At 37.0% G+C, this 57,671-nt stretch carries 38 protein-coding genes and 3 pseudogenes (1 of these 41 running past the window's edge); 19 read left to right on the top strand and 22 right to left on the bottom strand.

What is annotated here, in order from left to right; translation table 11 throughout:
• Positions 1-547: RNA-guided endonuclease InsQ/TnpB family protein (locus tag D5R40_RS04695; protein ID WP_240041543.1), on the top strand; the 547-nt coding region annotated here is incomplete at its 5' end.
• Between the two features lie 33 nt (positions 548-580).
• Here D5R40_RS04695 and D5R40_RS34590 read toward each other — a convergent pair.
• On the bottom strand, positions 581-742 hold the full coding sequence (locus tag D5R40_RS34590; protein ID WP_161564476.1) for a hypothetical protein: 162 nt from the start codon (positions 740-742) through the stop codon (positions 581-583).
• 64 nt (positions 743-806) lie between these two features.
• Between D5R40_RS34590 and D5R40_RS04700 the strand changes: the two genes are divergently transcribed.
• From D5R40_RS04700 to proX, 4 genes and pseudogenes are all read left to right on the top strand, one after another.
• Positions 807-2,432 carry a coiled-coil domain-containing protein gene (locus D5R40_RS04700; RefSeq protein WP_124154291.1) on the top strand — a complete coding sequence of 542 codons (1,626 nt, stop codon included), beginning with the start codon at positions 807-809 and terminating at the stop codon, positions 2,430-2,432.
• Between the two features lie 859 nt (positions 2,433-3,291).
• Positions 3,292-4,065, top strand: a pseudogene (locus D5R40_RS04705) (IS1 family transposase).
• Positions 4,066-4,129: 64 nt separating this feature from the next.
• Positions 4,130-5,335 (top strand): quaternary amine ABC transporter ATP-binding protein, encoded by a 1,206-nt coding sequence (locus D5R40_RS04710; RefSeq protein WP_124144599.1) that lies wholly within the window; start codon positions 4,130-4,132, stop codon positions 5,333-5,335.
• A gap of 1,431 nt (positions 5,336-6,766) precedes the next feature.
• Positions 6,767-8,755, top strand: coding sequence for a glycine betaine/L-proline ABC transporter substrate-binding protein ProX (gene proX, locus D5R40_RS04715; protein WP_205127603.1), 1,989 nt, complete (start codon positions 6,767-6,769; stop codon positions 8,753-8,755).
• Between the two features lie 175 nt (positions 8,756-8,930).
• Here proX and D5R40_RS37385 read toward each other — a convergent pair.
• A pseudogene (locus D5R40_RS37385) lies at positions 8,931-9,096 on the bottom strand (IS1/IS1595 family N-terminal zinc-binding domain-containing protein); the annotation flags it as partial.
• A gap of 192 nt (positions 9,097-9,288) precedes the next feature.
• Positions 9,289-9,876 (bottom strand): phycobiliprotein lyase, encoded by a 588-nt coding sequence (locus tag D5R40_RS04725; RefSeq protein WP_124144600.1) that lies wholly within the window; start codon positions 9,874-9,876, stop codon positions 9,289-9,291.
• A gap of 608 nt (positions 9,877-10,484) precedes the next feature.
• Between D5R40_RS04725 and D5R40_RS04730 the strand changes: the two genes are divergently transcribed.
• Positions 10,485-11,321, top strand: a complete 837-nt coding sequence (locus D5R40_RS04730) for a pentapeptide repeat-containing protein (RefSeq protein WP_124144601.1) — start codon at positions 10,485-10,487, stop codon at positions 11,319-11,321.
• Between the two features lie 519 nt (positions 11,322-11,840).
• Here D5R40_RS04730 and D5R40_RS04735 read toward each other — a convergent pair.
• The gene (locus D5R40_RS04735; RefSeq protein WP_124144602.1) at positions 11,841-12,698 is read right to left on the bottom strand and encodes an HIT family protein; all 858 of its coding nucleotides are present in this window, start codon (positions 12,696-12,698) and stop codon (positions 11,841-11,843) included.
• 1,413 nt (positions 12,699-14,111) lie between these two features.
• Between D5R40_RS04735 and D5R40_RS04740 the strand changes: the two genes are divergently transcribed.
• The 5 genes from D5R40_RS04740 to obgE all read left to right on the top strand — a co-directional run bounded on the left by D5R40_RS04740 (position 14,112) and on the right by obgE (position 18,270).
• Positions 14,112-15,041, top strand: a complete 930-nt coding sequence (locus D5R40_RS04740; protein ID WP_124144639.1) for a bestrophin family protein — start codon at positions 14,112-14,114, stop codon at positions 15,039-15,041.
• Positions 15,042-15,455: 414 nt separating this feature from the next.
• On the top strand, positions 15,456-16,178 hold the full coding sequence (locus D5R40_RS04745) for a Mo-dependent nitrogenase C-terminal domain-containing protein (protein ID WP_124144603.1): 723 nt from the start codon (positions 15,456-15,458) through the stop codon (positions 16,176-16,178).
• Between the two features lie 144 nt (positions 16,179-16,322).
• Entirely contained in the window at positions 16,323-16,556 is a 234-nt protein-coding gene (locus D5R40_RS04750) for a hypothetical protein (protein ID WP_124154292.1), read from the top strand.
• Positions 16,557-16,759: 203 nt separating this feature from the next.
• A complete protein-coding gene (locus D5R40_RS34595) occupies positions 16,760-16,972 on the top strand; it encodes a hypothetical protein (protein WP_124144604.1) in 213 nt (70 codons plus the stop codon).
• 269 nt (positions 16,973-17,241) lie between these two features.
• Positions 17,242-18,270, top strand: a complete 1,029-nt coding sequence (obgE, locus tag D5R40_RS04760; RefSeq protein ID WP_124154293.1) for a GTPase ObgE — start codon at positions 17,242-17,244, stop codon at positions 18,268-18,270.
• A 1,004-nt stretch (positions 18,271-19,274) separates the two neighbouring features.
• On the opposite strand, the gene D5R40_RS04765 is transcribed toward obgE, so the two are convergent.
• Positions 19,275-19,985 (bottom strand): pilus assembly FimT family protein, encoded by a 711-nt coding sequence (locus tag D5R40_RS04765; RefSeq protein ID WP_124154294.1) that lies wholly within the window; start codon positions 19,983-19,985, stop codon positions 19,275-19,277.
• Positions 19,986-20,169: 184 nt separating this feature from the next.
• Positions 20,170-21,597: an RNA-guided endonuclease InsQ/TnpB family protein gene (locus tag D5R40_RS04770; RefSeq protein WP_124144607.1), complete on the bottom strand. Its 1,428-nt coding sequence runs from the start codon at positions 21,595-21,597 to the stop codon at positions 20,170-20,172.
• A 79-nt stretch (positions 21,598-21,676) separates the two neighbouring features.
• Here D5R40_RS04770 and tnpA (D5R40_RS04775) point away from each other — a divergent pair.
• Positions 21,677-22,093: pseudogene (tnpA, locus tag D5R40_RS04775) on the top strand (IS200/IS605 family transposase).
• Between the two features lie 72 nt (positions 22,094-22,165).
• On the opposite strand, the gene D5R40_RS04780 reads toward tnpA (D5R40_RS04775), so the two are convergent.
• The 7 genes from D5R40_RS04780 to tnpA (D5R40_RS04805) all read right to left on the bottom strand — a co-directional run bounded on the left by D5R40_RS04780 (position 22,166) and on the right by tnpA (D5R40_RS04805) (position 31,228).
• A complete protein-coding gene (locus D5R40_RS04780; RefSeq protein ID WP_124144608.1) occupies positions 22,166-22,780 on the bottom strand; it encodes a pilus assembly FimT family protein in 615 nt (204 codons plus the stop codon).
• A gap of 53 nt (positions 22,781-22,833) precedes the next feature.
• Positions 22,834-23,724, bottom strand: coding sequence for a hormogonium polysaccharide secretion pseudopilin HpsC (hpsC, locus tag D5R40_RS04785; protein ID WP_124144609.1), 891 nt, complete (start codon positions 23,722-23,724; stop codon positions 22,834-22,836).
• Between the two features lie 72 nt (positions 23,725-23,796).
• Positions 23,797-23,958, bottom strand: a complete 162-nt coding sequence (locus tag D5R40_RS34600; RefSeq protein WP_161564925.1) for a hypothetical protein — start codon at positions 23,956-23,958, stop codon at positions 23,797-23,799.
• A gap of 608 nt (positions 23,959-24,566) precedes the next feature.
• Positions 24,567-25,226 (bottom strand): hormogonium polysaccharide secretion pseudopilin HpsB, encoded by a 660-nt coding sequence (hpsB, locus tag D5R40_RS04790; RefSeq protein ID WP_124154295.1) that lies wholly within the window; start codon positions 25,224-25,226, stop codon positions 24,567-24,569.
• Positions 25,227-25,228: 2 nt separating this feature from the next.
• The gene (gene hpsA, locus D5R40_RS04795) at positions 25,229-30,334 is read right to left on the bottom strand and encodes a hormogonium polysaccharide biosynthesis protein HpsA (protein ID WP_124154296.1); all 5,106 of its coding nucleotides are present in this window, start codon (positions 30,332-30,334) and stop codon (positions 25,229-25,231) included.
• A 221-nt stretch (positions 30,335-30,555) separates the two neighbouring features.
• Positions 30,556-30,699, bottom strand: coding sequence for a hypothetical protein (locus D5R40_RS04800; protein ID WP_161564926.1), 144 nt, complete (start codon positions 30,697-30,699; stop codon positions 30,556-30,558).
• A 121-nt stretch (positions 30,700-30,820) separates the two neighbouring features.
• Entirely contained in the window at positions 30,821-31,228 is a 408-nt protein-coding gene (tnpA, locus tag D5R40_RS04805; RefSeq protein WP_124144614.1) for an IS200/IS605 family transposase, read from the bottom strand.
• Between the two features lie 44 nt (positions 31,229-31,272).
• On the opposite strand from tnpA (D5R40_RS04805), the gene D5R40_RS04810 reads away from it, so the two are divergent.
• A complete protein-coding gene (locus D5R40_RS04810) occupies positions 31,273-32,535 on the top strand; it encodes an RNA-guided endonuclease InsQ/TnpB family protein (RefSeq protein WP_124144615.1) in 1,263 nt (420 codons plus the stop codon).
• 197 nt (positions 32,536-32,732) lie between these two features.
• Here D5R40_RS04810 and D5R40_RS04815 read toward each other — a convergent pair whose 3' ends face one another.
• The 7 genes from D5R40_RS04815 to htpG form a co-directional block, all read right to left on the bottom strand.
• Positions 32,733-33,566, bottom strand: a complete 834-nt coding sequence (locus D5R40_RS04815) for a sulfotransferase family protein (RefSeq protein ID WP_124154297.1) — start codon at positions 33,564-33,566, stop codon at positions 32,733-32,735.
• 328 nt (positions 33,567-33,894) lie between these two features.
• Positions 33,895-35,064, bottom strand: a complete 1,170-nt coding sequence (locus tag D5R40_RS04820) for a glycosyltransferase family 4 protein (RefSeq protein ID WP_124154298.1) — start codon at positions 35,062-35,064, stop codon at positions 33,895-33,897.
• Between the two features lie 69 nt (positions 35,065-35,133).
• Positions 35,134-36,315, bottom strand: coding sequence for a glycosyltransferase family 4 protein (locus D5R40_RS04825; RefSeq protein WP_124144618.1), 1,182 nt, complete (start codon positions 36,313-36,315; stop codon positions 35,134-35,136).
• Positions 36,312-37,379: a glycosyltransferase gene (locus D5R40_RS04830; RefSeq protein ID WP_124154299.1), complete on the bottom strand. Its 1,068-nt coding sequence runs from the start codon at positions 37,377-37,379 to the stop codon at positions 36,312-36,314. The genes D5R40_RS04825 and D5R40_RS04830 overlap by 4 nt, the downstream gene beginning before the upstream one ends.
• Positions 37,379-38,398, bottom strand: a complete 1,020-nt coding sequence (gene hpsE, locus D5R40_RS04835; RefSeq protein ID WP_124144620.1) for a hormogonium polysaccharide biosynthesis glycosyltransferase HpsE — start codon at positions 38,396-38,398, stop codon at positions 37,379-37,381. Before hpsE (D5R40_RS04835) ends, D5R40_RS04830 begins: the two co-directional genes overlap by 1 nt.
• 1,232 nt (positions 38,399-39,630) lie before the next feature.
• Positions 39,631-39,867 carry a 50S ribosomal protein L28 gene (gene rpmB / locus D5R40_RS04840; RefSeq protein ID WP_124144621.1) on the bottom strand — a complete coding sequence of 79 codons (237 nt, stop codon included), beginning with the start codon at positions 39,865-39,867 and terminating at the stop codon, positions 39,631-39,633.
• 506 nt (positions 39,868-40,373) lie between these two features.
• Positions 40,374-42,383, bottom strand: coding sequence for a molecular chaperone HtpG (htpG, locus tag D5R40_RS04845; protein WP_124144622.1), 2,010 nt, complete (start codon positions 42,381-42,383; stop codon positions 40,374-40,376).
• Positions 42,384-43,293: 910 nt separating this feature from the next.
• Here htpG and D5R40_RS04850 point away from each other — a divergent pair.
• A complete protein-coding gene (locus tag D5R40_RS04850) occupies positions 43,294-43,545 on the top strand; it encodes a hypothetical protein (RefSeq protein ID WP_124144623.1) in 252 nt (83 codons plus the stop codon).
• A gap of 717 nt (positions 43,546-44,262) precedes the next feature.
• Positions 44,263-47,187 carry a DUF839 domain-containing protein gene (locus D5R40_RS04855; RefSeq protein ID WP_124144624.1) on the top strand — a complete coding sequence of 975 codons (2,925 nt, stop codon included), beginning with the start codon at positions 44,263-44,265 and terminating at the stop codon, positions 47,185-47,187.
• Between the two features lie 212 nt (positions 47,188-47,399).
• Here D5R40_RS04855 and D5R40_RS34610 read toward each other — a convergent pair whose 3' ends face one another.
• Positions 47,400-47,552, bottom strand: a complete 153-nt coding sequence (locus D5R40_RS34610) for a hypothetical protein (protein WP_161564928.1) — start codon at positions 47,550-47,552, stop codon at positions 47,400-47,402.
• Between the two features lie 249 nt (positions 47,553-47,801).
• Here D5R40_RS34610 and surE point away from each other — a divergent pair, with 249 nt between their 5' ends.
• From surE to D5R40_RS04875, 4 genes are all read left to right on the top strand, one after another.
• A complete protein-coding gene (surE, locus tag D5R40_RS04860) occupies positions 47,802-51,536 on the top strand; it encodes a 5'/3'-nucleotidase SurE (protein ID WP_124154300.1) in 3,735 nt (1,244 codons plus the stop codon).
• 324 nt (positions 51,537-51,860) lie between these two features.
• Positions 51,861-52,916: a hormogonium polysaccharide biosynthesis glycosyltransferase HpsE gene (gene hpsE, locus D5R40_RS04865; protein WP_124144626.1), complete on the top strand. Its 1,056-nt coding sequence runs from the start codon at positions 51,861-51,863 to the stop codon at positions 52,914-52,916.
• A gap of 522 nt (positions 52,917-53,438) precedes the next feature.
• Positions 53,439-54,470 (top strand): hypothetical protein, encoded by a 1,032-nt coding sequence (locus tag D5R40_RS04870; RefSeq protein WP_240038916.1) that lies wholly within the window; start codon positions 53,439-53,441, stop codon positions 54,468-54,470.
• Positions 54,467-55,387 carry a polysaccharide pyruvyl transferase family protein gene (locus tag D5R40_RS04875; protein ID WP_124144628.1) on the top strand — a complete coding sequence of 307 codons (921 nt, stop codon included), beginning with the start codon at positions 54,467-54,469 and terminating at the stop codon, positions 55,385-55,387. Before D5R40_RS04870 ends, D5R40_RS04875 begins: the two co-directional genes overlap by 4 nt.
• A 468-nt stretch (positions 55,388-55,855) precedes the next feature.
• Here D5R40_RS04875 and clpB read toward each other — a convergent pair whose 3' ends face one another.
• Positions 55,856-57,671, bottom strand: partial view of an ATP-dependent chaperone ClpB gene (gene clpB, locus D5R40_RS04880; RefSeq protein ID WP_124144629.1) — the 3' portion only. Its footprint extends 902 nt past the window's final position; only the last 1,816 of its 2,718 coding nucleotides appear in the window; its start codon lies off the right edge, out of view; its stop codon occupies positions 55,856-55,858.

The following is a 57,671-nucleotide window of genomic DNA, read 5'->3' on the forward strand; positions in this document are numbered from 1 at the left end:
AAAACCAATATCAGTCAATGCTTTGATATTTAACCAGCAAGCGCTAATTAATAATTACCTCTCCTGGAAAATAAGAGGATTGACTAATAATGAAAATTTTTTCTTCTCTTGGTCGATGGTCGGCCAGCGAGGAGACCAGCTTTTGACAGAGCCGCTCCGAGGGCCATCCCTACTAGCAAAAATCCACGCTCGGATAGCTAATATTCGTAAAGACGCTATCCATAAACTAACTACCTATCTTGCTAAAAACCACAGCATAATAAAGATAGAAGATTTACAAATTAAGGCATTCTTAAAAAATCACAAATTAGCAGGTGCAATTGCAGATTGTGGGATGTATGAATTTAGATGCCAATTAGAATATAAAACTGAGAAATTCTCAAGTCAATTAGTGCTTGTAGATAGAATGTTTCCAAGTTCACAGATTTGCTCTAATTGTGGGAATCATCGTCATCAGATGCCATTAAAAAACCGCGTTTATATTTGCCCTGATTGTGGTCACATTGAGGACAAAGATTTAAATGCCAGCAAGAATATAGAACGATAGTTTGAAGGAATATTCCCATCCGACTCTACCAAGTCAAACGGTAAGCTCTACGGGGATGGCCTGCGGAGTGGACAAACCCTTTAGTTGCCAAACTAAAGCCACGTTGAAACAGGAAGTTAACACCAAAACTACATAACGTCCAGTTAAGTCTAGATTTGCTGAGTTTTGGGTCAGTTTAATAGAGCGGAATACCATAATTACTTAAGGAATACCATTCAAGGGTATACTAGAAACATTATGGTGGCCAAGGAGATTTATAATGGCAAAAAAACGTAATGGTGCCACCTCATATTCAGAAAGCAAGGTTAAAGTCGGTGTGTCTCTGACTCCCACTAGCGCTGAGAGGCTAAAGGACGTAGCAACTGAACTTGGTCTATCTAGGTCTGAGTTAATTGAGCGCATTGCTAGAGGAGACCTTGCAATTTTGAGAGAGGCGGCACAGATCCAAGTAAATTTGGACAATAAATCGGAGACAGAAAATAATGCTCTGAAGACAAATGAAGTATCTGATGAAAAATTGGATATAGTAACAGTTCCAGAACCATTAGTTGACTCTGTAGAAGTACAAAATCAGTTATCGGAAAGTTATCAAACTTTACAACAAGAGTTGGCATCTCAGATGGCACAGATTAAACATTTGGAATACCAAATGACTGCGATGGTGTCAAGAGAAAGTTATGAAACTTTACAGAAGCAATTAGAAGAAGATAAAAAAGTAATCGTAGAGTCTCAAGCACAACTAGCTCAACTTAAACAACTAGAAGAGCAAGTAGCTTTGATGGTATCTCAGGAAAGTTATAAAACTCTCCAGCAAGAATCTCAAGGACAACTAGCTCAACTAAAACAACTAGAAGAGCAAATTGCTTTGATGGTATCTAGGGAAGTATACGATTCTTTGCAAGACCAATCACAGGAGCAAATTGCTCAAGTTGAGCAACTAGAATCTCAGATAGCTTCAATGGTATCAAAGGAAGTTTATCAGAATCTTCAGCAAGAGTCACAAGAGCAAATAGCTCAATTAAAAGAGCAAATTGCTTTGATGGTATCTAGGGAAGTATACGATTCTTTGCAAGACCAATCACAGGAGCAAATTGCTCAAGTTGAGCAACTAGAATCTCAGATAGCTTCAATGGTATCAAAGGAAGTTTATCAGAATCTTCAGCAAGAGTCACAAGAGCAAATGGCTCAATTAAAAGAGCAAATTGCTTTGATGGTATCTAGGGAAGTTTATGATTCTTTGCAAGACAAATCACAGGAGCAAATTGCTCAAGTTGAGCAACTAGAATCTCAGATAGCTTCAATGGTATCAAAGGAAGTTTATCAGAATCTTCAGCAAGAGTCACAAGAGCAAATAGCTCAACTTCAAAAACTAGAATCTCAAATAGCTTCAATGGTATTGCGGGAAAGTTATGAGACCCTGCAAAATCAGTCAGAAAAACAACAAGATAAGTTGCAACATCTAGAAGCACAAATTACCACAATGGTTTCTAGAGAAGTTTATGAGACTTTGCAGCGTCAGTCAGAAGAACAGCAAAATAAGTTGCGAAGTTTCGAAGAACAGACTGATTTAATGGTGTCAAAAGAAAATTATGAAGCTTTGCAGCACCAGTTACAGGAGCAACTCAATAAGTTGCAATATCTTGAATCTATAGTTGGTTCAATGGTATCACAGGAAACTTATGAAGCTTTAGAAAAACAGTCAGAATTGCAGAAACAAATAATTACAGATTATCAAAATAAACTGACTAAATTGCAACAAGAATTTCACGATCAAGTCGAGACAATACAGGCTTCAAGAAAGCAAATTTCTGAGTTACAAACTACATCTATGATTGCAGAAAATCACATTCTTAATAGATGGCAAAATCGTACCTTTTCTAGATAAAATCAAAGAAATATGATTCTTTTGATTAATTCCAAAATTTGAAATTTTCAGTTGGGAAAATTCAAAACAAATCAGGGAGAAAAAGGTAATTATTTATTTCCCAAGCGACAAATGCTCTCCGCTAATTGCTAATTGATGAATGTAGAGATTAAATCTTTGTATTCCACAAGGAAGAGCGGAGAGAATCCAAGTCGCATAATGGTTTATCATGATCGGGTAAATAGTGAAATATTTATAGCAGGGAACAGGGAACATGGAACACTGGGAAAAACATTGTCTAGTGATTCATCATTAGTGTATGTCCTCACTGCTCTGGCTATTGCTATAAAATGAAAAAAAGGTATCAAAAAATATATCTGAATATTAAATAGAGTTTAATAAACTAATTAAATCATGTCCGGATAATTACTGATGAAAAAAATTTATCCTCTTTTTCTTCCCTCCTGACTCGGTCTTCATGACTCAGTCTTCCTGACTACTCTTCTCGTTATTTATAACTATTCAACCGGACATAATATTATTTAGATGCCTAAATCATCTCTAGGCAGAAATCTTAACTTTCGTTTTTGAATATTATTTTAGTAAAGTGAATTTCTTACGAGTAGCAAATATACAAATAATTTTTGTCTACCTACTAGAAATCTCGAAAAACGGTTCTCAAGCCCTGACGTCACCATTACAAAATTGGCAGATTTGGATATGTCTACTAATATAGTTAATTTTCTATTTTAATGACAATTTGACCAAAGCTTAATTGTTGATAATTTTACACTTTATCCAAAGCCCAAATAAATTGCAGGCGTTGCAGATTTGCGGGATGAATGATAGGTTGGGACAGAGCAAGTCAAAGGGAAAAAATGTGGAATGTCCAGAGTGCCAATCTAAACATATCCGTAAGAACGGTCGCAGACGCGGCCAGCAGAACCACATTTGTGTCAATTGCGGTCGCCAATTTGTATCGAATCCTCAAACTTAACTAGGATACAGTGACGATGCTCGTCTCATTTGTCTAAAAATGTATGTCAATGGTATGGGTTTTCGTGGGATAGAACGGGTAACAGGAATTCATCATACCACCGTCATCCGATGGTGACGACAGGTCGGAGAACAGTTACCAGATGCCTATGAACCCTCCGAAATTCCTGAAGTTGGGTTCCTTGACGAACTACAAACTTTTGTCGGCTCAAAAAAAAGAAAATCTGGCTCTGGACAGCAGTTGACCACTTCCAAGCTGGTATATTAGGTTGGGTGGTAGGAGACCATAGTGCTCTGACTTTTGAACCTCTATGGCAGATTGTTGGACTGTGGCAGTGCTTCTTCTACGTTACTGATGGGTTTAAGGTGTACCCCCAGTATATTCGTATCGGGCGACCAGATAGTGAGCAAGACCTACATGACCCGAGTAGAGGGAGAAAATACAGGTCTAAGACATTATTTGGCTCGCTTACATCGCAAGACCTTGTGTGATTCCAAGTCAATAGAGATGCTTAAACATTCCATCCGACTATTAATTCACTATCTTAAGTTTTGGGATTTGCCCGTTCCCTCTAGATTCATCCCGCCCCTCAGCAACGCCAAATTGCACGCTAACTATCGTCACCAATATATCCAATATATATTCTCTACAAAATAATTGGAAAGTACTAAAATATAACTAATTAATTTCTGTTAACTTAAATTAATGATTAAATAAAAATATGCCACCCAAAATAATTATAAAAAATCTCATTAAAATTTATGGCAAAAAACATCTTGCCGCTCTTAAGTTGTTTCGGGAAGGTAAAACAAGAGATTATATACTGCAATCCACAGGTAATGTATTAGGATTGGCCGATATATCTCTTGAGATTAATCAAGGGGAAATATTTGTATTAATGGGTTTATCCGGCTCAGGAAAATCTACCCTGGCTCGATGTATTAATCGTTTGATTCATCCCACTAGCGGACATATTTATATTGATGATGAAGATGTTGCTCACGTTGGTGAGACACGAATGCGAGAAATACGACTTAATAAAGTCTCAATGGTTTTTCAACGTTTTGGGTTGTTTCCTCACAAAACAGTCGCTGAAAATGTAGAGTATGGACTAAAGGTGCGGGGAGTTGAACGAATTAATCGTCGCCAGAAAGCACTAGAAACATTAGAAGTTGTGGGTTTAGCTAAATGGGCAGATTATAAACCGACCTCTTTGAGTGGGGGAATGCAGCAACGAGTGGGTTTGGCCCGTGCTTTGGCTACTGATGCAGAAATTTTATTAATGGACGAAGCTTTTAGTGCCCTTGACCCATTGACTAGGGGAGAGATGCAAGATGAATTGTTGCGACTCCAGAAAGAATTACACAAAACTATTGTGTTTATTAGTCATGATATTCAAGAGGCTTTGAAACTAGGCGATCGTATTGCTGTAATGAAAGCAGGGGCAATTGTTCAATTGGGGACACCAGAAGAATTACTCACTCAACCAAAAAATGATTATATCACTGCTTTCATCCAAGAGGTAAATCCTGCACAATTTATTACAGTAGGTTCTATTATTAATCAAACAGCTTCTCTGAGGATTGGCCAAGATTCTGTTGGCTCTGGGCTGAAAAAAATGTTAGACCATAATCTCCAAGTTATGTATGTGCTCGATCAACAGAATAAACCTGTTGGTTTGGTAAAAAAAGAACATCTAGAAACCAGTCTCAAACAGGAAAAAGAAGATATTATGGGGGTGATAGAAACTGATTTTCCTATAATTGATGTTTCTGCTCATCTAGGAAATATTTTTCACCTTTATAAACAAGGATTTCCTCTAGCGGTAGTTGATGAAGAAAAAGAATTTAAAGGTATGGTAGAAGCTTCTGATGTACTTACCAGTTTGGGGCGACAAACTACTCAAGAAAAATTACCTACTCCTTAACAAATTTCTTGAAAGCTTTTCAAGAAAAAAGAAAGGGTAGTCCTGCATAGTAATGTTTAAGGACAAAATTTGATATTTACCGAAATATTTATTCTCCCAGATATTCAACAGTATTTTGAGAGTAAGTCGTGAAAAATTATCGCTCCCTCTAACTTTTACCATTACTATGCACTACTACCAAAGAAAGCATTTGAACTATTTTGTGTAGCAATAAAAGTCTCTGTAGTTTAACTTTTTTTTCCAGTAATAATAAATTTAGGGTTTACACAAAAACACCACCCAAAGTAAATCGAGAAATTAGGTAAAACCACTATATATAGTAAAGAAAAACTATAACGTCTTAGATATGTAGTGTTGAGAACTGAAAAAACCATCTATATCTTAAAATCTCAAACAAATACCAAAACACCACCCAAAGTAAATCGAGAAATTAGGTAAAACCACTATATATAGTAAAGAAAAACTATAACGTCTTAGATATGTAGTGTTGAGAACTAAAAAAACATCTATTCTCAAACAAATACCAAAATATTACCCAAAGTAAATCGAGAAATTAGGTAAAACTACTATATATAGTAAAGAAAAACTATAACGTCTTAGATATGTAGTGTTGAGAACTGAAAAAACCATCTATATCTTAAAATCTCAAACAAATACCAAAACACCACCCAAAGTAAATCGAGAAATTAGGTAAAACCACTATATATAGTAAAGAAAAACTATAACGTCTTAGATATGTAGTGTTGAGAACTAAAAAAACATCTATTCTCAAACAAATACCAAAATATTACCCAAAGTAAATCGAGAAATTAGGTAAAACTACTATATATAGTAAAGAAAAACTATAACGTCTTAGATATGTAGCGTTAACAACTCAAAAAACCATCTGTTTTGAGCACTGATGCCAAAATACTATCCAAAATAAATTGAGAAATCAGGGAAAAACACTATATATAGTAAAGAAAAACTATAACGTCTTAGATATGTAGCGTTAACAACTCAAAAAACCATCTGTTTTGAGCACTGATGCCAAAATACTATCCAAAATAAATTGAGAAATCAGGGAAAAACACTATATATAGTAAAGAAAAACTATAACGTCTTAGATATGTAGCGTTAACAACTCAAAAAACCATCTGTTTTGAGCACTGATGCCAAAATACTATCCAAAATAAATTGAGAAATCAGGGAAAAACACTATATATAGTAAAGAAAAACTATAACGTCTTAGATATGTAGCGTTAACAACTCAAAAAACCATCTGTTTTGAGCACTGATGCCAAAATATTAATTTCGAGCCAGAGTAATATAAATATAAATTAAATAGCTTCCCAGAGACTATTTATCAAGCACTTTAGGAGGAAGATATCTGTAAGTCCCTGCTACCTAAAGATTTGAATAAAACCTAACACCAAAGGAGCCAATAATATAGTGTTCAAATTTTTTCCCATATCAAATTACTTTATAACTGCAACTCAAGGAGGATTAGACAAAATATTTAATCCTTTCCAGTTTTACACTTTACCCTTAGACGAATGGGTTAACACTGCTGTTAATTTTCTAGTTGATAACTTTCGTCCCCTATTTCAAGCTATCAGCTTACCCATAAAAAATACTCTGGAAATAATTAAATCTGGTTTTCTAGCTGTTCCCCCCTTGATTTTTCTCATAATTATTGTCCTGCTGGTCTGGCAATTAGCAGGAAGAAAAATAGCCATCTACAGCATCATCGCTCTTTGTATAATTGGTTTTTGTGGCGCTTGGGAAGCAGCAATGGTTTCCCTGGCCCTGGTTCTAACAGCCGTAATATTTTGTATGTTAGTAGGTATTCCTCTAGGTATTATTAGTGCCATTAGCGATCGCTTCAACAAAATATTACGTCCCTTTCTAGATGCTATGCAAACTCTTCCAAGTTTCGTCTACCTAGTACCTGTAGTAATGTTATTTGGAATTGGAGAAGTTTCGGGTATTATTGCCACATTTGTTTTTGCAGTCCCCCCTCTAATTCGTCTGACAAATCTGGGCATTAGGCAAGTATCTCCAGAAGCAGTAGAAGCAGCTTTGGCTTTTGGCTCAACTCCCCAACAAGTCTTATTAGAAGTACAAATTCCTTTGGCTTTGCCTACTATTTTGGCTGGTACAAATCAAGCGATTTTGTTGGCCTTATCAATGTCAGTTGTCACCTCAATGATTGGGGTAGAGGGATTAGGACAAATGGTATTACAAGGTCTGGGTCGTTTAAATGTCGGACTAGCTACTGTAGGTGGTTTGGGTATTGTTTTAATTGCGGTGATGCTCGACCGTATCACTCAATCTATTAGTCAGGGAAAAGTTAATTCTTGGCAAGAGCGAGGTTTAATTGGATGGTGGCGGTCTCGTGGCTTTTCCAAAAAAAAAGGCACAACTCTAGGGATAAGTATTTTGCTTGCTTTGCTGGTTGGTGTTACTAGCTGGCAATTAATGTCCCAAACTACTATCAACTCAAAAAATGAAGCATTACCAGGGAATGGAATAATTGTCCGGTCTACTTCTGGTCTGGAAACATCGGGTATATTTGTTACGGAGATTGTGAATATTGGGCTGGAGAAATTAGGCTATCAGGTGAAAGGAGCAAAACAATTGAATGTTCCGGCAATGCACATTGCTGTTAGTAATAATGATGTGGATTTTACTGGTGTTCATTGGCAAGTTGCCCAAAAAGAATTTTTTGACAAGAATGGTGGGGAAGATAAATTAGAAAGGATTGGAACGCTAATTTCTGATTGTCAAGCGGGGTATCAGATAGATAAACAGACTGCTGAGAAATATAATATTACTGATTTATCACAACTCAAAGATCCAAAAATTGCTAAACTTTTTGATTCAGATGGTGATGGTAAGGCAAATTTAATCGGTTGTACTGCTGGTTGGGTGTGTGAAAGAATAATAAATCATCATTTACAGGTTTATGGACTTGAGGATACTGTTGAGCAAATTGAAGGAGATTATTCTTCTTTGATGGTGGATACTTTGACTCGTTATCGGCAAGGTAAACCTATTCTTTATTTTACTTGGACTCCTCATTGGTTAGCTTCAATTTTAAAAGTTGAGGAGGATGTGGAATGGTTGGGCGTTCCTTTTACATCCTTATTAGAAACTCAGGGAAACTTCACCGCAGAAGATACTTCAGTAAATGGAAAAAATCTTGGTATTCCAGTCGATAAAGTTCGGATATTAGCAAATAAGAATTTTTTGCAGGATAATCCAGTTGCGAAAAGTTTATTTGAACAGATTGAAATTCCTCTAGAGGATGTTAATTTTCAACAGGAAAAAGTTAAAAATGGGGAGAATAAACCTGTAGATATTCGCCGTCACGCTGAAGAATGGGTTGCTAGTCATCAAGGGTTATTTGATAGTTGGTTAGAAGTAGCAAAAAGTTAGGTTTTTATCACTCAAAATAAATAAGATATTTGTCAATTATCAAGGGTTTTCATATTGCCTCTGTCATCAATAGTGCTTATTACTAAACTGGAATGTAAAATATGGCGTTGGTAAATGAAGGTATGATGAGGAAAGAATGCGATCGCTAAATAGTTAGAAGTTTTTGAGCTAATGGTACAGGAATAGTTAGACATTCATGTTTTAGCTCATTTGAATAACCTTTTTGTGTTTGATAACAGTCTAAAAACTGTCGAGAGACAATCAACACAGATGTAATTCTGTTTTCCTTTCTTAAATCCATTTTTGTTAACGTGAGTTGATTGGCATGACCGACATTGCATTAAAGTTCACCTATAAGGGCTTTTTGGAAATATCATACCCTAATTTACCAACGCCAAAATTTTTTCATCACTAATTATCCGGACATGATATAACTCGATATTAGACTTGTGGCTTGATATGGTAAAAAATTGCCAAAACTCTTGGTGTAGTTTGAGCGTTTTTTTCAATCTATTTAGCAACAAATCTATTGTTTAGGATGAGATTCTAGCAGAATTTTTTTGAATCATTTCTTCTAATTGTTTGCGAGTAATACAACGACGTTCGGAGCAATAGGCCATCAAATTAACACCATTCATCATTCGCACTGTACTAACTCTGACTCGAAAATCATCTGTCAGAAACCAACAACGTTCTTGTCCTTGGTTTCTTTCATATTCTGTGTCAATTGTCAAGACTCCATCCGTGGCAAAATGATATCTACCCACTACAGGAATACCTTCAACATAACCACGATTACGCAAAAATTTTCCAGTTAAGCCTGTTTGAGAATCAGGAATATCTACTAAAATAGCAGCATAATTGGGATTAGGTTCATCATCATCTAAATTATCTTGCCAGTTAAAACTTGCACCACCTGTTGCTAAAGCTGGATTTAAATTTTGTTGTTCACAAACTTCCAAAACTTTAGGGTCATCTTTTGTTAAAACTTTGACGATTAAATTAGATTTCCCTGACTCATCTTGAACAGAATCAAAATGATGAACAGTACGTTGAGAAAACCATATTCCCTCACTTTTGAGAAAAAAATCCATCATTGTCATTGGTGGTGTGAATTTCATTTTTTTTGTCTCTAAATTTTTGTTAACATCTAGTGGGACTTACACAAAATAGCAGCAGAATATAGGCTCAAATATAGACAGGTAGAGGTTTTTACGTCAAAAAGGTATAAATCCTTTATTACCAAGGGTTTTAGCCATTTTTAGGGCATTGACGTAATTCCCTTGTCTAGACTGACTTTCAAGCCGTTTTTCTGCCAAAAAATGTCTAAGTACCACTAGGATATTTTTAGTTAAGGAAAAATCAATAAAAATCTAATTGAGAGTCATAAAATTATAGGATAAATCAAATAGACATCTCCTCCAAAAGAGGGAGTAGGTCGTAGGGACGTTGCATGCAACTACAGATTAGAAAAAAATAATTGATAATTTCTGTGCAATAGTTGATTTTATTTTTTATGACCGGAGATTTCTAATATATACTTTAGACTTTTATAGATATAGCAATCACCGAATCGGATGTGATAATTTTATTGCTTCAGTGTTTCTCATTCCCAGCTCCGGTATTCCCTAAAAATCTACAATATCTCACAACTCAAATAAGATTGATATATCTAATTAATATATAATTAACTAAAATCTTTATACATAGCAAACTCTCCTCAAACAAAATGCAGTTTCAATCAGCTACAGAAATTATTCAATCTTATCAGCAAGACAAAAATCTTACAGGTAGTAATCTACAAGGTATAGATATTAGTCAAATTGAACTATATCAAGTCAATCTAAGTCAAAGCAATTTACAACAGGCCAATCTAAATAATACAATCCTCATTGGAGCTAACTTGAGTGAAGCAAACTTAAGTGGAGCAAATCTCAAAGGTGCTGATTTACGAGGAGCAAATCTTCAGGGAGCAAATTTGAGTGGAGCAGATTTAACTGATGCCTATCTCAATAGAGCTGAATTACAAAAGGCTAATTTGGCTAATGCTAATTTGGCAGGAGCTAAACTACAAGTAGCTTACTATAATAGTGAAACAATTTGGCCTGAAGGATTTGCTTATAAAAAATCAGGAGCAGTTGGACCAGGAGCTGATTTGAGTGGAGCTTTTTTAAATACAGCTTACCTCCGAGGAGCTGACCTTCAAGGGGCAAATCTGCGGGGTGCTTATCTGAGTGGTACTGATTTGACAGGCGCTAACTTGCAAGGTGCAGCTCTTAGTGGTTCTAATATGAAGGGAGTTTTTTTAGTAGGTGCTAATTTGCGTGATGCTCGACTCAATGGGGTAGAGTTAGAAGGAGCTGATTTACGAGCTGCTGATTTGACGGGGGCGAGTTTAGATAATATTCCTAGTATTGCTGGAGTTGATTTTACTTTGGTGCAGGGATTGAGTGACTCTAGTAGAGCTATGTTATTTGGATATTCTGGCAAAGATTTAGGAACCTGGAATTCTTTTACTCGTACTAATACTAAGAGTAGTTTGTTCTCTAATTTAACTGATGTTTAATTTATTCCAGAAAAGAGGGAACAGGGAACATGGAACAGGGAACAGGGAGAAATAATTGATAATTTATGGATAATAATTGATTTTATTTTGAATTTTCACACCTATGTCTAATGGAAAAATTTCTACTGTTTAATTTATTCCAGAAAAGAGGGAACAGGGAACATGGAACAGGGAACAGGGAGAAATAATTGATAATTTATGGATAATAATTGATTTTATTTTGAATTTTCACACCTATGTCTAATGGAAAAATTTCTACTGTTTAATTTATTCCAGAAAAGAGGGAACAGGGAACAGGGAACAGGGAGAAATAATTGATAATTTATGGATAATAATTGATTTTATTTTGAATTTTCACACCTATGTCTAATGGAAAAATTTCTACTTTTATCGCAGTTGAAAGAAAGGTTAGAACATATCAAAAGCTTAAAACTTAGACAACGCAATATTTTCCTTCTCTCCTAGATAACTAAAGTCTTCTTCCTTCTCTCCTAGATAACTAAAGTCTTCTTCCTTTCTTTACTTCTTTGGCACAACAAATCTCATTCCTCCCTTAACTCTTGAAGTATCTTCCTGATACCGAGGGATAACATGAATATTTGTGTGCATCATTTTTTGTCCTCCGGCACGATTAACATTTATCCCTACATTAAACCCATCCGGATTATATTTTTCCTGTAAAATTTTCTGTACCTGATTTACCATTAACCAACAGTCTAATTGTTCTTCTACAGGTAACTCAAAATAATTTGCTAGATGACGCTTAGGTATAACTAAAGTATGCCCTTTTGTAACTGGATAGCCATCAAGTATTGCATAAGTTTTTGCTGACTCTGTAATTAACTGTAAATTTTTACGCGGGTTACAAAATAAGCAATTGTTTGTGTAATTTTTTTGCTGATTATAATGAATATATTCATAAATTTCACACAACTCATCTGTGTGGATAGATTTAAAAGGTAAATTAACTAAACACTGATAAGTTGGTTTTTTGTGTATATAATGCTCTCGAAAACCCTCACGCTTCAAACCTCTTCTAACAGAGTAATAAGCTTTACCTCCAGGTTTTAATAATTGTGAAACTTCCATCAAAACTTGAGTTTGTGCTTGGTCAAATAAAACATTTAATACATAAAAACAGAGAATAGTATCAAATTTTGTCTGGGGATATTGTGGAAAATAATAAGGGTCATAACCAGTGACTGGAAAGTTTTTTTGTTGTAGTAGTTTAACATCATTACCAAAACCACAGCCAAAGTCGAGAATTTTACCAACTAGCAGATTTTTATCTAGCAATAATTGAGCTGGAAATGAAATAAATTTACGCTCTTTAGCAGTAAGGTGGCTATATTGGTTTGATTGTTTATTGGTAAACAAGGATACTTTTGTGATGAAGTAATGCAGAATACAATAATTGTAATTGGTAATTGGTAATTGGTAATTGGTAATTGGGAAGGCGCTAAAACAACTTCGCTCTTTATTGAATGGCAGAGAATGTCAAACTTCTCAATAAAATCTGAGTACTGAATCCATATCACAACTGATTATTTAGAATCAATTGGCAATCCGGAATGATTTATGAGAATTTTATTACTTCGGTATTCCCTATTTCATCACAGGTCACAAGAGTGCCCTACCAGGTGCGTCTGTTGCACCCCACGGGGTCACACCACTATTCCTGAAAAGTCTAGAATATTTCACAATTAAAATAAGATTGCTATCGATTTTTGAGAATCATTAGATTGTCAAAAAAGGAATAGAAAATGGTGGATGGTTGAAAATAATTTTTGTGATTAAAAATGACAATAAATTTTGAGCAACTCATTGATAAATACTATATTTATAGCATGTTGATTTCATTCTAGATTTTGGCAATGAATTTATTGATTTTCAGACAGCGAAAGATAAATTTCCTCAAGCTTGGAATAACGTAGTTTCGTCAATACATAAAATCGCACAGTTTAGAATGAAACAGCTCAGTATTTATAGAGAATTTTAACAGTATATGGGTGATCGAATTATAGGTTTTTCATTAAACAACTTCATAAAGAATAAAAATTACATTTTACCGAATAATTAATGATTAATCATTAATCATTAAATAATTCTGGTTTAAATCCTCCCCTTTCAAAGGGAAAAAAAGCGGTCGATCTTCGTAGCTTCCCGAAGGGTGGGATGGCGATCTTCGGAGCGGGTCTGCACTCTTCGGGTCTCCTCGCCATATCCAATCGACCAAGAGAAGAAATAATATTTCCTTACATTCAATCAAGGACGGTTTTAACCAGAGGTAATTATCAATTATCAATTATCAATTAATGAACGCCTTGGTATTTACAAATTACTCAAAGCTTTATTTAGTCAGATTTTTCCCTAGTATACCTCATACCAATCCGATGGCTTTTCTAACCTAATCTTAGCCCATAGCAATATAAACAACATACGGCAATTGATGAATCAGTAAACAAACATAAAACAAAATATTCTTGCTTATACTTATCTATATAATTTGTTCAATTATTTGAATATAGCAGTCTACAGATAAATTAAACATAAGCATCTGCATAGAATTAGTTACCTACTCTAATTTTCTGTAAATTTTGTAGCAAAAAGGTTTGAATGACGGAAAATGTGCAATTAATTTTGTTTAATTCCTATTAAGAATTTTCCTCAACTAAAAAAATCCCAATCAATGAATAAGAATTAATAACTAATTTTAATACCAACTTATAATATATTTTTCCTATTTCCTATACCCTTTCAGCAATCACAATATATTTGAAGGTTAAGCCAATGGACGACCCCAGAAAAAGCTGGTTCCATATAATTTTTGACTTTAAAAGTTCAGTCATTCCCAATATTTGGCTCAGAGTATTGGTAATTATGATATTTGCCCTTTTAGTTACTATAGCTCATGGTAATAATTTGCCCATGAATCAGCCAATTTTAGGTAGTATTATTCCAGGAATAGTCCTTGGTTTATTGCTAGTTTTTAGAACTAATACTGCTTACGATCGCTATTGGGAAGGTCGGAAATTAATCGGACTTATTTCTAAAAATTGCTGCATTATGGCAAAAAATATCATAGTGTTTGTTCCTGATAATAACAGTGAAGATTACGCTCAAAAAATATCTTACATCAAACTATTAATTGCTCTTTTTATTGCGGTCAAACTTCAAGTCAGAAAGGAAAAAGTTAACGAAGAAATAAAAAAATATCTCTCTGAAGTTCAGTGTTTAGAATTGAATAGCAGTAATAATATGCCTCTACAAATTACTAAATGGTTAACAATATACTTTGATAGACTTGCAAAAAATAGTTCTATCAATGAATTGACTTTAATCAGTTGGAATCAAAAAATAGAAGAAATTTTTATCGCTTTTGGAGGTTGTCAAAGAATTGCTACAACACCTATTCCGAAAGCTTATTCTATTCATTTAAAGCATTTATTGCTCATCTATTGCTTTGCCATTCCTTTTCAATTTGTTGCAGAATTAAGTTGGTGGACTATTCCTATGTCAGGTATTATTAGTTTTGCTCTATTAGGAATAGAAGCCATTGGTCTAGAAATAGAAAATCCTTTCGGTTATGACAGTAACGATCTTCCTATAGATAATATAGGCAAGAAAATGACAGAGGATATTTTAGAACTAATCAACTCTGGTTCTTTTAATAATTCTGAATTATGGGAAGGTTGGGTAAGTTTGCAAGAAATAAGTTAGATGATTTGTTTGTAGAGAACAAGCAAGAAGAATTAATTTTTCTTTTTGGGTAATATAGCAATCCTAAATAGGTTGCGGGTAATCAAAAAGTGAATAAAAAAACTGAAACTCTTACCTGTTCCCTTTTCCCAGTTAAGTGTTCCCTAAAAAGCAGTAAGATTTTTGACACGAATAAAATAGGATTGCTATAGCTAAAGATCGTAATCATTATTTTTCATAAAGTGATGTAGCAATCACTACTAAAATCATAATAAATAAAGTTTAAATAAATCAGAAACTTTAGGATTTTAGGCTGGAGATAGTGAGATAAAATATTAAGTAATAGCTCCCATACCAACTTAATTTGTAATTGGTTTTAGGAGTTAGTCAAAAAACTGTATTTGTTGTAGTTATATATTAATCAGAGGTTAAGCCATGACTAGCATCGTCAAATCTCCCCTAAACAAAGAACAAACTACAACCTGGTTAAGAGGACTAATGACCGTTGCTTATGCTGATGGGGAATTAGATGTGACAGAGAAAGATTTATTTGACCACTTTAGTCACGAAGAGTTTGCTTCTAAAATTGAAATCTCAGAATTACAACCCATTAATCCAGATGATTTAGCTAGGGTACTGGGAGAAAATCCTACCATAGCAGAAAATTTTATGAGAACTGCGGTAATGGTAGCCTTGGCAGATGGAATTTATTCTATTACTGAGGATGACATACTTCATAGATACTGTAACGCTTTAGGACTAAAGGTTAAAGCTTTAGATGCCCTGAGAAAAAATCTGGAAAAAGCCAAGGAACAAGCAACAGAAGATGATTTAGACAGTTGGATTGAAGAAACAGAACATACTGGCACTTTCATTATTCCCCACGACACCGAACATTATCAAACTGTACTCGCTCCGATCAAAGACTGGTTGGATGGATGGGATATCCATGACCCAAAAGTGGCTCACATGGTATGTAAAATGATTCCCCCTCAATGTCCTTTTGAGCGAGATATTGTGATTTTTGGTAAGAAAGTAGCCCACATTCCAGCTATGTGTAAACTTAATCCACTTTACGACCAGTTGGTTGGTATGCGTTTTCGTGCTTTATCTTATTTGGCAGATGAATGTCAGGAGGATGTGTCTAAGTATTGTTGATGAACTGACAAGAAACTTTCTTCCTCTCTTCCTTCTTTTTTCCTATTTCCTACTGACTCCTGAATTCTGACTTCTAGCAAAAAACTGAATCGCCGACAAAGATACGGTCAGGGGTTCTATAGATATATCGAAGCGATCGCTCAGGTGACAAATCACCTCACCCAAATCTCATTGTGTGAAGCTCTAGAAAAAAATGGTGGAATGTGGTGTTGCATCTCCAAAAAAATTGGGATAAGATGTAATCATTGGGGGTTGCTCGCCCTTATTCATGATTTTTTATTCAACAAAAAATCAGCATTACCTCTCAATGATTATATATATGAAGCGATCGCTCAACTGACAAATCAGATCACTCAAATCTCATTGTGTGAAGCTTAAAAAAACGATGGAATTGAGTCTTGTATCGCAATTTTTTTTGAGATACAATATAAGCATTGGGAGTTGCTCGCCCCTATACATGACTTTTTATTCAACAAAAAAAACAGCATTTGGGATAAATGATAAATAGAGATATAGGAGCGATCACTCAACTGACAAATCACCCCACTCAAATCTCATTGTGTGAAGCTTAAAAAAAATAGATGGAATTGAGTCTTGCATCTCCAAAAAAATTGCGATACAATATAAGCATTGGGGGTTTTTCGCCTCTAAGCATGACTTTTTATTCAACACGAAAACAGCAGGATATAGATATACAGAAGCGATCGCTCAACAGAGAAATCTCCCAGATGTCATTGTATGAAGCTCAAAAAAAACTGGGAGGATATTGTATTGCAACTCCCCAAAAATTCTGATAAGATGTAATCATTGGGAGTCGTTCGTCCCTACGCATGACTTTTTATTCAACTAAAAATCAGCAGGATGAATCTATAGATATATAAATATACAGAAGCGATCGCTCAACTGACAAATCACCTCACTCAAATCTCATTGTGTGAGGCTCAAAAAAACTGGGAGGATATTGTGTTGCAACTCCCCAAAAATTCTGATAAGATGTAATCATTGTGAGTCGTTCGCCCCTCTGCATGACTTTTTATTCAACTAAACAGCATTTCCGATAAATATGCAATTTATTGACCAAGCAGAAATTCAAGTAGAAGCTGGTAAAGGTGGTGACGGTATGGTTGCCTTTCGGCGAGAAAAATATGTGCCTGCCGGAGGCCCATCTGGTGGAAATGGTGGCCGTGGTGGCTCCGTGATTTTAGTGGCGGTTGAAAATCTTCAAACTTTGCTCGATTTTAGATTTCAACGTATTTTTAAAGCAGAAAATGGTAAGCGTGGCGGTCCAAAAAATATGACTGGTGCTTCAGGGAGCGATCGCTTAATTGAAGTGCCTCCTGGTACAATGGTTTATGATGCGGAAACAGAGGAATTGTTGGGAGATTTAATTACACCAGGACAAAGTTTTTGTGTTGCTAAAGGTGGTAAAGGTGGGTTAGGAAATAAACATTTTCTCAGTAATAGTAACCGCGCTCCTGAATATGCTTTGCCTGGGTTGGAGGGTGAAACTCGAATGTTAAGATTGGAGTTAAAACTGTTAGCTGAAGTGGGAATTATTGGGTTACCAAATGCGGGAAAATCTACTTTAATTGCTGCACTTTCTGCTGCCCGTCCGAAAATTGCTGATTATCCTTTTACTACTCTAGTACCAAATTTAGGTGTTGTGAGAAAACGGACGGGAGATGGTACTGTTTTTGCTGATATTCCAGGATTAATAGAAGGTGCTTCTGCTGGTTTGGGTTTGGGGCATGAATTTTTAAGGCATATTGAACGAACTAAATTATTGTTGCATTTGGTCGATATTACAGATATTAATCCGGTGGATAATTTTGAGACTATTCAAAATGAGTTAAAGGTTTATGGGCGAAATTTGGAAGATAAAAATCAAATTTTAGCTTTGAATAAGGTTGATGCTGTAGATTTAGAAAGTGCAGAAATTCAAGAGTTGGTTAGTAATTTTAGAGAGATTAATAGGGGAAAAGTTTTCCTGATTTCTGCTGTTGCAGGTATTGGTTTGAAAGAGTTGATGGAAGAAGTTTGGCAGGTTTTGGAATTGGAGGAAAATGTTATATCATGTCCGGTTAAACAGTGATAAATAAATAACTACGGAGGAGTCAGGAGACAGGAGACAGGAGACAGGAGGAAAGAGGGAAGAAAGAAGAAAAACTGGAGTTGAAGGAGAAAGTTTTTTTATAACTAATTATCCGGACATAATATTATTCAATAATTAATAATTAACAATGAATAATTAATAATTACCCCTAATGAAAATAGATGTAGGTTGGGTTGAACAACAGTGTTAGCGGAGCTTCCCGGAGGGAAACCCAACATTAATTAGGGTTTGCGCTCAAAAGTATTTTAGTAGGGGTAGGAGACAGGAGACAACCCACCCCTCGCCCCTCCCCCTCCCAGGAGAGGAGAAATGGATCGGGAGCGAGGAAGTAGGAGCGGGCGTTTTGTAAGAATGATTTTTCTGCCCAACTATGCGCCTAAAATACGCTCCTTTTTGAGCGTTTTAGACTGAAACAGGCGCACTTTTTTTGTTCCCAAAAAGGCTAAAGTCTTTATATGTCAATGCTTTTATATTTAATCAGCAGAGCAATAATTATCATTTTCTTTGTGGGTTTAATACCCCACCGTCAACGGGGGTGTTCACGCATTACTTGGGGGAGCGAATCCCCATGTAATTTTCCTCCTGTCTCCTGTCTCCTGTCTCCTGTCTCCTTCTTCAAGGCATTGCATAATTGCGGGATGATTTTGTCAGAGAGCAGAAATCATAATCCCTGTGTCCCCATGTCTCCGTGTCCCTGTGTCGGCCTCAATTATCCCAGTATTCAGCAACGCCTTAATTATGGTGTTGGGTTTCGTTTCTCTCAACCCAACCTACAAATTCTACTTCACCATTACCATGCAGGACTACCTAATTTTTTTCTTTTTTCCCTTCAAAGAAAAGGCTTTATACGTTAATCTTTTGATAATGTAGGTTGGGTAGAATGGTAGTATTAGCGGAGCTTGTCCGTTAGGATAAACCTAACACAATAATGGAGGGAAATTAGATAATGTTGGGTTTCGTTTCTCTCAACCCAACCTACAATTTTAATAGCAGTATTTTCCGTCTAAAGCTTTGGCATGGTCTTTTCCAGTTCGGACTACCCCTAATAGGGTGGAAATAATCACGCACCTTTTTGGTTTGTCTTGGTTCTGGTGTTTTATGCCAATACGCCCTTTTGCTTGGATGCTAGTTTGTGTACATTGGTCAGTAGGTTTGTAAACTGGGCAACCTTTGTAATTGAAAAGGGCACGGTAAATGGGGTCTGTTTTGTTGGTAGTAACTGTATTGGTATCGGGTTTAACTATCCGGAGGGTAGTTTCATACTTGCCTTTGTCATTTGTCTGATTGTCGTCTATCTCAATACCAGGTTCTAGATATTTCCAACTTGAGGTTGGTAGGTCATTGGGAGCGATCGCTGGTTTATGTAGCGCATACCTAATTACGGGTTGCCCAATAATATTGGTGGTTTCTTGGAAACTTGCCTGCCAAGCAGTTTTATCTCGTATGGCATTGCGACGAGCTGCAAACATAGCTTGATATATTCTGTCAGTGGAGGTGCGGAGACGGTAGTTATTGATGAATGCTAGCCATCCGGGAGCAGCGATCGCGGCAATAATACCAATAATTAGTACGACTAATGTTAATTCTGTGAGGCTATATCCTGCTTCTTTTTGCTTAAGTGATTTTTCTGAGATATTTTTTGCAGCATTTTTAATAATAGTTGATATTACGGAGATTAAGATTTTTACGTTCATTTCAACCCTGATTTACTGTTTTTAAATAGTTGTATCTCTCTTTACTATTTTAACAATTCATAATTGAACGTCAAACATGATGATATTTTTTTGCATAAAAAATTTGCCCTGTCGTTTACCTGAAGATTTGACAGGGAAGTTATTTTGTGGTAAGCATAGGCTTGACATACTCCCGACGCTGCGCTTACGCGACATGACGAACGCGGGATTCTTCAGTCTGGGAAGCCCTGACCGCAGTTTTTACAGAAGTGATGTCCTCCTCCTGTGTTGATAGCAATCCTATCTTTTGTATCAGAAGTGCTGAGTTATAGTCCCTGTCTAGTTCTTGTCCACACTTAGGACATGAATGCCAACGCTCTGATAAGCTTTTAGAGACTTTGTTCAAACATTCCCAACAATGTTGAGATGTACCTTTTGGGTCTACTTTGATAATTCTCTTGCCGAGTTTCCAGGCAACATATTCTAGAACCTGAACAAACTGGCCAAATGCTGCATCCTGCAAAGACTTATTTAATCCTGACTTAGCTGATTGACCATTTGGTAAGAATTGACCATTATCTCCTAATTTAGCTTTGCAACGTCGAACTAGGTTAGATATTTGTAGCTCTTCTACAAATATCACACTTACATCTGAAAATAGGTGATAAGCCAGCTTGAATTGCCAATCCAAACGTTGTCTAGCTATTAATTGATGCAGTTTGGCTATTTTACGTTTGAGAATTTTCCAAACCCTGGAGTGTTTTTGTTTCCTGGCTAATCTCACCTGAAGTTTAGACAAGCGATGCTCAGATTTTCTGAAAAACTTAGGCACTTCTATAAACTCACCATCGCTGGTGACAGCATAGTATAGCAGTCCCAAATCGAGACCTTTTGAATTTTGTTCGGTGGGTTGAATTTCTGCAACCTCTACAGGTACAGTTTGATCCTCTATCGTGAAGCTGATATACCATCCGTCAACTTCACGAATTACTGTACCTGTTTTAACCTTGAATCCCTTTGGTATTGGCCGATTGAATACAAAAGGGACTAAACCAAATTTTGGTAGATTAACACAATACCGACCGTTAGCATTTTTGACAATATTTGCATTTGATAACTGGGGATAACTAAATGAATTATAGTAATGTTTCCCCTTGAATTTCGGCCTCCCACTGGTTTTGCCGTTTTTATCTGGTTTGGTAAAGTTATCCATAGTGGTTTGTACACGCTGAATAACATCTTGTAGAACTTGAGAGTGTATAGACTTATACTCAGGGAAGAGTTTTTTAGTTTGCGCTAAGTCTGCTAACTGTACTGTTTCCCAAGCTACATACCCATTTACTATATTTGGATGCTTGTCTCCTTTTCTTGTGACTGGGTTGCCATCACTGTCTTTTTTTCTACCATCTCGTGTTTGTACTCTACATTCAGGGATATTTTGATAAATTCGGTCTAGTGTTACTACTGAAACATTTAGAGGACAGGCATTTACTGGTGTGCGCGTTGATTCAAACCAATTCAACCTTTCAGCCAAACGATAATTATATTGTTTTCTAGCCAATTCTAACCAATTAGCGATAATAACCGCTTGACTTTTATGAGGCTTTAGCTTGTACTTATATTTCAGTAGCATCCTAGAATCGACCTTTATCTATATATCTGTTATTGTAATGACTGTATTTACAATTGTCAACAGCTATAACAGAATTATTATGAAAAAAGATTTTGTATAAGCGTGGTAGAGCCGTATCTGACATGAAAGCCCACTTAGTCTTGGTAACAAAATATAGAAAAAAAGTGATCGATCAGGAGATGCTCAAACGATTAGGAGAAATAGTAGACAACCTATACACGATCGGGGGACTGCAAACTCATAGAATTCAATGGTGAACCAGACGATGTACATTTGTGATTTCAATACTACCCACAGTTAGAGCAATCATTGTTTGTAACTAATCTGAAATCTGTAAGCAGCAGAAGACTGAGAACAGAGTTTTCAGAACAAGTCAACCAGGTATATTTCAAAGCTGTCTTTTGGAGTGAGTCTTACTTTATTGCTAGCTGTGGTGGTGGAGCGTGTTTCAGTGCTAAAAAAGTACATAGATTCTCAGGATGAACCACACACATAACGCCCGACTTTCCCATCCCTCCACTCCCCTTCGGGAGAGCGCTGGACTTCCCGTCGGGAAAGTTAAATTAGATTATGGGCATCCTGTTCCTGTTGATTCATCGAATTCTCCTTCTGCTGTTCTCATTCCACCTAAGAGAGTTTCCACAATTGTACATCGTTTGAGTCTATCATCTGGTGTAGAAACACTAACAGCAAAAGGTAGTTCTTGGACTGGATCATCTATTTCCACTGCACCTAGATAGTTAAATTGAATTTGAACATCTGCATCGTCTTGATAAGAGGTACATTTACCATCAGCGTCTTTGGTCTCACATTCTTGTACAACTAATTTAACCATTCCTGCCTTAATTTCACCATTAGCATTTAATTTCTGATCAATACCTCCAGAGGTTACTGTTGGTGGGTCTACAGCAATATTAAACTCAACATTTACATCTTCCTTTTTCAACTTAGCTTGACTTTGTGCTTTCTGTAAAGCTTGTAATACTAAACTATTTACTGTACGAGTACGCTGTCTGGTGACAAAAGCATCCCAAGCAGGAGCAGCGATCGCTGATAATATTCCTATAATCAAGACTACTACTACTAGCTCTATCAGACTAAAACCAGCATCAACCTGATTATTGTGCTTAGATATTCTTGGAGAAATATGCTGTAAAAGCTTTGACAATATTGTTATTTTCATCTTACTTTAATATTTTTTATTAGACTCGATTGAATTATACTAAGTTTTCTCTATTATTCTTCTTCATCTTCTTCTTCAAAACCTAGATTACTAATGCTTCCCACTTGAGCAGTTACAGTTGGGCAATAGGGTGACGTTAGATCGGTTTCACAATCACTATTTTGAAATTGGCCTGGTATACGACTTTTGCTGTTACCTAAAATAGTTACCTTAGCCAGTTTATTACTAGAAGCTTCAACATCAAATTTTTCTATATGATTTACTAATACATTTCTTGCGGGAAAATCTCCATCACCCTTGATTAACTTTTCTGGATTTTGTATCTCTCCTAAATTCTGCTCAGAAAAACCATTATCCGGTGCTTCTCCCCCAACATAATTACCACCTAAATATTTGGGGTTATTACTTATTTCTACTCTTGCTATGCGCGATGATGGGCAAGGATCTTGTTCACACCAAACAGAATTAAACTCATCTATTTGATAATAAGCGACTAAGGAAAACACAAAGGTATCATTACATTGATTGGGATTAGCATCACAATCAACTGAATCATCATTATTCAGAGGAACTGCATCTTCCATATACTTACGTTTCCAGAATACAAGTTTTGGAGTACCATCATCTGTAGGTATTGCTGGAGTTCCAGCATTAGATATATCCTCAACCTGATCTGGAGTATAGATGTAAACAGCCTGACTCATATCTTGAGCAATATAGTCCATAGCTGCTTGAATCTCCTGCTCAGTACTTGCCTTTGCTTGTTCCTTCACATCTCGGTTAAGTATATCTACAACAAAACTCAATAGAGGAATGGTGATTAAAAAAGCAATAATTGTTCCTACCAGCAGTTCTATCATTGTAAAGCCACCAGTAGATTTAGATAAAGGCGATCGCCTTTGCTGGTATTGTATTTTTAGGAGCGAGTCGAGTAAAGTTTTCATATTATTTCATCTTAGTATTTATCATTTTCTTTGTGGGTTTAATACCCCACCGTCAACGGTCGTGTTCACGCATTACTTGGGGGAGCGTAGACGCGGAGCGGCAGGTCGTTGACTATCCCCATGTAATTTTCCTCCAGTATAGCTGTCTCCCCTCCTGGGAGGGGTTGGGGGTGGGTTGGGAGGGGTTATATCAAATCCGTTTAATTGGACATAAAAAAAATCTTCAATCGTCATAACTACCCTCATCTTTGTAATTCTTTCTCTTCCTGACTCCTGTCTCCTGACTTCCCCTCCACCGGAGGGGTTAGGGGTGGGTTGACTCCTCCTAACTTAACCATTCTATGGCTGTTTAACCGGATTTGATATTAAACGGATTTGATATTAGACATCTCCACCAAATGAGGCAGTAGGCAGCTTTGCTGTAGGCAGTAGGGAAACCACCCTTCGCCCCTCCTGAGAGGGGAAATAATATCATGTCTGGTTGAACAGTTATAAATAAACGACGAAGGAGTCAGGAGACAGGAGACAGGAGACAGGAGGGTAGAAAGAATGAAGAAGGAGAAAGTTTTTTGATCACTAATTATCCGGACATGATATAATTGATAATTTATGTGCCATAATTGATTTGATTTTTTATTGGGGAAATAATATCATGTCTGGTTGAACAGTTATAAATAAACGACGAAGGAGTCAGGAGACAGGAGACAGGAGACAGGAGGGTAGAAAGAATGAAGAAGGAGAAAGTTTTTTGATCACTAATTATCCGGACATGATATAATTGATAATTTATGTGCCATAATTGATTTGATTTTTTATTATTGGAGATGTCTATTAGAGATATTTCAGTTTTCCTTTAAGCGATCGTGATACTTTTGGAATAAGTTACCATCACTTGGAGCAATTTCTGTCTTAGTTGTAAACAGCGGCTTTTCTGTATCACCACTTCTGGTTGCTAATCCTGTATTACTAACAGAAGTTGATATAGTTTTCTCTGATAAAGTTACCCCTTCTACACCACTACCTCTGTAAACTCGTACAAATAATTCATAGCCATCACTAGAGTCTGTGGAATTTCTATGAAATCCCGCTGCATATACAACCATATCTGTTAGTCCAGTACAGTCTCCTCCATCTCCTCCATCAACACAATATAGGCGAACATCAGTTTGGCCAACAGTTACAGTTGTTGTACAGTATTCATTTTGATTTGGTGGGTCTGGACATTCTAGATTATCTGGACCATCTATAGCTCCTACTGAATTATTGGGGACTATTTCTGGAGCAGGAATACTTCCCGCTCGCACACCATCTATATAACTTCTAGCCGCCTGAGCTGCCAGTTCTATTCGTCGCGCCTGAACGCGAGTTCCTACTGATATGGCAATCACAGGGGCGATTGCACTCATCAGTGTAGCGACCACAATCATCGCTACCAAACTTTCCATGATAGTATAGCCAGATTCTGATGAGTGGGGTTTAGGCATTTTTATAAACTTAATCATGATTAACCTCCAGTTTTACTACTACAAAAATCTGTTGTCGGACGAATTTCTTCATCAACAGCGTTATTATTATCTTCTGTCTTAGAACATAACAATGTTTGTATCCATGGGTCATCTAAACCAACTTCTCGATAATATTGCTTTGTTTTGTCAGGGTCTAGAGTGCTTAATTTGGAAGCAAACAGGTCAGGAGATTGAGATAAGAAACCTACATCATAGCTCCACTGTCTTGTAGGTGGAGTTGAAGCGGGTGCTGTACCTTCTGTTTCTCCAGCGTTGTACCTACCGTAAGTATTACCAAAAATTTCAGCAGGGTCATTTTGTAGGATATGTTGATAAGGACTTGTAGAATAAGCACTCCGTCTGAGTTGCACAAATGCCCCAGAAATTTCGGAAGTTTGACCTTGCCAGTTTTCGATAAACCTTGGCAAGTTTGGTAAACCTCCATTGGTTTCACCAAAACCAGCTTCTATCACCCTGGGAGGTGTGTCACCTGTTGCCATCATTACGTTTACTTTAGTGGTGTTTGGTGTATCTGAATCTGGATCTGCTGTAGCTGGCATTTGCCATCTGGTTTTATCTTCTACTTCCTGACCTTGGGGAAAGTTACCTCCTGGATTGGTTGTTGTAGCATGAATCTGCAATGCTGGTACTAATTGTGGTTGGAGGGTGGTGGTATCACTACCTAAGTTGTTTAACTCAGTTGCGTTTTGGTAAAATAAAGGTTGGTTTGTGTTCCAACTATTGTTTCCTGTCCTAAACCATAGAGCATTGTCTTGTGTTCTAGGAAAATCGCCTCCCCCATCAGGATATATTTTTATCTCCGTAGCACTTTCTATACCCAAAGGAATTGGTAAATTATTTGTTAGCTTTATTAGATTATTGTTGGCAGTATCACGTTCAAAAGCTATACGACGTGGGTAACGTTGATATTCTGGTTTTGGAGCTAAAGCTGTTGTACCTGAACCAGCAACATCATCAGGATATGTGATTTTTCCAATTATTTTTTCTGAAGCTTTGTTTTGAGCATCATTATTATCAATAACCCACCAATCTTCCGGTTGACAAGCTGAAACTGGCAACTTCAAACAAATTTCCATTAAATACTCATTGAAATTAGCCCGTCGCTGAACAGGAGTAATAAAGTTATTAAAGTAGGAACTATTAAGAGGTGCTGTTCCTGTGTTCACCCTATATTCTGCATCTGTATGCGTGTATGTTTCTGATGTTCCATCTTTATCTAAATCATCAGTAAATTCAGCCTCACTACTCAGACCATTAACTGCAAAGTCGTTAGCATAGAAACCATTAATTAAACGAGCTGCCTTTGTTGTTATCTCTACTTCGTCAACAGTATCCGTGTCATCATTTATTTTTCCATTGCCATCAAGGTCAATGTTATAGGTACTCTCTATAAGTCCTGTATTAGAAGCAACTGTATTAGTAGTACTTCCATTCCCATCCAAGTCATAACCACCAATAACCACATTACCCGCATTATTTCTCAAGTCAAAATCTCCCTCATTGCGGAAACCAAAACGAAAACCATCAGAAAGTATAGTCAAAGAATCCGACATAATCTCCACCGGACGCCACTTATCTCCACCACCAGCTCCACCACAGTTACCAGGTATCCTAGGGTCTCCACCACGACAAGCAAATTCTGGACTTGGAACCTTGTTTGGATTGTAATAAGCATTAAAATCCCAATCAATACCGCCCCCCTCAAACTCATAGTGGTCGTGAAAGTTAAAATCACCCTTGATATAAGTAGGTACATTACTTACCAAGATCAATCCTTTTTCTTTCACCACATCTTCAACTGTACTAACGCTGTTGTTATTACCCCGATTTAACTCTTGACCATTGACCAACATAATTCCATTGGGGCGACGAGTAGGGTCTAATTTATAATCTGTGGGACTCAATAATTTACTACTTTCCTCATCAATACCATTTGTACCATCTGGAGTCCGATCGCTCCTATCTGGCAGCGCATCATCTCGACTAGCATAAACCAGACCACTATATGGCAGTAAATATTCTGGGTCTAATGCCGGAATATCTGTTCCTACCTCTGTATTACTAATTTCTGTCATCCGCAGGACATTCATATCTATCTGAGTTGCCCGAATTTCCAGAGGTTGTCTTTCTTCTAGGGGTAATTTATATTCTCCTGTCAGATTAGCTGGTGTTGCTAGAGTACTACTCAAGGTGAAAGTTTCATCATTAGGGGTCTCTTGATCGTCCTCATCTATCGCTTTAATTTCCCGTGGATTCAAAAATGCTACTTCTTTAATAGCGCCATGAGGTATGATTGAATTATCCGGAGCCAAAGTTCCATCTAAAATTTCAAAAGCACATTGAGTAGAATCTATAGCAGCTTGGTCTGCGATGCTTAGTGAACCACCATCTGCTAATTTAATTAGTGCATCCCGTAAAGGTTTATTAGCAAACCGACCATCAGGGAAAACCATATTTGCCTGCTCTACCAATTCAGTTGGCGTACCAGAAAGCTGTTTAGTTGCAGCATCAAGTGTTACTGAAATACCAGCCGCCCTAATAATTGTTGGTTTACCGTAAACTATACCATTATTTGATTTTCCTGCTGGGTCACTTGGAATTGTAGTGCTGTAGTAGTCTGTGAGACCTGCCAAATTCTTTCCTGCGTAGGTAGCTCTATTTTTGCTAGATATTTCATCGCTAGGATCATAGTAACTACTAACACAGGCGATCGGTTTTTGATCCAAATCGTCACCTGTTGCATCTTCATCAATTCCACTCTGAGCATAGTGATAAACTGCTGTTGCTCGCATTCGCAGGTCGCCCTTTGCATACTTTTTTGTATAGGGGTCTAAGGGGCTTTCATCTGGTGTACCATCTTCAAATAAGGTATTCCAATCAGTAGGAGTAAGAGTTTTAAAATTATTCCCCCCATTGTCATACACTTCTGTTAAATCTCCTCGTATTGGTGACATTGGCATCATGTCAGACCATACTATCGGAAATTCTTCTGTCTCAGTAGTTGCTGGATCGTCATACTTATCATCTACTGTACCATCAACTTTTACTACCTTTGGTCGTGGCAAAAAAGAATTATCCCGCTCATAAACTCCTGCACCTGTAATTACCCTTAAACCACCATATCCCTCAGTAGCACTCTGTGGTTTTCGTGCTGCTGCCAATTCCCAGAAACTATTTCTATCCACATTTCCCACATCAGCAAAAGCAGTTATTTGAGTTTCGCGCCAACGACATTCATTATCTGCATCTTCAATATTCTCACATCCATTTCCTGCATTACTCCAGGCAATACCATTTTCAGTTAGATACTGCTTTGCATCACCCTTTAAAAATGGTATTTCATCCTCATCATCTAATTCTTCTAATAATTCTTCTAATTCTTCGTCATATCTCAAAGCAGGCAAATTATTTCCCACCTTGATACGATCGCCCAACCGTTCTTCTATACCCAACTCCCCTAAATCTGATGGTCTTGTAGCAGCAGGCTGATTTTCATTTAAAGATAAACCCGTTGTTGTGTCTATTGTAGCTATTTGAGCATTTCCTTCAGTAGGTAACATCCAATCATCTTGTGGTCTCAGAGAATTTCCACTATCTTCAATCCCTGTATAACCATCTAGTGCATCTCCATTAAGTCCCACTTCTGCAAATGGAACTTTTCTAGTACGGTCTTTAAAATAATTTTCCAATGCCTCCTGACGAGCTTTTTCTTCAGTTTCTCCTTTCTTTGTCCTTTCATCAATTATATCTATCACTTTCTGTGGATCTCTATCTTCATAATCTCCTGAAGCTATTTGATCGATCACCATTTGATTTATGCGTTGAGCATAAGCATTATCATTGAAAACTACATCTAAAGAGTCATCGCTTACTGATTCAGCATCTCCATCTATTTTCTCTATCGCTGGATTTGCATCTTTCCCCTTAAATAAATGTACCTCAGCTTCTAATCCCACAGTGTTTTTACGACTACGACCGTGGATTAGCTCACCACCCACCAAAATTTTGCTATTCTCAGCTTCATAAAAACAGGAACTCCTACCACTAACCTGATAAAATTTCATTGGAGTATTAAAGGAAGTAACCATCAGATTACCGTTTACCACTATCCGTCCATTGAGATTCAACTCAAAACCTGGTGCAGCTTCCATGTCATTTTCATAGAAAACCGCATTGTTTGCGAGCGAATCCTGGCTATAATCTCGTTGATATTCTAATGCAGATAGGGCAGGTGTACCTTTATATCTTTCAAATTTTTCTTGGTCTTCTGGTTCGCTAGTAATAGGTACATTAACGGTATAAACAAAAATACTTTTCTTAAGTTGGGCTCCTGACTTATACCAACCTACACTAGTTACCAAATTAGAGCTGGTGTTTATCGCTTCACACAACGGTTCTGTACTGGTCAGACTTTCAACTACAGGTTGGGGCGCTGTTCTTGCCTCTAGAGGTTGGTATTCCCTACCAGCTTGGGGAGTACGGAGAAAAATCCCATAGATAGTGTAGCTATCAAATTGACCATTATTGTCCGTATCTACAGGATATCTCCAGGCGGTAGTTATTTGTTCGTTGTCTTGTATCTCACCATCAGCACTAATATTGTCCACACCTGAAGCGCCAAATTCTTCAATGCTCCCATTACCATCCAAGTCATACCTGACCTTAAGTGGTTCCTCACGTCCAAAAGTATACTCATTCAGTCGTTCTTCCAGAGTTCTGTAAATGAAATCTTCTGCTGGAGTCCCAGGGGGCAGAGTTTGGTCTTCTCTTAACAAATAATCAATTTTTGCACTTGCCCTTTCCAAAGCAGGAGCAGCAGCACTCAACACCTGCTGATTTACCTTAACATTTCTTGCCATTTCAGCCCTGTCAAAAGACCTGAGCAAAATAGCAATACTCAACAAAACTACTACCAACAAAACCATAGTCACAGTGGGCAAAACAAAACCTGCCCCTGAGTACCTACTTCGATTATTTATTACATTCCAGAGCGATCGCCTCAACTTTCTCTCCATGACTCGATACCAACTCCGGATATTACGGAAAATATAAAATATATTTTTGAGAAACTTATTCTTTGACATAATAGCCTTCCTGCCCCTAATTGCAAATGGTTTAGTTGGCAAACCGTAAATTTATATAACTATATTATAGTGACTTAAATTTAGTCCCTACCTCTACTTTTAGCACAGCACAACTCGAACAGCACCCCATAACCGAATTTTGGATAGCACAAATATTGGTCAAGCATACTAAAGTGCCTAACCTAACCTAAATATTATTCCCGAAATGAAAGGTTAATCTATCAACTTATCAACGAAACTATATTTTTTTTAACCTTCTGCCTCACACCCGGCGCTCCTAGGTTCGGCGGACTTTCTTCCCAAACCCAATTACTATCTACATCAAACTGAGAACCATCTAAATCAAACACTGTTACTTTTGCCAAGGTCTCAATCCAAACCGTCGCACCGCAGTGATGAGGTTTGTTTGGCCGATACACGGAAAAAGCTCGGGAGTTTGGTAGCCCCGTCAATTTAGGCGCGGGGCGGAAAAACGACTCGGCGACTTTAGTCGCCGTGATGGGGATCGTTAATGTATTCCAGAACCTTAGTTGTACTAACCTTTCCAGTAGTGTCATAAAAATAGCTGTGAGTCCACAAGCTAGGTAGTTTGCATAGTTCAGGGAACTCTTGTCGTAAAACCCTTGAAGACCTACCTTTCAAAGCTTTAACTATTTTGTGAATGGTTACATCAGAGCCATGCTCTACCAATACATGAACATGGTCTGGGGCTATTTCTAGTCCTTTAATCAACCAACCTTTTTCTGTGGCAACTTCTGATAAGATAGCAGCCAACCTGATTTTAACTGGACCCACCAAGACTTTCTTGCGTCTCTTGGGAATCCAAACTAAATGGACATGGGCCAAACCTATAGAATGGTGGCCATGACGATATATTTTTTGCTGGTTGATCATGTTGATGGGTTGATATTTATCGACAACTTGATGATAATGGAGACATGAGCAAAAAAACAAAAAACATGGGATGCCAGCAAGTTCTACTGCATCCCGATCAAAATCTATCAGCCATCCTAGAATATTTGTCCGGTGAAGCCAACAAAGTGTTTAACTGTTCTGTTTATTACGCCCGACAAGTTTTTTTTAAGGAAAATAGATTTGTCACTCAAGGCGAGCTTTGCGGGCAAATGAAATGGAACAGACATTTTAACGCGATGTATGCTTCTAGTGCTCAACAAATATGCAACGGCATTGTTGAATCTTTCAAAAGTTTTAAACAACTGTCGAAACTGTTTGGAAGCGGTGAATTGGTTAACAAGCCCAAACCACCTAACTATCGAAAACCCGGTTTATTTACTGTTTCTTATCCTAAAAGATGGTTGAAACTGACCGAGAAAGGAATTAGAGTTCCATTAGGACGCAAGGTTAAAGCATGGTTTGGATTAGAGAATTTCTATCTCCCAATGGCTAGTAACCTAGACTGGAACTCAATTAAAGAGATTAGGATTTTACCTCATCACGGCTGTTTTTATGTCGAGTTTGTCTATGAAATAAAAATTCAATTAGTCAAGTTAGACAAAACCCATGCTCTTTCTATTGACCACGGTTTAGACAACTGGTTGACTTGTGTGGATACTCTAGGGCACAGCTTTATTGTCGATGGCAAACATCTGAAATCGAAAAACCAGTGGTACAACAAACAAATAGCTGCTCTCAAGGAAAATCAACCACAAGGTTTTTGGTCTAAAAGATTAGCTCGCATCACTGAAAAGCGCAATCGTCAGATGCGGGATGCTGTTAACAAAACAGCGCGATTAATCATCAACCATGGCCTTAAACATGGAATTGGTACAATCGTTTTTGGTTGGAATAAAGGTCAAAAACAATCAATTGAACTAGGGACTCAAACTAACCAAAAGTTGGTACAAATTCCTACTGCAAGACTCAAAGAACGAATCAAGGAACTTTGTAGCTTATATGGGTTAAAATTTGTAGAAACCGAAGAGTCTTATACCTCGAAAGCTAGCTTTTTAGATCATGACGTTCTCCCAACCTACGGTGAAAAACCCGACAACTGGGAACCATCAGGAAAGCGCGTTAAACGAGGTTTATATCATTCTGCTGCGGGCTATTTAATTAATGCTGATTGCAATGGTGCAGCCAATATCCTTAGAAAAGTAGCTGGAAGGTTCAATCTTAATTTGGACCAACTAGGTAGAGGCGCATTGACAACGCCTTTAAGAGTTCGATTTTGGATTGCTTAAGAATCCCCGTCTCTTTAGAGCGGGGAGTGTCAAAATCCGACAAGGTCCATGAATATCAACCTCATGGAGGGCGAGCAAAAAACTTTCTCCTTTTACTCGGGGTTTCTTATTCTTTCTTCCTTCCTGACTCCTGAGGACTGACTCCTGACTCCTAAAGAATTAAAATTAATACCATACACGTGCTTCAGCAACGCCGGCTAGTTCTGCTCCTGGCCTACTTCTGTAAATCTACTTAATATATATTCCTGCTGAGACTGATCAAATACCTGATAAAACTTTTGTAATCTAGTATTTACTGCACCCTGACTAACAACTCTCCCTGACTGTTTTCTCACCAAAGATTTAGCAGTCTCTTGATAATCTTCGAGCATTTTATTATCAAATTCTATACCTATAAATTTGCATAATTCCTTTAAAATAGTAGGTGTATCATCTACCAATTTTTCATACTTCACCAGAATATGATTATTTTTATGTAAATGCTGAGAAGTAATATTTACAGCCTCAATCCATCGATCGATACAATGGTCTATATCAAACCCACCATACCAAAATTTCGGATATTTATTCGACACTTCATAAAGTGAAGCAACTACATCTATTCCATTTCTTTGAATATGAATAAATTTAGCTATAGGAACATTCTTTTCTATGTAGTCAATATATCGTATATGTTCGGGAGTTTTTTCTAACCAAATACTTTTACCTTGTTCCTCAGCTAGCAGATTCATAATTTTCAGAAATCTGCGAGTATATTGCCTAATAAATAAAGTATTTTTAGGTAAATATTTCAGTAAATCTGGGCGGTTAATTTCATTTTTAAACAAAGTTTCTAACTTAGGTCGTAATCGTCGCGAAGCCATACCAAGTATTCGTCTTTTAGGTTCATTATTTGGTAGTAAATAATGAAAAAATTTTGTTTCTGGTAAAGAGATAATCTCTGGATGTGCTGTCAATAAACTTTGTAAATATGTCGTACCAGAACGGGGACAACCAAAAAGAAATAAAGGTAATTTTAATTTATTGTGCATTTCAATATTATAGCAATTCTCATATTAGTGAGGTACAAAATTCGTTTTTGTTAGAGAGTAGAAAGTAGGGGGAAAGAATTGATAATTTATGTGCAATAATTGACTTTATTTTTTATTATCATTTTCTTTGTGGGTTTAATACCCCACCGTCAACGGGGGTGTTCAAAATTACTTGGGGGAGCGTAGACGCGGAGCGGCCCTTCGTTGACTATCCCCATGTAATTTCCCTCCTGTCTCCTGTCTCCTGTCTCCTGTCTCCTTCTTCAATGGAGATGTCTATTCACGCAACTAGAAGCTGATAGCTGACCGCTGACCGCTGACTGCTATTTCAAAGTAAATCCATAAATAACTGTTTAGCAGTTTTTCCTACCACATCCCAATTTAATCGTTGTTGATATTCTTTAAATGATGACATTGCTAATTTTTGATATCTAGGATAATCACTCATTCGGGAAATTATATAATCACAATATTCTTTAATTTCTGCATCAAAAGCAAAAGTTTTACCATTAATATCTTCTTTAATTACAGTTGGAATACCTGCAAGATTTGTAGTCAAACAAGGCACTCCAAAAGCATTAGCTTCTATCAAAACATTAGGAGCACAATCTTCTCTAGTTGGCAAAATCATCAAATGAGAATCAGCTACTAATTGCCTCATTTTTGACTCTCCTTCTGGTTTTGATTTATCAATATATCCCACTATATTAATAAAATCCGGCAAAGGTTTAATCTCCGGTTTACAGCCAATAATTGTTAGTTCAGCATTAAAACCCATTTCATTTAACTGTTTAACAACTCCAACAGCAATATCTCCACCTTTTCTATCCCAATCTATGCCAGAAAAGATTAATTTACAAGGTTTTTCTTTTCTTGATTTAACAATATTTTCTACCTCTTCAAAAGTTCTTCCAGGCTTAAGTTCAATATTAGCGCCCCTGGGAATTACATAAATTTTCGACTCATTAACTTGGTAATGTTTAACAGCATTTTCGGCAGCCCAGTCTGAAGTAAATATCAAAAGTTTACATTGATCAATTGCTGCTTTTTCATAATTATAAATATTTCTTCTAGTTTCTTGACAAATATTACTTAATGCTGGGTAGTAATCGACCAATGCTATTGTTAATGTATCTAACCACAAAACAATTGGTTGTTGACATTTCAAATATGCAACTGTTTGAACACCCTCTGTCGCCAGTACAATATCCGACTTTAATATAGATAGTTTTCGAGCTACCTGATAAGCATAATCTCGACATATTATTGGGTCTGCCCATCTGTAATAATCTTGTTTAAATACCTTACTATAGAGTAACCATTTACTTCTTGTCACCCATGAATAGTGTTTTTCTAGAGGACCAAGATAGTTAACAGTAATATCCTGACTTTCTAAAGTTTTTGCAATGTAACTATTTGAGCCATAATTCCCTTTTTTATTAGAAGGCCAGCTAGCAGGATTATGAACATCATAGGTTGTAGAATAAGCTATTTTCATAGATATATTTCTGATTTACTTATATATATTTATATCAAGTACAAATTAAATATTTCTACATCCTTAAGATTAACAATTATTCAAAACTTCCATAAATAGTTTCTTTGCTTTTTGACCAGCCACTGACCAATTGAGACGATACAAATATTCATTAAACGATGACATAGCTAATTGTTCATATTTTGGATAATTCGTCAAGTAATTAATTATATATTCACAATAATTATCTACTGAGGTATCTACCGAAAATATTTTGCCATTTATTTCATCCTTAATTACTGTGGGTATTCCAGCCACATTTGTTGTCAAACAAGGTACTCCAAAAGCATTTGCTTCTACCAAAACATGAGGGTTAGTGTCTGCTCTAGTTGGTAACATCAAAAAATGGGATTCACTTATTAACTGAGAAATCCGCAATAAACCATTACCTTTAGACTTATCAATATATCCTAATGGTTTGACAAAACTAGGTAACGGCTCGTCAGAAATAGGTTGACAGCCGATAACAGTTAATTCTGTTTCTAGACCTAATTTATTTAATTTTTTCGCTACCTCTAAAGCTATATCTCCCCCTTTTCGCTGCCAAAAAACTCCAGAAAAAATGAGCTTACATGGTTTATTTCCTCTTGATTTAACTAAGTTTTGAATATCTTCAACAGTTCTATTAGGTCTCAATTCTATATTTGCACCTCTAGGAATTACTTGGATTTTTGACCGTTCAATTCCATAGATTTTAACTACTGTCTCCACTGCCCATTCTGAAGTTACGATGAGAAGCTTACACCTTTCTAAAGCTGCTTTTTCTAGTGTATAGATATTATTTTTAGTTTCCTGACATAGATTACTAAGGTAGGGAAAAAAGTTAATTAATTCCGCTAAGGTTGTATCTATCCAAATAACTAATGGCTGTTTACATTCTAGATAAGCAGTAGGAGTTGCTCCTTCAGGAGAGAGAATAATTTCGGTATCTAAATTTGCCAGTTTTTCTGCTACCTGATTAGCATAATTTTTGCATACAATAGGTTCAGCCCAATTATAATAATCAGTTTTAAATAAGTGCCTATAAAACAACCATTTACTTTTAGTCAGCCAAGAATATGTTTTTTGTAAAGGTCCCAAATAGTTGATGATAATACCTTGATTAATTAAAGTTTTGGAAATAAAATTACTAGCACCGTAGTTACCGCCATTGTACTTAGACCAACTTGCAGGATTTAGAGCATCATAAGTAGTAACGTAAGCAATTTTCATATATTACTCTTACTGTGATTTTTGTGAGTACAAATATATTCAAAGTATTCAATAGTTTGCTGACTTAAATTTTGCCATCCTAACTGTTCTAAATTAGCTTGTGGCGATCGCCCTTCTTTGACTGCCCACTCTAACCCAGATTCTAAAATCTCTTTTGTTAGGTCTCCTGGATACAGCTTTACCCAATCTTGCCCCACCTGTTCCTGCAACTCTGCCATTGCTCCCTTATTAGGCACTAATATAGGGCAATCAAAAGAAAGAGCTAACAATGCACTACCTGAATTTAAAATCTCTTGAAACGGTAATATTACTAAATCTGCAGTCTGAAAATATTCTTGTAACTTCTCATCCGGTACAAACTCAAACTTTAATTTGACCCTAGAATCATTCTCTGCAACTTGAGATATCTGAGTACCAATTTCTGGAACTTCTAGTTTACCTGCCACTAATAATATCCAATTAGCAGGAGCTAATTCTCGAAAAACTCGGACTAGATGAGGTACATTTTTGTAGTAGTCGATATAACCGAGAAATAAAAGTACATGGGAGTTAAAAGGAACATCTAAATTTGTTTTAGCTACCTCACAATTTATATTATTGGGGTAGACCTCTCGATAATGACCATGAGGAATAACTGCGTGGGGGCGATCGCTCAATCTAGGAAAAGTTGCATCTGCTAACTCTTTACTTACTTGGCAATGACTAATACATCCATCTACTCGCTTGATCAGCTCTGACTGAAACCAGTGTGCCAACTTAGGATGTAAGAGGTTGTGGGGATATTGGTCGTGAATTGTCCAAATCACTTTTGTTCCTCTAACCCTAACCCAGTCTATAGCAAGAAGCATAGTTACAGCCCGCAAACCTGCTACTACTAGGTTTGGATGACGGACAATAGTTTCTGTAGGCCAGTGAAGGTGAAAAATATCATAGTATTGGCGTAGCAGTTTGCCAAAAGAAAATTCCGTAACTGTTAGCCCTTGTTGCACTACCTGAGAATATAATAGCCAGTTATAGGGGTTTTTATACCTAGTTTTAAATGCTGGCCAAGCAATAATTTTCATTAAAATTCCCGACAATCAATGCCACTCAAACCTGGTTGAGATTTTACTACTGAAGTATAGTTTGGTTCAACTGTATTCAAATAGCCATTCTTCCACAAGTAAAAAGGACTTTTCAAACTATTAATATATAGTTCAAACTCACAAGCTGCCACTACATCTGTTCGTAACTTCAAACCATATTTTAGTAAATGACGGATAATTTTCCGACTATCATTTGCCGTATAAGCGAAAAAAGCCAATGGTTTTAACCATGGTTTAACTCCTAACATTCGAGTAACATAACGACTCAAACCAATACCACGGAAAAATTTAATTAGATAATCTTTTTGTGTTCGATGTTGAGGAATTTTGTGAATTACTTCCATTGCTGGATTATACCAAATTTCCCAGCCTGCTTTTTGAATATAACTAATAGTTTCTGTATCTTCACCTGTTAACATTGAACCCGGTACTCTACCACCTAATATACATTGCTCTGGAACACTTTCTAACCATGCTTCCCGACGAACTACTAATCCAGCGGAAGGAGGTATTACCTTAATTGCAGGCTGATATAATAATGGTTGTTCTCCTCTTTCTGTGATGGCAAAAAATGATTTAATTCTGTCAAAATCAGGTGGTAGTTCTCCAGAAAAATCTCCATGAATTTGACTAGCATAAGCTCCTGCTTTTGGATATTTTTGAGCAAATTCATAAGCTGCTGCTACCCAATTTTCTGCTGGGATATTATCATCATCTAAGAAACCAATTAACGGAGAACTTGCTATTTCTACTGCTTTTTTTCTAGCAAATCCTGCACCTTGTTGTGCTTCATAACAGTATTTTAATGGAATTTTATCCGACCAGTTTTCTTGATATCTACTAATGATTTTTTTTGTATTATCTGTGCTGTTATTATCTACAACTATAATTTCCCAAGATAGTCCTTCTACTCCGATTTGAGCAAGTAATTTGTCTAGAACTAATGGTAATCGTTCAGCTCCATTATAAGTAGGAATTGCGATAGTAAAGTTAGCCATAATAATTAACTTTTTTTTATAAATCTTGCTATATCGATATGTACCTAATATTTTCGCAATTAGGCCACATTTTTTTTTCGTAATGTAGTAATGCAGTATAAAATGTGATACGAAAAATCAGGATTTATATAGTATCCGGATAATTAGTCAGTAGTCAGTAGTTAGTAGTTAGTATGTAGTTGGTATTTAGTAGTTCAATAGAGCGTTGGTAAATCAACAGATGAAACCTTAGAGACTGTTTGTAAAAGGAATATTAAATCCAGGCGTAGTGGCGTGACACGCCTAAAATGGTGCAATAGATTTTTATTCAAATACATTAACCGTAAAGATTAGAGCATTTTTCTAATACACTATTTTAGCTGTGTCAGTCTAGTAGGGTGGGTTAGGCGACAATAACAAAGAATCGGAACAAAAGTTTAACTTTCCGCCGTAACCCACCGAATATCGAGTATTAAGCACTCTGGCCATCTTAATCTTTAGTTTACAAACACTCTCTTAAAAGCCATCTGTTTCTGATACCTCTAAATATTCTACCATAGTAAGTGGTGGGTGTCACCCATCGGAGAAAATCATCTTACCAATTACCAACACCCCTCAATAGTCAATATTCAGTATTTACAGCAGATTCGGTGGTATGTGAGGTACAAACAAATATTAACGATCAACTAAAGAAAAACTTCCGAAAACTCTCCATAAATGATTTTAGGGCTACATTGCTGAAGTCAATTTTGATGGACTAATATGCACTTAGTCCTCTTGAGAGGATTTTTGTCTCATATCATGTCCGTTTAAAAGCGTGAGAAAAAACTTTCTTCTCCTCTTCCTTCTTTTTCCCTCCTAACTCAGTCCTCCTCCGTAGTTCTTTATAAGTATTCAACCAAACATTATATCATGGCAAAAATTGGAAGTCCTGGGTGACGATCGCTCTTTAATATTTAGTTAACAAACAAAAAATCTCTGATACTAAATCTTGCGCATTCTTGCTACATATTCTTGAGAGTAGGGAGTAGGGAGTAAAGTTCAAAAATATAATATATCTTGGCTTAATGCCGATAATCGTTACAAAAATTACTAAACCATTATTATTACTGAATAACTGAAGTCTTAATGAAGTATGGCATTATTTTTGGGAATTGGTATTAATCCCTATCATTTTTAGAAAAAAATAGCCCTGTCCTCATCAACTATAGGACAGGGTTAAATTAGATGAGATGAGTATAAAGAAAAATATATCAGCACTTATTCAAGTTAATGCCAGCGGCCTTAGCCATAGCTTGTATACCTTTGTTTTCTAAAGTTTTAATTGCTTTAGTCGATAATCGTAGTTTGACCCAACGATTACCTTGAGGCCACCAAACTCTCTTCCATTGGAGATTTGCTTGCTGTAACTTGTGGGTGCGGATATGGGAGTGGGAAACTGCATAGCCATTATTAGCTTTCTTTCCAGTCAATTGACATTTACGACCCATGATTTGTCTACCTAAATTTTTTCCACAGCCTATCTATTATCTCAAAAATCAAAAAGTTAATCAACCTTCTTCCTTCAACTTTTGACATCCTCTCCCGTTAAATAAGAGCGATTATAACGGGAGATTCCCAAACCTCACGATTCAGCTTTACTGCTTGAGTAGCACTTATCTAGCTTGAAAACTCCCCGACAGTACCCCAACGAGCGTCAATTTATTCTACGATCTGCAAAGGCCAAAGTGACACCTCATTGTGAGGATATCCACATTATTATAAGATAATTCTATCTGAGTATGATTTTAAGTTATACTCTTGCTAGTCTTGGTCAGTATCTGTTTTTATTTTGGTCGCGATTCATCTCCCGGTAAATTGGAGATTATACCGGGAGTCCTCAAAGCTCCATTTTAGCTAGCAGTTTTCAAATAGATAGACTAAAGTGGCCAAAGTATTCTCCTACTGCCTACTCCCGCGCACCAAAATAATTTTGTAGTCTACTTATGTAATTCGATCAAATTACTTTTTCAGTTAACTGAGTCAAGACCTGATTAGACCTTTCCACAAATTCTTTCATACCCTCAGCATCAAAACCTTTTTGTGCCATTAAAGCTAAATCATAAACATGATGACAGATTTGTTTAGCCAATTCTGCCGAAGGAGATTCTCCACTACCCTGAATAATACTACCTTGACTGAGATTAGCCAGATTCTGAATCAGTGGGTGAGCTGTATTTACCACTAGAACGTGGTCTTCTGGAAATTCTGCTTTTTCCTGCTGCAACATAGCAGTCATATCTCTCAATCTTCGCATAGCTTCTGGCAGCAATACCATTGCTGGTGGAGTAGTTTTGCTATCTTCTGATTTTAATGCTTGAGCTTTAACATTTATCTTGGGTTTATTCAGCGCTTTTTCAAATAATTCTTTAATTTGTTCGCTGCGAGTTTTATTGGTAGCTGGATCGACTATTTCTGATTGATTTTCTTTGTCAATTAATGTCTCATCTAGATCGGAATCTACCCTAGAGAATTTAACATCTTGATATTCTCTTTCTAGAAAACTAATAAAGTGGGTATCAATGAAAGAGTCGAGAAATAAAACTTCTAAACCTTGATTTTTGTGCAGCTCTACATAAGTTGCTTGAGATGCAGGTTCAGTACAGTAATATACACGGTTTTCATGGCGTTCTTTATTACGTTCTAAATATTCTTTGAGAGTTGTGTAATAAAAACCTTGTTCATCAGTATTTTTAGCATCAGAATTTTCTGGAGTTACTTCTTGCCAAACATCTTCTCCTTCTGCTTGTACTTCTACTGCTGGTTTAGCCTCAGTTTCAGTTGTTTCAGTTGAGTTAAGTTTGGCTGTAGTGCGGAAAATTATGATATCTTCTACTTGCTTTTTAAACTTATCGTCATTCAAAGCACCAAACTTAACAAATGTACCTACATCTTGCCAACAACTGATATATTTATCTTTTTCATCACGATAAATTTCTTTCAGGCGATCGCCTACTTTTTTGGCTATATAATCGGCGATTCTTCTGACAGTTCGATTACTTAACAGGGAACTGCGAGAGACATTGAGAGGAATATCTGTACTATCAATTACTCCTCGTAAAGGCATTAAAAATTTAGGAATAATTTCTTCACAATGGTCGGTAACAAATACTTGATTACAGAATAGTTTGATATTACCTTGGGTAACATCTACATCTGGCTTTAGTTTAGGAAAATAAAGAATTCCATTAACAATAAAAGGATAGTCAGTATTGAGATGAACCCATAATAGAGGCTCTTCTTGGAAAGGATAAAGATGACGATATAGTTCTAGATAGTCCTCTTGAGTAACATTTTGAGTAGATTCTCGCCAGATTGCTTTGTGTTTATTAACTACTTCTTCTTCAAATTTTATTGCCACTGGCATAAAATCACAGTAGGTTTTAATTAACTGTTGAATTCGAGTAGTTTCAAGATATTCTTGTTCTTCATCTTGGAGAGTTAAGGTAATAGTTGTACCTCTTTCTGTACGAGGAGAATCTGATAGTTCAAATTCTGGAGAACCGTCACAACTCCAATGAATCGCTTCTGCACCTTCTTGATAGGAAAGGGTATCAATTTCTACTTTTTTAGCAACCATGAAGGAGGAGTAAAACCCTAAACCAAAGTGACCAATAATTGCGTCTTCATCACCACCTTTATATTTTTCAATGAACTCTTCAGCACTGGAGAAAGCCACTTGATTAATATATTTTTTTATTTCATCAGCGGTCATCCCAATGCCATTATCAGTAATCGAAAGAGTTTGATTATCTTTGTCTATTTTAATTTCTATTTCTGGATTAGTAACATCACCACTATACTCTCCAGTTCGAGCCACCATTTTAAGTTTAGCAATGGCATCTACACCATTAGAAACTAATTCTCTTAAGAAAATTTCATGGTCAGTATAGAGAGATTTTTTGATAATTGGAAAGATATTTTCAGTATGGATACTGATCTTACCTTTTTCTAGGGTTGTACTCATAATGTTTATCTATTTTATCTATGGGAATTAATTTTACTTGAGCATTTAGGTAGTTATCCAGGTTCGTTATCTCTTGATAGATATAAAATCAGAGAAATATTCTGGCCATTTACCAAGAGACTTATTGCTCAATACTATTTAATGATTGTGATTTATTGAGTCTTTTTTTTAAACAGGGATTGCACCAAACATCTGATTCGGATTTCACTACCTAAGCAGTTTTAATATAATACCAAGGGCGATCGAGCCATACCTTCAACAATTAATAATTAATAATTACCTCTCCTTGAAAAGAAGAGAATTGACGCGGAGCGTGAAAATTTTTTCTTCTCTTGGTCGATTGGATATGGCGAGGAGACCTTGCCATCCCACCCTTCAGGAAGCTCCGAAGATCGACTGCTTTTTTCTCCTTTAAAGGAGAAGCTTTAAACCTTAATTATTCGGTAATAGTAAGGGTAAAGAAGGAGGAAAAAGAAATAAATAAGAAAAAGGGAAACAATATATATTAATTCTATATATTATAAAAAGTAAGACTATTAAAGAGTTAATCTGTTGAGGAAAATCAATAATTTACAGGAATTGTCTAAATAACTCAAAAAAAATGCGCGATCGCCAGTCTATTTTACTGCTTTTTTTGTCTAAAATTATAATTTTGCCATAAGATGTTTTTTGAGCATTCTATATCAGGAACTTGCTTCTTATTATTAAGAGACTTAATTGAAACTCCAGAGTGGCCAGATAATTATCAAAAAAAGATGTTATATCCACCTAATTATCAAAAAATTTAGAAGTTTTTATGAGCAGTCAAAAAATAATCTGAAATTCAATTTTTTAATAAAATTATATATACAAGCGGAATTATTTACTATCCCTCGCGCGTGGTTCAGGGTTACACAGAAATCATATTAGAATGATCAGGCTTAAACCTTGGCAAAGACCTTTAGCATTTTTCGCTTATCTAGTTAATGATTCTCGGAAAGCTTTATCTTACTTTATCAAAAACTATAATTTGCTGAAAACTGATATAGTTGCTGCTTGTGAAATGACACTACTATTAAGCATTTTAGTTAGTCCATTTTATCTATGGAAAGTGCATTCCCGTTCCGACCGCTTTTTCTCCATGAATGGAGAGGATTTATACCTGAATTTTTCGGTAAAGTGACTTAATTTCTGTTTAATTAGTTTTTATACCATGTCCGGATAATTAGTGATGAAAACACTTTTTTCCCTATATCCTACCTCCTACCTCCTACCTCCTATCTCCTATCTCCTGTCTCCTGTCTCCTGTCTCCTGCCTAATTATTTATAACTGTTCAACCGGACATGATATTACTCCATCCTCTGTGACTAGCGTTTGCTGCTGGGGATAGTCGCGTTCAACTTAGTCTAGAAAAACAAATTCCTTCCCTAAGTTTTAATTTGCGTTTTTCTTGTTCAGCTACAAGTAATTTTTGCTCTTTTTTCTGATTCTGAATATCAAGACTATGACCAATAGCTACCGGGACACTACCAATCAACTTTTTGATTGGTAAACTGCCAAAGTTTCCATCTCTAAATTAAGCCAGCAATACTACTAATTATTATAAAGCTAAACCAACTAAGAGAAATAATATGTTTTCTTAGACGAAATTTTGATGTCTAATTATTAGATATATTTTTCCAAAATAAATATTTATATCACTAATATCAACAGAAACAAGTTATTTTTAATTTGTTTTAATTTTTTTATCAAAAAATATTGATTTAACCAAAATTTATCCTTTTCATATTCTTCTTTTAAAACAATTATGGGATCATACGTTCTGTACAGATTTTTCTGAGTAATTAGTTTTTCAGGAATCAATCACACAAAACTTGATTTTTTCAATCTTAAATAAAGATGACATTTACAACAAATCAACCTGCTCAAATGACAGGTCTTAACGGCTATAAAGTTAAGCCTGTTATCACCATTGGTGAAACTATTCCTGGAACTTCAGGAAATTATACTCCTCCGGGAATTCTTGATGGTATTGGAGCTTTTGAACTTGAGGAAGATACAGTTCGAGTTTTGGTTAACCACGAGTTAAGAAGCGGTGTTGGTTATGCCTATGCTTTGGCAAATGGCACTGAACTCACAGGAGCCAGGATCAGCTATTTTGATATAGATAAGGAGACCCTAGAAGTAGTTGATGCAGGTCTTGCTTATGACACTATTATCAATCGCAATGGTGAAGTAGTAGATGACATATCTGACATAGAATTTGGAGGATTAAATCGTTTCTGTTCTTCTATCTACGTTGAAGGTAACCAGTTTGCAAGTGGTTCGGGTATCGTTGATAACATTTATTTCACAGGAGAAGAAACTTTTGGTGGAACTGAATTTGCATTAGATATTGAAAATAACACCCTTCATGCTGTTCCTTGGTTAGGAAGAGCTGGTTGGGAAAATATAACTCAGGTAGATACTGGAGATACTGACGAAGTAGGTATATTAGTGGGAGATGACCGTGAAGCAGCTCCTCTACTTCTTTATGTAGGAGAAAAAGATACAACTGAAGGAGCAGGTTTTCTAGAACGTAACGGTTTAGCTGATGGTAGTCTCTATGTTTGGGTTCCTGATGCAGAATTAGGTGATACTGAAGGAGAAAATGATCCAGATAGCAATCCCGATCCAGCAGGGTTTAACGGAACAGGAAACAGTGAGTCAGGAACATTTGTCGAAATTGATTATTATCGCCCAGAAGAAGCAGGAAGTGCAGAAGATACAGATGGGGATGGCAGTATTCAAGATGAACTAGGTTATGATGAAATGGGATTTGCTACCCAAACTCAACAAGATTTACTTGCGGAAGAAGCGGGTGCTTTCCAATTTTCTCGTCCTGAAGATGTAGCGACAAACCCTGCTGATGGTACGGAAGCGGTGCTAGCTTCTACCGGTCGGAGCGGTCGTTTTCCTGATGATGTTTGGGGAATAACTTATAGTGTTAACTTAGAATTTGGTGATTCAGACATCACTGCTGACCTAAAAATTCTCTATGATGGAGATGATGCAGGAGATGGACAGTTTGCACATCCTGATTTTGGACTGCGTAGTCCAGATAACTTAGATTGGGCAGATGATGGTTACATTTACATCAATGAAGACCGATCTATTGGAGAATTTGGAGATACATCTGGAGAGGAAGCATCTATCTGGAAGTTAGATCCAACAACTGGAGAACTGATCCGTGTTGCTCAAATGGATCGTTCAGCAGTACCAGGAGAGCCTATTCCTCAAACTGATGGAGACCCTGATGATATAGGTGATTGGGAATCTTCTGGAATTTTAGATGTTTCAAGTTTGTTCGATCAAGAACCTGGTGAGTTATTTCTGTTTGATGTTCAAGCGCACAGTCTCAGGGATGGAGTTATAGCAGAAGAAAATTTGGTACAAGGAGGACAGTTAGCTTTTCTTCAAGAGATCCCCGAACCAAGAAGTGAAGCAGTACCATTTACTCATGCTCACAATGATTATGAACATGATTTTCCTCTCTTTGATGCCCTCAGCTATGGGTTTATTAGTGTAGAATCAGATATTTGGCTCTATCCTGGCGATGACGGAAATCTACGAGTTGCTCACGATCCTGTACTAAACCCAACAACTCTCCCAACTATAGAAGAACTCTACCTCGATCCTCTACAAGATTTGAAAGAAGAGTTCGATAATGGTGGTGTTTATGCAGATGGTACACCTCTAACACTCCTGATTGATATTAAGAGTGAGGGACTGTCTACCTACCAAAGACTCCATGAAGTTTTAACAGAATATCAAGAAGAATCTCCTGGATTATTTACTACCTATACTCAAGATGAGATGGGTAACTACACTGTTACTCCTGGTGCGGTAACTCCTATTATCTCAGGCGATCGCCCTCGGGAATTTATGGAAAGCCAAGAGGTACGTTACGCTGGCTATGATGGACGTAAAAGTGACATTGGCACTGATGCCGATCCAGGTTTTATGCCTCTAATTAGCGATAACTGGAATAATTTCTTCAGCGGAGATTTAGCTTGGGATGGCACTGGTACTATTCCTGAAGACACTGAAACGGAATTAAATCGCATTGTCTCTGAAGTTCAGGGAGAAGATAAAATATTCCGTTTCTGGAATTTGCCTCAAGATGCTCCTAGTGTTTGGGGTCCTCTATTTGAAGCAGAGATTGATTTAATCAATACTGACGATTTGGCTGGACTTTCTAATTTTATCCAGTCTGAACTGGAAAATCAAGAGCCGTTAAATCTTGTGGGAACTGATGGCGACGATATGTTAGTAGGTCGTCAAGGCGATGATACTATTGCTGGTTTACAGGGTGACGATCAAATTGATGGTCGTGGGGGTGATGATATTCTCCGGGGCGATCAAAATAGTCGTTCTTCTGGTAGTTCTGTAGCTGGAGATGACACTATCAACGGTGGTACAGGCGATGACCGCATCGGTGGTAAAGGTGGTGATGATCAGCTTTACGGTGATGAAGGTAATGACAGCATCTGGGGTGATGATGGCGATGACCTCCTCCGAGGTGGTTTAGGTAACGACGTTCTCACTGGAGATGACTTCTCTGGTGGTCAAGGTTCTGATACATTTATCTTAGCTGTTGGTGAAGGAACTGATACTATTGTTGACTTTGAAGTTGGAACTGACTTCATCGGTTTAGCTGATGGTCTAATGTTTGCAGACTTGAGCTTTACTGGAAATAGTATTATCTCAGATGAAGAGACACTCGCCGTACTCAATGGTATTGATACTACCACTTTAACTGAGAGTGACTTTATGTCTGTATAACTTTCAAATACTGGTTCTACAATCAATTCTCAAGGATCAGTATTTTTGGGAATAAAATTAATCAGGACTTACGCATGAGGTACGAAAAACTAAGATTTGAGATGGCTTCACTGTCGGTCGATAGGGACGAAAATACTTTGTACTGCATAAGTCCTAGTTAATATTCCTTTCAAATTCAATGAGTAAAAATTTAGGCAATATATCCTAAATTTTTACTCATTAATATCATGTCCGTTTATATCGTTTGTGTAAACCCAAGGGTGAATATCTACAGGAAATGATGGTTTTTTTCTTGCGAGGGTAGCCTTCTTCCCTCTTCCCTCTTTCTTCTTCCTTCTTCCTTCTTCCTTACCTTTGCTATACAAGACCGATGCTACCGGACATGATATAACTTACCCTAAATTTATTTAGGATAAATATTTGAGAAAAATTTTTATCAGATCTTTTTTTCAACTCTCCAAAATAATTGAGAGAATTTAAACTCTTTCCAGAAAATCAGGACTTACCCATGAGGTAGGAAAAACTAGGATTTGAGATTGCTTCCCTGTCGGTCGATAGGGACGGAAATACGTTGTACTGCGTAAGTCCTAAAAATATAAAAACAACGAGGAACAATGGCTGATTCTAAAGCAATATTGATTGGAATTGATGGTGCTCAATTAGAGGAATATCTTTTGTTGGATTTACAGGGAGAAGCACCTAATATTAACAATCTTGATATTATTGAATCCTTCATCGGAGGCATTGTTGGCACAGCTTCTGAACAGGCTACCTCTAGTGGCCCTGGTTGGTCTACTATTTTAACAGGAGTTTGGGCAGATAAACATGGAATTCCGAGTAACAATAGCCAGCCAGTCAACGCCGAAATTGACAGTATTTTTGAATACGTTGATAATAACATTCCCGATGCAACCATCGCATCAATCGTTAACTGGTCTCCGATTAATACTGGACATTTTGCCCCGGAAATGGGATTTATTCCGGGTATTCCTGGCATAGTTGACTTTGAACAAAACGGGCTTCCTGATGATGTGGCAGCAGCAACTGTTGCTGATTTAGTGCTCGCAGAAGCACCTGATTTTACCTTTGTACAACTTGATGAAGTTGATGGAGTAGGTCATTCGTTTGGCTTCTCCGATGAGTATAACGACTCTCTGATAACGGCTGACGATCAAGTGGGTATGATCCTAGATGCAAATGTGGCGGTTGATACTAACTTTGTAATAGAGTTTAATGAGGACGTGCAGGTAGGGGCTGGTGAAATTGCGATCGCTGCTGATGATACTATCGTCGAAACAATTGATGTTACTTCTTCTCAAGTCATAGTTGAGGGAGACACTGTTACTATCAACCCTAATAACAACCTGACAGCAAATACTGATTACTTCGTACAGGTTGATGAGGGTGCATTTCGTGACACTGCAAACACCATCACTCTGTTTACCGAAGATTTTGAAGGATTAACTTTAGAACCGTTTGTTAGTCCCACAGAAGGAGGTGGAGATGGTACAGACTTTACAACTACTCCCCCGGAAGGTTGGACGCAGGACAATAGCACAACCCCTACAGGTGGGCCGATTGAATTCTTTGGTTGGACGTTCTTGGATAAAAACTCTTGGGCAGCCTCAGCGGGAGGTCAACGTCGGAATGAATTTACCAAAGGGGTTGGCACAGTGATGGTTGCAGATCCTGATGAATATGATGATGCAGACGTTGATATCAATCCCGATTTGTACAACGCTTTCATTCAAACACCAGCCATTGACTTAACAGAAATTGAAGCGAATACAGCGTTTCTCACATTTGATTCCAGTTGGCGTCCGGAAGATAATCAGAAAGCTAATCTCACCGTTTCCTTTGATGGTGGAGAACCCATTGAACTCTTGCGTTGGACTTCCGATCCTAACGACCCCAATTTCAAACCAGATGAGTCCACTAATGAGACATTATCTATTCCGTTAAATAATCCCGAAGATGCAAGTAGTGCGGTTTTGAACTTCGGCGTATTTGAAGCTGGAAACGATTGGTGGTGGGCGGTTGATAATATTTTGGTTCAGGGAAGCGGTGAGACAGTTTCAGGTAATCCGTTTGCAGGTATTACTGATGATACGACCTGGAATTTTCAGACAACAAATGACCTTGAACCGGGCGAAGAATCATTAGAAATTTTGTTAGTTAATGATGACGGGTTTGAAGCAGACGGGATTAACGTCATGTTTGAGGCGTTAACAGAAGCCGGATATAACGTCACCCTTGTCGCCCCCAAAGAACAACAGAGTGGACGGGGAACTCTGATTAACGTTGACCAGATTTTCCAACCCACAGAAGTGGTTAATTTTGAGGAAAATAAATGGTTTGTGGATGGCAGTCCGGTTGTGACAACTTGGGCGGCACTCGATTTTATTTTGGATGGAAACGAACCCGATTTAGTCATTTCTGGGATTAACGAAGGGGCAAATATTGGCAGTAATATTGTCATTTCTTCGGGAACGGTTAGTGCAGCTTCAACCGCAATTCAACGCGGAATTCCAGCGATTGCGGTCAGTGCGGGAACTGGTTCAGATGAGGAGAAGTTAGCAGAAGCCTATGACATTGGGGCAGATTTTGTTGTTGAAATGATCCAACAGTTGGAAGAAAATGACACAGAACAACTCTTACCCGATGGTGTGGGTTTAAATGTCAATATTCCCACAGAATTTGCGGAAGGCGTTGAGGAAATTCAGGGCGTTAAATTCACAGCGTTAGATGAGGTTTCAACCCTTGACCTCCGCTTTGGAGAATTACCCGAAACCTTTGGGGAAGGTGTGGGAGTTTTAATTGACTTTAATTCGCCTATTTCTCCCGATGAAGTGACGAATATTAACTCAGAAGGAGAACAGTTCCTCGCAGGTGCAATTACCGTAACTCCTATTGATGGGGACTGGAGTGGGAGTGAAGAGATTCGAGACAGTTTAAGTCAACGAATTGAAGCTGCCCCCGAAAATGTCACGGCTGAACCCCTGGATATTCTGATTACAAATGATGATGGTTTTGAAGCAGAAGGAATAAAAGTTCTCTACGAAACCTTAACCGTCGCAGGTCATAATGTTACCCTCGTTGCCCCCAAAGAACAACAGAGTGGAAAAGGAACAGTTCTGGATGTTGATGCCATTTTCCAGCCCACAGAAGTCGTGAATTTTGAGGAGAATCAATGGTTTGTTGATGGCGCACCTCGAACCACAACTTGGGCGGCTTTAGACTTTGTTTTAGACGATAAACCTGACTTAGTCATTTCGGGTATTAACGAAGGCGAAAATATCGGTCCGGGTGGTGCCGTTTCTTCTGGAACAGTTAGTGCGGCGGTTACGGCTTTATTACGAGATGTTCCGGCTATTGCGATTAGTGCAGGGATTGATTTTGAGGATGAAACTGTCGTTGATGAAGCCTACGAAATTGGGGCAGATTTTGTTACAAATTTAATTTCCCAACTGCAAGCAACTCAGGAATTAGACGAGACTATTTTACCCGAAGGAACAGGTTTAAGCATTAATATTCCGGTGCGTTTTCCAGAAGGGATTGAGGAAATTCAAGGGGTGAAATTTACTTCAACTAGCGACATTACACCGTTTGATATTGACTTCGGTGAACTTCCCAGTGGCGGTGCCGGACTGGGTTTTGCGCCAGTTGAATTACCGCCAGATGCAGACATTGAACCCAATTCAGAAGGCGGAGAATTTTTATCTGGGTTTATTACCGTTACCCCTTTGGATGGAAGTTGGAACGCCCCAGAAGCTTTGCGAGACGAGGTTCAAGACCTGATTTCACCACTTCTGACCCCAACTCCTCAACCCAACGTTCTCATCGGTTCGGCTGAAAGTGACACCTTAACAGGTCTTCTCGGTGATGATGAAATTATCGGGAACGCAGGTGATGACGTTCTGCGGGGAGAGGGAGGTCGTTCCTCTGGAGGTCAAGCTGGCGGAGATGATACGATTTCTGGTGGTGTAGGAAATGACCGCATTGGAGGTAAAGGCGGTAACGACGAACTTTACGGTGACGAAGGTGATGACAGCATCTGGGGTGATGATGGCGATGACCTAATCCGCGGTGGTTTGGGTGATGACGTTATCACTGGAGATAACTTCTCTGGTGGTCAAGGTTCTGATACCTTTATCTTAGCTGTTGGTGAAGGAACTGATACTATTGTTGACTTTGAAGTTGGAACTGACTTCATCGGTTTAGCTGAGGGTCTAACTTTTGCTGACTTGAGCTTTACTGGAAATAGTATTATCTCAGGTGAAGAAACACTCGCTATTCTCAATGGTATTAATACTACCGCTTTAACTGAGAGTGACTTTACTTCCGTATAACTTTCAAATACTGCTTCTACAATCAATTCTTAAGGGTCAGTATTTTTAGGAATAAAGTTAATATTCCTTTCAAGTTCAATGAGTAAAAATTAAGGCAATATCTCCTCAATATTTACTGATTAACTTACCGTACATTAAAGATCGGATAAATATTTTTATCCGATCTTTTTTCAGAACTTTGAAATATACGAGACACTCGCTGTCCTCAACGGGATTGATACCACTACCTTGACAGAGGCAGACTTTACATCTATTTTTTAATTGGCTTTAACCCGATTCCAAATTCCTTCCCTTTGCCAATGGGAAGGTATATTGATTTTTCTAATGATTGATTTTACTGTTGCTATTCGAGCATATAACTCAGCCAAGAATTTGCCTCAAATTTTGGGCAGACTTAAAAATCAGGTGGGAATAGAAGAAATAGACTGGGAAATTGTTATAGTTGATAACAACAGCACAGATAATACAGCCAAAATAGTTGCTAATTACCAATCTAATTGGGGAGAAAAATTTCCTCTCAAATATTTTACTGAAACTCGGCAAGGATGTGCTTTTGCCAGAAGGAAAGCAATGGAAAAAGCACAAGGTTCTTTAGTAGGTTTTATTGATGATGATAATTTACCTGCACTTGACTGGGTTGCTAAAGCTTATGCTTTTGGTAAATCACATCCTAAAGTAGGTGCTTATGGAGGACAAATTCATGGGGAATTTGAAGTTGAACCACCTCAAAATTTTCAAAAGATAGCTGTGTATTTGGCAATTATTGAAAGAGGTCAAAAAGCTTTTTGCTATAAGCGTAAGAAAAAAGTTTTGCCTCCTGGAGCTGGTACAGTTGTTTCTAAAAAAGCATGGCTAGAAAGTGTTCCTGAAAATTTATTCCTGACAGGAACTGCTGGAAAATCTTTGGCACTTAAAGGAGAAGATATGGAGGTTTTTGCTCATATACAAAATGCAGGATGGGAAATTTGGTACAATCCTGAAATGCATCTCCATCACATGATATCTTCTTCAAGATTGGAGCGAAATTATTTACTATCTCTCGCGCGTGGTTCAGGGTTACACAGAAATCATATTAGAATGATCAGACTTAAACCTTGGCAAAGACCTCTAGCATTTTTTGCTTATCTAGTTAATGATTCTCGGAAAGCTTTATCTTACTTTATCAAAAACTATAATTTGCTGAAAACTGATATAGTTGCTGCTTGTGAAATGACACTACTATTAAGCATTTTAGTTAGTCCATTTTATCTATGGAAAGTGCAATTATACCAGGAATTAAAAGTCAGGCAACAGAGCCATCAAATTTCGGCTGTCGCTGACATGAAAGGCGACGTACAGTCAGAAGGAAAATCGTTGTCGTTACCCAATTTGAGTTCTTAAGAATGTCCTAAAAATTCTGGCTACTGCTATTTTAAGAAAAATATGGGAGCATCCAGTTTTTGTAAAAGCATTACCTAAAGTAAGGACTTACCAATGTTTTTAGCACCCCTTAAAACATCTAATACCAATTTGATAAATCTTTGCTACATTTTCTTGAGTGGGGGAGTAGGGGAGCAGGGGAGTGGGGGAGAAGTCAACACAAGAATAATTAATACTAACTAGCTAATAATTGTCAAAAAGGTTAAAGAGCAAGTTTTAATTATTTAATAATTGAAGTCTCACCTAAGTATAGCATTCTCTTTTCAAATTGGTATAACGTGAAAAATTGGGATACTTCCAAAAATATACATATTGCTGTAGATAAATGAAAAAAATAAAGTAATATCATGTCCGGTTAAATAGTTATAATTAAAGCTCGTAGTAGGGCTTTAGCCCTAAGTATAGATAGGGCTAAAGCCCTACTACAAACAAAAAAGTCATTTCCCCATTTTTGGTTTAAGGCTTAAAAATACAAAATCTCTGATGAAACCGACTATTTACTTTTATATCCCTCGTAAATTATTTCCCCAAAAGTTACCTGAAAATCCCCATGAGAATTGGGCTGGATTTGGTATAGGAATTTATGCTTGGACATTGCAAACTTATCTGCGTCTAAAAGCAGATGGTTTTTCTTGTGAATTAGTAGATTATTTACCCCAGTCTGGAATTGTTATTGTTCATCGCAATTCTCTTTATATTCATAAAGGCATTAAACCAGGAAAAAATTTACTTCTAATTTGTCTTAAAGCAGAATTAAATTTTTATCCCTATGCTCAAATTCATGTGGTACAAAATCCTCAAGAAATAACACCTATAAATAATTATAACTACTATATACCTCATTGGACACAACCAGGATTAATTACTCGGAATATTGAACGGGGTAATCAGTTTAAAAATATTGTTTTTTTTGGTCATAAAAATAATTTAGCTCCGGAACTCTTAAGTTTGAATTGGACAAATGAACTCAATAAACTAGATTTAAATTGGCGTCCGATTATTAATCAAAATCACTCAACGAATTATCAAAAAATTGATAATCGTTGGAATGATTATAGTCAAGCTGATGCAGTAGTTGCTATCCGAAGTTTTGGCAAACAGAATAAATATATAAATAAACCAGCAACTAAACTTTATAATGCTTGGTTAGCAGGTGTTCCCGCTATATTAGGTTATGAATCTGCATATCGTACAGAAGGAAAACCTAACTTCAATTATTTAGAAGTTACTTCTTTGAAGGAGTTGCTTGACAGTTTAAAGAAGCTAAAATCAGATATAAACTTACGTCAGACTTTAGTAAATAATGGTCAATTACAAGTAGAAAAAATTAATCCTGCTCAAACTACTAAAAAGTGGCGTTACTTTCTCACAGAAATTGCAATTCCTGCTTTTGATGACTGGTGTTCTAAATCTAGTTTAGTTCAAAATATGATTCTCGAAACTCGTTATTTATCTTGGGCGATCGAGCGAGGAAAGTCTAAAATTATGTCTGTTGCATCAAATCTTAAACTATGAAACTATTTTACTACAAACGTCGAGATGGGTTTAGTAATTTTGGAGATGAATTAAATAATTGGTTATGGCCTCAACTCCTACCAGAATTTTTTGATGAAGATGAAACAACGACTTTTATTGGTATTGGAACTCTATTAAATCAACTCTTACCTCAACGAATTCCCCAAGCTCAACGTTTAATTATTTTTAGTACAGGTGTAGGTTATGAACAGCCATTAAAAACTTTAGATAAAAATTGGAAATTGTACTGTGTTCGAGGAAAATTATCTGCTAAAAAGTTAGGTTTATCTCCTGATTTAGCAATCACAGATGGGGCAATTTTAACGAGACGTTTATATCAACCTTCACTGCAAAAAATTTATCGTTTTACTTATATGCCACATATTCATCATGCCACTTTTGCAGAAGAAATCTGGCAGAATATATGTGAACAAATCGGATTTCATTATTTAGATCCCCGCTCCTCAGTAGATGAGATTTTATCTACTATTAGCCAAACAGAAGTTTTACTAGCTGAAGCAATGCATGGTGCAATTATCGCTGATACTTTTAGGGTGCCTTGGATTCCTATTATTACCAGTCCGAGAATTTTACTGTTTAAATGGCAAGATTGGTGTTCTTCAATTGGTGTAGAATACTATCCTTATTTTCTTTCACCTTTGGTTAAATCTTATCCCCAATATGCAGGCGGAATTCGTTCCTCTCTAAATGCTTTTAGTCATTGGAAAAATAGTTTACTCCAATTTCCTAACTTCAGACAAATTTGGCAACAACAAGAACAAGTTTCTGGTACACAATTGCTGAAAATTGCTCAAACTGGACGACAACAATTGAGTTCAGATACTCAACTTGAACATTTAACAGTTCAACTGGAAGAAAAGCTTGATATTTTAAGAAAAGACAATACCATATATTAAAACATGGTATTATATCTCCCTAAGATGAGTTGAGTAAGACCGCTTTAATTGCTTTTTGACAATCAGGTAATTAAGGTCTGCTTAATAAATAATAAGCCCACAGAAGTTAGAGGTTTGAGTGCCATATAAATTACCAAAAAAAGTGTAATAAAATGACTAAATTAATATCAAAAACTAGCCTTTTTTTATATAGAAAATGTCTATGTACCATTAACCAATATTCTATATTTTTTTGATCAAAGGGGTGATGAAACAAAGTACATTATCTACTAGCATCTAGCATAATTACTAGAGGGAAAACTAGCGATCGCCATACCCCTTTTACCTAATTAACCGCATATTCTGTAAATTGTCTCTTGCAATTTTTTCATTATTTAGTTCTGCTGCTAAAAGTTGTTCTGCTGTTCATTAACACTTTTGCCTAATAATTGTTACTAGCGAGCTAGAAGCTCGCACTGTTATTTATTATTAACTTTTCACCAATTCTAACTCATCCTTTTTCCCAAACACTAAACCACTATCTACACAATCAATTACCACAACATCCCCACCAACAAACTTATTCTCTAAAATCAAATTTGCCAGAGGATTTTCTAATTCTTTTTGAATTGCTCGTTTCAAAGGTCGCGCTCCATAAACCGGGTCATATCCCACTTCAGCAATGTGGTCTAAAGTCGCAGGAGTTAATTTCAAACTAATCTTTTGTTCCCCTAATAATCGTTCAATTCTCTTCACTTGAATCTCCACAATTTGCCGTAATTCACTCTTCCTTAAAGTATGGAACAATATAATCTCATCCACCCTGTTTAAAAACTCTGGTCGAAAATGTTTTCGCAACCCCCCCATCACCCGTTTATACATCTCCTCATACTTAGAGTCATCCCCCGCCACATCCAAAATATACTCACCACCAATATTACTCGTCATTACAATTACAGTATTACTAAAATCAACTACCCGCCCCTGAGAATCAGTAATCCTACCATCATCCAATACCTGCAACAATATATTAAATACATCCGGGTGAGCCTTCTCAACTTCATCAAACAGCAGCACAGAATAAGGATGTCTTCTTACTGCCTCCGATAACTGACCCCCTTGGTCATAACCCACATATCCAGGCGGTGCCCCTACTAACCGAGAAACAGCGTGTTTTTCCATATATTCCGACATATCAATGCGGACTAAAGCATCATCCCGGTCAAACAAAAACTGTGCCAAAGCTCGCGCCAATTCTGTTTTACCAACTCCAGTAGGACCGAGAAACATAAACGAACCAATAGGCCGCCCTGGGTCTTTCATCCCTGCTCTAGCACGTCTAATAGCTGCAGCTACAGCTTCCACCGCTTCCGACTGCCCAATTACCCGTTGATGTAAATGTTTTTCCAACTGTAGTAACTTCTGGCGTTCCGACTCCAATAAACGATTTACCGGAATACCCGTCCACTTAGCAACGATAGTGGCAATATCTGCATCCGTAACTTGTTCTCGGAGGAGAGACGAACCTTGAGCTTGAACCTTTAATAATTCTGCTTCCTTAGCTTCGCGATCGCGATGTACAGTTTCGAGTTGACCGTATTTTAATTGAGCTGCGGTATTCAGGTCATAAGCTCGTTCTGCCTGTTCTATTTGTACTTTTAATTTATCCTCTTCTGCTTTAAGGGAATTAATTGTATTTAACAATTCTTTTTCCCCAGACCATTTAGAAGAAAATTTTTCCTGCTTTTGCTTCAAGACATTAATTTCATTTGTAATGCGTTGCAATGCTGGAGAAACTTTCACAGGTGGGGTAGGTTCAGAATTTTGATCTTTTTTGCTGCTTTGCAATTCTCCCTCTATAGAAAGTTTCTCCATTTCCAACTGCATAATACGTCTATCAATAGCTTCCAGTTCTTCAGGTTTAGAAGTAATTTCCATTTTTAGTTGAGCAGCAGCTTCATCTACCAAGTCGATCGCCTTATCTGGCAAAAAGCGGTCAGAAATATAACGGTTAGAAAGAGTTGCAGCAGAAACCAAAGCAGCATCAGTAATTTTTACACCATGGTGAGTTTCGTAACGGTCTTTCAACCCCCGTAAAATAGAAATAGTATCCTCTACACTTGGTTGACCAACCTCTACCTTTTGAAACCGACGTTCCAGAGCAGCATCCTTTTCTATATGTTTACGATATTCATCAATAGTTGTAGCTCCTATACACCGAAGTTCTCCACGAGCAAGCATTGGTTTGAGGAGGTTACCTGCATCTACACCCGAACCCGTACCGCCACTGGAACCTGCTCCAACA

The sequence above is a fragment of the Okeania hirsuta genome (assembly GCF_003838195.1).
GTDB lineage: Bacteria > Cyanobacteriota > Cyanobacteriia > Cyanobacteriales > Microcoleaceae > Okeania > Okeania hirsuta.

What these genes read in the sequence shown, in the direction of transcription:
- obgE (WP_124154293.1), top strand. Translation starts at nt 17,242, where the DNA reads ATGCAATTTATTGACCAAGCAGAAATTCAAGTAGAAGCTGGTAAAGGT.
- D5R40_RS04700 (WP_124154291.1), top strand. Translation starts at nt 807, where the DNA reads ATGGCAAAAAAACGTAATGGTGCCACCTCATATTCAGAAAGCAAGGTT.
- hpsE (WP_124144626.1), top strand. Translation starts at nt 51,861, where the DNA reads ATGATTGATTTTACTGTTGCTATTCGAGCATATAACTCAGCCAAGAAT.
- hpsE (WP_124144620.1), bottom strand. Translation starts at nt 38,398, where the DNA reads ATGGCTAACTTTACTATCGCAATTCCTACTTATAATGGAGCTGAACGA.
- rpmB (WP_124144621.1), bottom strand. Translation starts at nt 39,867, where the DNA reads ATGGGTCGTAAATGTCAATTGACTGGAAAGAAAGCTAATAATGGCTAT.
- htpG (WP_124144622.1), bottom strand. Translation starts at nt 42,383, where the DNA reads ATGAGTACAACCCTAGAAAAAGGTAAGATCAGTATCCATACTGAAAAT.
- hpsB (WP_124154295.1), bottom strand. Translation starts at nt 25,226, where the DNA reads ATGATTAAGTTTATAAAAATGCCTAAACCCCACTCATCAGAATCTGGC.
- D5R40_RS04765 (WP_124154294.1), bottom strand. Translation starts at nt 19,985, where the DNA reads ATGAACGTAAAAATCTTAATCTCCGTAATATCAACTATTATTAAAAAT.
- D5R40_RS04830 (WP_124154299.1), bottom strand. Translation starts at nt 37,379, where the DNA reads ATGAAAATTATTGCTTGGCCAGCATTTAAAACTAGGTATAAAAACCCC.
- hpsA (WP_124154296.1), bottom strand. Translation starts at nt 30,334, where the DNA reads ATGTCAAAGAATAAGTTTCTCAAAAATATATTTTATATTTTCCGTAAT.
- D5R40_RS04770 (WP_124144607.1), bottom strand. Translation starts at nt 21,597, where the DNA reads ATGCTACTGAAATATAAGTACAAGCTAAAGCCTCATAAAAGTCAAGCG.
- D5R40_RS04855 (WP_124144624.1), top strand. Translation starts at nt 44,263, where the DNA reads ATGACATTTACAACAAATCAACCTGCTCAAATGACAGGTCTTAACGGC.
- D5R40_RS04745 (WP_124144603.1), top strand. Translation starts at nt 15,456, where the DNA reads ATGACTAGCATCGTCAAATCTCCCCTAAACAAAGAACAAACTACAACC.
- D5R40_RS34590 (WP_161564476.1), bottom strand. Translation starts at nt 742, where the DNA reads ATGGTATTCCGCTCTATTAAACTGACCCAAAACTCAGCAAATCTAGAC.
- D5R40_RS04730 (WP_124144601.1), top strand. Translation starts at nt 10,485, where the DNA reads ATGCAGTTTCAATCAGCTACAGAAATTATTCAATCTTATCAGCAAGAC.
- D5R40_RS04815 (WP_124154297.1), bottom strand. Translation starts at nt 33,566, where the DNA reads ATGCACAATAAATTAAAATTACCTTTATTTCTTTTTGGTTGTCCCCGT.
- D5R40_RS34600 (WP_161564925.1), bottom strand. Translation starts at nt 23,958, where the DNA reads ATGACGATTGAAGATTTTTTTTATGTCCAATTAAACGGATTTGATATA.
- hpsC (WP_124144609.1), bottom strand. Translation starts at nt 23,724, where the DNA reads ATGAAAACTTTACTCGACTCGCTCCTAAAAATACAATACCAGCAAAGG.
- D5R40_RS34595 (WP_124144604.1), top strand. Translation starts at nt 16,760, where the DNA reads ATGGAATTGAGTCTTGCATCTCCAAAAAAATTGCGATACAATATAAGC.
- D5R40_RS04810 (WP_124144615.1), top strand. Translation starts at nt 31,273, where the DNA reads ATGAGCAAAAAAACAAAAAACATGGGATGCCAGCAAGTTCTACTGCAT.
- tnpA (WP_124144614.1), bottom strand. Translation starts at nt 31,228, where the DNA reads ATGATCAACCAGCAAAAAATATATCGTCATGGCCACCATTCTATAGGT.
- D5R40_RS04820 (WP_124154298.1), bottom strand. Translation starts at nt 35,064, where the DNA reads ATGAAAATAGCTTATTCTACAACCTATGATGTTCATAATCCTGCTAGC.
- D5R40_RS04870 (WP_240038916.1), top strand. Translation starts at nt 53,439, where the DNA reads ATGAAACCGACTATTTACTTTTATATCCCTCGTAAATTATTTCCCCAA.
- D5R40_RS04825 (WP_124144618.1), bottom strand. Translation starts at nt 36,315, where the DNA reads ATGAAAATTGCTTACGTTACTACTTATGATGCTCTAAATCCTGCAAGT.
- D5R40_RS04740 (WP_124144639.1), top strand. Translation starts at nt 14,112, where the DNA reads ATGGACGACCCCAGAAAAAGCTGGTTCCATATAATTTTTGACTTTAAA.
- D5R40_RS04725 (WP_124144600.1), bottom strand. Translation starts at nt 9,876, where the DNA reads ATGAAATTCACACCACCAATGACAATGATGGATTTTTTTCTCAAAAGT.
- D5R40_RS04710 (WP_124144599.1), top strand. Translation starts at nt 4,130, where the DNA reads ATGCCACCCAAAATAATTATAAAAAATCTCATTAAAATTTATGGCAAA.
- D5R40_RS04875 (WP_124144628.1), top strand. Translation starts at nt 54,467, where the DNA reads ATGAAACTATTTTACTACAAACGTCGAGATGGGTTTAGTAATTTTGGA.
- surE (WP_124154300.1), top strand. Translation starts at nt 47,802, where the DNA reads ATGGCTGATTCTAAAGCAATATTGATTGGAATTGATGGTGCTCAATTA.
- D5R40_RS04780 (WP_124144608.1), bottom strand. Translation starts at nt 22,780, where the DNA reads ATGAAAATAACAATATTGTCAAAGCTTTTACAGCATATTTCTCCAAGA.
- D5R40_RS04850 (WP_124144623.1), top strand. Translation starts at nt 43,294, where the DNA reads ATGATCAGGCTTAAACCTTGGCAAAGACCTTTAGCATTTTTCGCTTAT.